Below are 57,671 nucleotides of genomic sequence, written 5' to 3' on the forward strand. Positions count from 1 at the left end.
TTTTCTTTACGGTAACGGGCGATAAAGGGGATGGTGCAATCTTCTTCCAGTAGGGATACTGTATTTTTGATACCTTTTTCGGGAAGCTGGGTATGTTTTAGTAGGTAAGGTAGGAGTTGCATTTGTTAAAAGTAGAATATAAGTTATAACCTTGAAAAAGAACATCACAATTCTATAGGCCGATTCAAGTTTGTTTGTCAGGTCGAGCGCAGTCGAGACCTAATTTATTCAAAAATGGACCAGAGAGATGGCTAATGGCCACTTTTAACTTCTCGATTACCCTTAATCTGACACTTTACAGGGAAAATTAACTTATCCCTTCGCCGTTACCAACACCTTCTTCATCGGGGTTGACGAAAACCAATTTACCCTCTTTGCTTTCGGTCATCAGAATCATGCCCTGACTTTCTACACCACGTAAAGGTCGCGGTGCCAAGTTGACTAAAACCGTTACTTTTTTACCGATAATATCTTCTGGTTTAAAGCTTTCCGAGATACCGGAAACAATGGTTCTGGTGTCAATGCCCGTATCTACCTTCAAGACCAAAAGTTTTTTGGTCTTGGGCATTTTTTCTGCCTCGAGAATGGTACCCACGCGCATATCCAATTTCGTAAAATCATCAAAGGTGATGGTCTCTTTTTGAGGTGTGACCGCCTTCTTTTCGTTCTCGTTCGCTTTTTTGGTAGCTTCCAATTTATCTAATTTTTTTTGAATTTCGCTGTCCTCTATTTTTCGGAATAACAGCTGAGATTGATTTATTTTATGATCGGCCGCCAATAGGGTTTCTTTTTCTAAAACATCGTTCCATCCCAATTCATTGGATGCCGCTAAAATCGACTTTAATTTACTTGAAGTGAACGGTAAAAATGGCTCGCTTAAAACCGCAAGTGCAGTAGCTATCTGTAAAGCCACATACATAATGGTTTTTACCCTTTCCTCATCCTGTTTGATGACTTTCCAAGGTTCTTCATCTGCTAGGTATTTATTTCCTAAACGGGCAAGGTTCATAAATTCTTGAGCGGCTTCCCTAAAACGGTATCTTTCCAAGGAACTAGAAATAATTTCCGGGTATTTTTTAAGGGCATCCAAAGTTTCTTGGTCCACCTCCGTAAAGTTGGACGGTGCAGGAACCACTCCCTCATAATATTTATTGGTAAGAACCACCACTCGGTTAATGAAATTGCCCAAGATGGCCACCAGTTCATTGTTGTTTCGGGCCTGAAAATCCTTCCAGGTAAAATCATTGTCCTTTGTTTCCGGGGCATTGGCCGTTAGGGTATAACGTAACACATCTTGCATATCTGGAAACTCTTCCAAATATTCATGCAGCCACACCGCCCAATTTTTGGAAGTGGAGAGTTTGTTGCCTTCCAAATTCAAAAACTCATTGGCCGGAACGTTTTCCGGAAGAATATAACCTCCGTGTGATTTTAGAATGGCCGGAAATATGATGCAGTGAAAAACGATATTATCTTTTCCTATAAAATGCACCAATTTGGTGTCTTTATCTTTCCAATAAGGCTCCCAATCCTTACCTTCTCTTTTTGCCCACTCTTTGGTAGAGGAGATGTAGCCAATTGGGGCATCGAACCATACGTATAGTACCTTGCCTTCTCCGCCTTCTGCCGGCACCGGAATACCCCAATCCAAATCTCGGGTAACCGCTCTAGGCTCGAGTCCGCCATCTATCCAGCTTTTACATTGCCCGTACACATTGGGCTTCCAATCATTTTTATGGCCTTCAAGGATCCATTCCCGTAAAAAGCCTTCGTACCTGTCCAAAGGCAAGAACCAGTGTTTGGTTTCTTTCGTGGTAGGTGTGCTTCCGGTTATGGTGGATTTCGGGTTGATCAAATCCGTAGCGTTCAAGGAAGAACCGCAATTTTCACATTGGTCCCCATAAGCTTCCTCATGACCACATTTGGGGCATGTGCCAATAACAAAACGATCCGCCAAAAATTGTTTGGCTTCCTCGTCATATAATTGAGCCGTGGTTTCTTCTATGAAATCTCCTTGCTCATATAATTTTTTAAAAAATTCCGATGCCGTCTCATGGTGGATATCCGCAGAGGTTCTAGAATAATTGTCAAATGTGATACCGAAGTCCTGAAACGACTTCTTAATGATGGCATGGTACATATCGATAACCTCTTTGGGTGTTACCCCTTCCTTTTTCGCCTTCATTGAAATAGCGACCCCATGCTCATCGCTTCCACAAACGAAAGCCACTTCTTTACCTGTTAATCTCAGGTATCTAGCATAGATATCCGCAGGTACATAAACGCCTGCCAAGTGACCAATATGAATGGGTCCATTGGTATAGGGTAGTGCTGCGGTAATTGTATATCGTTTGGGAGTATGATTGTTTTCGGACATCAAAATAAAATTAAGCCACAAAAATACGTTTTTTGAATCGAGGGATACAAGTTATCTTAAAAAAGCAAAACCCTCACGCTATTGTTCAGTGTGAGGGTTTTATAGAATGAAGGGATAGCGTTTAGGCTACCATAATAGATTTACTCATTTTATGGTCCTGCACTTGAATACGGTATATATATTTGCCTGCTGCCAAATGACCGGGCATACTTTCCTTTATATTTATTTCGTTGGCCCCAGCGGACATTATGGTGTTTCGAACGGTGCCCACGCTTTGCCCTACTATATTAAATAACTGAATATCTATATGCGCTGTTACAGGCATTTCTATGTAAATATGTGGAGCGTCATCCGTTGGGTAAAACGGTTTGTGGACAATAGCATTTATTTCTGCACTACTTGGTACTACGGGACTTTCCGCTTGGCTGTCTGGAGTGGTAGGAATGGTAGGCTCTCCATCACTGTACGCAATTTCAGGAAAATCGGTTCCACTACAATTAAAACCTAAATTGACTGGAGCGTAGGGGTGGTCCAGTAAGTGTTGTTCTACCAGTGGAATAGGTACACAGAGCCATTCTGCCAATACGGTGGCATATAAGTCCCTAAAATCCATGGTGTATTCCAAATTTCCTCGGCCATCCGGGTTTTCCAAGGTGGGGTGTTCCCCAACAAAGGCACTGCCTTCAAGACCTTTGCCAAAGAAAAGGGTAGGGGCCGCTTTCCCGTGATCGGTACCATTGGAGCCGTTTTCAAAAATACGTCTACCAAATTCTGAAAAGGTCATACTTAATACTTTATCATCCTGTTGGGTGTAGCCAAGGTCTTCGTAAAAGTTGTTTATGGCGATGGATAAATTACTCATAAGTCGCTCATGCGCCAATGGTTGATTGCCGTGAGTGTCAAAACCTCCCATAGAGATCATATACACCTTGGTACCCAAATTACCTTTGATCAAACGGGCCAAAAGTGCCAATTGTCGGGCAAATCCGTTATCTTGATATTCTACCTGGTTCTGACCTCGGGACCAAGCATCATGTATGATGCCAGAATATTCATAAGTGGTATTGGCTACACCTCTTAAAAATTTCAATTGGTCACCGTACATACAATCATTGAACAAAGTATCATCTAGACCATATCTTACACCGGATTCTGCAATTTCTTCCAATTGTTGAACATTGGAGGTTACAAAGGCATAATTGGTTTCTTCTCCTTGAAAAACCAAGCTTCCAAACTGACCTATTTGAATGGCCGCCGGCGCTGGAGGCGGAGAAATGAGATAGTCTGGATATGTGTTTTCAAAATGTCTTCCCATCCAACCGGTATTCAATCCTTTAAAACCCGTTGTTGCTAAATCCGTATTGGCAAAAATATCGGACCCCGTAAAATGGGAAAGGCTTTGACCTTCATATCCTACGCCGTGAACCGCTTTAAATTGTCCGGTATCCCACATGGCTTCTATGGATTTCATATAGGAGGGTACACCAAATTCATCCGTAAGTTTTAAAACCTTACTTTCCGGAATATAGATATTGGGCCTGGCATTGGCATATTGGTCATACTGTTCTATGGGTATGACCGTACTTAATCCATCATTGCCGCCTGCCAAGCGAATGAGGATTAAAATGTTATCCGTTTCGGCGGCTGAAATAGCCGAGGTTAAAGGTGATGGTGCCGATGCCGTTAAAAAATTGGAACCAAGCATCATAGAGCCTGAACCGGCAATTCCTAAGGCTTGCAAAAACGAACGTCTGCTCCAAGTTTTGTGTTCTTGGTCGTGGCCCTCATGCTGAAGACCTTTGTATGGGGAATTATGATGATTGTCGCACATAGCTGTAGGTTATTTAAGTTGAAATTCAGGTTGTCTCCCTAGGTATTGTAGCAGCAAGTAAACTTGGGATGGCCCCTCCATAGAGGTTTGTAGGGTCCACGTGGGGGTGGAACCACCTTCATAGTATTGTTCTTGAACATCGCTTCTAAAAACGGTGTAGGCTTTATCGTATTCAGATTCATTAAGAAGACCTTTGGGCAAAATAAAATCGATTATGGCCCGTGCAATGATATCTGGGTTGTTACTGGTCATGCCATCCATGCCGGTCAAGGAGAGACCAAGGTTCCTAAATTGTTCAGGGTCTTCATCAAAAAACTCTTCAAGCATGCTCTCAATGGTCAACCATCTACCAATCATGAAATTGGTATTGATCCAGGTACGGTCTCTTTGCCATCCGTTCACATCAAAAGGATTGAACATGACTTGACTTAGTAAACCACTGTAATTGATAACGGTTTCAACGGTGGTGTCCGTTCTATTAAAACTTGACTCTTTTAGTAAATTAAAATAAAGGTCGTACGGACTTTTGATTATGACACCAATTGCTTCTTCATCAAAGAAATGTTGACTTTTAAATAATTGGGATAGTACGGGGGCTATTTCAAAGTTGTTGGATAAAAAAGTAGTGGCCATGCCGTCTATTATTGTTTGGGCATTGCCAGCGGCATCTTTTGAATCTGGGTGCACAAAAAACTCGTAAAGCTTTCGGCATATAAAATCGGCAATTTCATTGGGCCGTTGCTCAAATAAGATATCTATGACATCATCATACCCCCAATTTCCGGTCTGCCCCAGGATGGTCTTAGAGCCTTCATCATGCCTATCTGCCCTAAAAGTTACCTGTTCACAACCTAATTCTCCTCTTTCAACATATCCTGTTAAAGCCTTTGCTGTTTCAATGATATCTTGTTCCGTATAACCTATTCCCTCGCCTAGGGTGAACAATTCGTAAAGTTCACGGGCGTAGTTTTCGTTGGGATTGTTTCCGTTGTTATAAACACCATCTAGGTAATATAGCATGGCACTAGTGAGGCCAATTTCACTAACGAAAGTTTTGAAGTTACCTAGGGAATTTCTTTGTAAGCAATCAATATAATGGTATAAAAAGCTATTACAGTTGTATACTTCCAGTTGCGTTACAAAATGGTTGCTCCAAAAGAAACTAAGTCTGTCCCTAAGATTATTGTCCAACATTTGATTGGCATAGGCGAGGCTAAATTCTCCTTTTTGCTGCCTTACCATGGCATCTCTCTGTTGATCGTCTTCGGGATAATTACTGTTGTTCCAGTTGGCCCAAGTAGGAGCCGCAATGGGAGCTTGGTTGATGGCTTGGTTGATCAAATTGTCTACCAAAGTGCCGGCATTTTGTCCTTCTGCTTGATCGATAGTCGCAGCAGAAGCGCTAAACCCCAGACGTCTGTAAAGATGTGCAGCTTTGGACCGGTCCAAAGGTGTGTTATACGGTGCTAGGGATCCCGTATTACAGTTGATAAAGTATTCCATAATTTTTGTAGGCTTTAAGAACCGTTTATGTGTTTGGGGTCAATTCTTAACGAACAAGCGTTTTGGATAGTATGGGGTTTGCAGTATTTTCGATGTATGACGTATAGATTTACGGGTAGGTATGCAATTTTAGGTGTTAAGGGACCCAAGTTTTCGATGAACTACCTCTTTTTTTAACCACAAATCAATGAGAAATGGGAAAGCATAATGAATTTGGAAAGGAAGGAGAAAAACTAGCAGTAGACCATTTAATTGCTAAAGGATATGAGATAAGGGAGAAAAATTACAGGTATCTAAAGGCTGAAATAGACATTATTGCCCAAAAGGATGGTGTTTTAGGTATTGTTGAGGTTAGGGCACGGAGTAACGACCAAATAATACCCATAGCCGAAACCATCACTCCCAAGAAAATTAAATTGTTGGTGGCCGCTGCAGACAATTATGTCACAGAAAATGAACTGGATGTGGAGGTAAGGTTTGATGTAATTACCATTCTAAAAAATAATAAGATGTTTAAAATAGAGCATTTGGAAAGTGCTTTCTATCATTTTTGAGAGAAAAGTAGTCTGTTCTTATATTTTTCGATTTTTAGTATTTACACAATTTGTTTTATTTATAACAATGTGTTATTTTTGCGGTGCAACCAACAATAAGTCCATGAAAACTATTTCATCCGTAGTAGAGCAGTACATTAAAAAGAAGCCTTTTCTTCAAAGCGCATTGGCACAGGGAATAATCAATTTAACCTCTTTGTCTAGAATTGTAAAGCCGGAAATTGAAGAGGAGTTAGGAAAAGATATTAGAAATGGTGCTATAGTTATGGCACTTAAAAGACTGTCCGATGACCTGGAATTTAGGGCAACTCATAAAATTATAAAGGTCTTAAAGAATATTGGCGAAATTACGGTGCGTTCTTCATTGACCGATTTTACCTTTTTTATTTCCGAATCCATTCTTGAAGTGCAAGCTCAACTTTTGGAAGAGGTCAATAAGAACAAAGATGTATTTTATACTTCTTCCCGCGGGGTAAATGAATTGAACATTGTGGTGAGCAATAGTTTGGACCAAACGGTGGAAGAGCTTTTTAAAGAGGAGAAATGTTCTCAAAAGGCCGAAAACCTATCTTCCATCACCGTCAAATTACCTGCCGAAAACGTTAGCGTTCCTGGAATCTATTATTTCATCTTCCAACGTTTGGCGTGGGAAGGCATTGTTCTTTATGAAGTTATTTCCACAACCAATGAATTTACCATTTTAGTAGATGATGAACAGGTTGATGTGGCCTTTAAGACCATCAAAGACCTAAAAACCTTGTAGGAGCTTATTTATTTACTTTAGTGATTTTATTAATTCCTTTAGGTCTTCTGGCTTGAAAATGATTCGCTTTTCGGAATCCAATACAAAATAGGTAGGTGTTTTTTCTATGGCATAGGTTTCCGCGTATTCGCTATCCCATTTGCCCAAAGCAATGGCATGTTCAAAGTCCGGTAATTTATCAGATTCGGTTTTCCAAGTAGTTTTGTCTTCTTCCAGCCCAACAGCAATTACCTTTACCTTGCCATAGTCTTTTAGGGTCTGATGAAGTCGGGGTAATTCTTGTAGGCAATGCCCACAGGTACTGCTCCAAAACGCCAAAATATAGGTTTCCGCACTGTTAAGACTACTCAATTTCTTTTGGGCGTTGCCGGAGTTCCATTCAATATCTGGAGCTATAGCCCCTATTCCTAACCGTTGTTCTAGAACCAATTGCCGCGCTTTTTCCGGATCCAGACTTTCTATAGGTAGTTTTTCAAGGTAATCTTTGTATACGAATTGAGCGGTAGAGTTCATTCCACCTTCATTACTCATTTTCCAAATTTTATAATACACCTCAAACTGAAAGGATTCGGGTACGTTTTTTATTTTTTGGTGAACTGTCTTAATGTTTTCTTCAATGGCAGTTTGTCGTTCAGCACTAGTCATTTGCTTCAATGGAAGTGCCGTAAAAACATAATTGCTGAGCTTGGAAACGAGGAAATCCGAAGACTGTAGTATCTTATTGTCAAGCGTAAGATGGTCAAAATAGTGCTCTTTTTTATTAGCAACATATTGCTCTACCGTTTCGTTTTTACTGGGAATATACGGGCGGTTGGCCGCTATAAAATGGTGAACAAGCAAACCTTTAGATCGTTCTTCATAGGTGTTTTGTACTTCCCTTAGCTCTTTGGTATGTTTAGCAAATTCGCTAGCATCTGTTTTTCTTTCAATATAATAGTTCAATAATTTTCCGACCAATTCGCTCATGGTCTGGAAATAGGAGTTCATAATAATGTTCTCTTGGGAATTGGAGAAGGAAACGCCTGTACCACTGTTAAAAGTGAAATTCACATCTTCTTTGCCATTGTAAATGACATCAATGTAAAATTCATCTTGGGGAATAGCGTATACCAAGCGATACATCCCTGGTTGGGAATTTTCAGGGAGGGAAAGACTGAAAGTTCCATTGGTAATAGAAGCATTGGTGATATAATTTTTGCTTCCGCTTTGCAATTGATAGATTAGTAAAAATTTATAATCTTCAGCGGGAGTAAAGGTTCCCGAAATAGTCTGTTGTGCCACAAGTCCAAGGCCTTGGAGCATGATAAGTAAGAGAAAAAGTTTTTTCATGTCGATATCGCACCTGTAACGATGTAAATTACCGTGGTTTAATCCTTAAAATTGGTAATTTGAAGGCTGAACGGGTCGGGAGCTCCTGAATCTTGCGTTCCACCCACTTCTATGGATGAAGAACCATACAATTTGATGGTAGATTTAATAAAGTCTTCTTCGTTGGCCTTATAGATATTGTCCACATATTTTTGAGGGTTTCTGTCGATGTACGGAAACCACGTACTGTGAATCTGAATCATTATTTTGTGCCCCTTTTTAAAGGTGTGAAGTACATCCTGAAGTCTAAAATTTACATCGGAAACCTCTCCGGGTACGAAAGGTTCCGGATTTTCAAAACTGTTTCTGAACCTTCCCCTAAAAACTTCGCCCCGTACCAATTGCTGGTAGCCACCCATGACTATATTTTCTGGATTGTGATCATAATTTTCATGATCCGCAGGGTACACGTCTATCAGTTTTACTACAAAATCTGCGTCGGTACCGGTCATGGCCACTTTTAACTTGGCCAAGATTTCACCTGCTACCGTCTTTGGGCTCATCAATGGTTCCGTTTCAAAAGTGAGAACATCGGTTCTTCTAGAAGCATGCCTTTGGTCATCAGACATGTACTTTCTTGGAGTGAATGTAAGGCCTTCTGTTTCCGAACGATAAGGGACTGGTTTGTTTGGATCACTGGTATATTCAAATACAGCATCGGCACTTGCTTTTTCATTAATGGTCAATTCCCCATTTTCTTTAAAGTGAAGGCTTAAAGGCTTTATATCTCTTGGTGGCCACTCCTCAAATTTCTGCCATTCTTTGGAACCTGTGTCAAACATATAGGCTTCCGGTAGTTGATAAATATTCTTGCTCTTTAGGTGATGGGCAAAAAAGTTTCGTTCTATATCCTTCAGGAAGAAAGTAGAAATACTGTCTCCAAAATAAATATGGTTGTGAATGGTTTTTCCTTTCTCACGGGCCCATCCACCGTGGTCCCAAGGTCCCATAACAATGGTGTTCTTAGCTTTTGGGCTTGTTGCTTCCACCGTTTTGTAAATGTTTAAAGGGCCGTATAAATCTTCGGCATCGAACCAACCACCTACGGTCATGACTGCATGGTCAATATCTTTTAGATGGGGCAGAATGTTTCTTTTCTGCCAGAATTCGTCATAATTAGGGTGTTCTATTATCTGCTTCCAGAAAAAATTATCTCCATGGTATTTTTCGGTAATATTCTTTAAAGGACCTAAATCCAAGAAAAAGTCGTACGCATCTGAAGCTGGATTACCGTACAAACGCATTAATTTATCTTGATACCAAGGTTTTCTGGTTAGGCTGTCTTTTTGGTATCCAAATACCGCAAATGCAGCGGTGTAACTCTCCAAATAAGCCCCTTGATGGTGAAAATCATCAAAGAAAAAATCGGCAATAGGCGCTTGTGGCGAGGAGGCTTTTAGGGCTGGATGGGCATCTATCATACCTGCGGCCGTATAATGCCCAGGATACGAAATACCGTACATACCTACTTTGCCGTTATTGCCTTTCACATTCTTTAGAAGCCAATCTATGGTGTCATAGGTGTCGCTACTTTCATCAATATCTTTTTTGTTCCGGCGTTTGTTTCCAGGTATATTAGGCCGCATGTTATCAAATGTACCTCCGGACATATACCTACCCCTCACATCTTGGAAAACAAAGATGTAGCCGTCTTCCACCAAATATTTAGAAGGGTAGCCACCATATTGGAAATTGGCATGGCTGGAAGCATTATAGCAGGTACGGTTCATTAAAATGGGGTATTCTTGAGACGAGTCTTTTGGAGTGTAGACAATGGTAAACAGCTCTATACCATCTCGCATAGGAATTCTATATTCCTGAACATCATAATGGTCTTTAAAATAATCTGCATCAATTTCTTGTCCGCAGGAGATGGTGGTAATAAGTAAAAAAAGGAGAGAAGTTAGTTTACGATAGAAAGTCATACTGTATTCCAATTGTTATTTAGTTGCTTCAAAGATACTTAATTGTTGGCTGAAATTGGTCCGTATACAGCATCTCTAAAACCTTTATGAAGCCCTATTCCGTCATAGGGAAACAATTGCACAAAGAGCACGGCCGTTAGGTCGTTTACCGGATCTACCCAGAACAAGGTACTGGCGGCACCGTCCCAGAAAAATTCACCCACTACGCCATTATTTTCTTCCGCATTGACGGGTTTTGCCGTTCTCACGGCAAAGTCGATACCAAATCCCACTTGACCCTTACTGGGTAGAAAATGTCTTTCTGTAACGCTATCTGCCAATTGGTTGGTGGCCATTAACTTCACTGTCTCAGGTTGGAGAATTTGTACCGAATCCAAAGAGCCCTCATGAACCAGCATTCGGGCAAATTTCATATAATCGTCCAAAGTAGAAGTAAGTCCGGAACCTCCGCGGATTAATGGCCATTTTTCAAGATAGTTGCTGTAAGTGACGGTATCCCTTTCCAGCTCACCTTCTCCCTTTCTTCTGTAGAGGGAAGCAAATCGGTCCCTGTCACCTTCAGGAATGAAGTATCGGGTTTCGCTCATTCCAAGTTTGTCAAGTACGTGTTCTCGTACATATTGTTGATAGGGTAAGCCGGAAATACGTTCTACCAAAAATGCCTGCACATCTACGCAAGGGCCATAAAGCCATTCTTCCCCTGGATGAAATTGCAGTGGCAACTTCCCCATTTTTTCGGCCATTTGGGTAAGGGTATTATTTCTGTTAAGTGCATCTGCTTCAGCGACCATTTTACCTAATAGGCTATTACCGGTGCCGGCAAAACCAGCGGTATGCCTTGTAATATCTCGGATTGTTATTGGGCGGTTGGCGTCTTCTAAAATGGGCTTTGCAGATGCGTCTTCCCCAACATAAACCTTCATATGGGCAAATTCGGGAGCGTATTTTTCCAACGGATCATCCAAATCAAATTTTCCGTCTTCATAAAGGGTCATCAAAGCGGTGCCAGTTACCGGTTTTGTCATGGAATAGATTTGAACGATGGTCGACCGTTTCATTGGTTGGTTCTCGGCAATGTTGGCATGCCCAAAAGCATTAAAGTACACTTCTTTGTCCTTTTCAAAAATTAGAGCGGACACCCCGGCAATATTTCCTGAATCAACAAAGCTCTTTAGGGTAGCGTCAATACGTTGGGTTACGGAATCCGTAACTATAAAATCTTCCGTTGGGGTTTTTTCCGTTTTGGTCTCTTTACAAGAATGAAACACCAAGCCGCTGATCAAACCTATCAGTAAAAATTTAATTTTCATGATTTTTGAATTTCGTTAATGTATGAGGCTTTAAGAGAGACATTAATTCAAGAAATAACGTCCCAAAAAGTTAGGATGCCAATTCTAACACCTTTTCCCAGACTTCAATACTAACGGGCATTCCATTCTTCTGATTTTTCGCCCTGTTTTCCAATGTTCTTTCTCCCGGATAATAAATGTTTTGTCCTTCTTTCATAGGAGTAGAGCTATGGGTGAAATCAATAATTTCCTGAAGTAGTCTTTCCTGTACGTCCGTGTCTTTGAAATAATCCTGGGAAATGCAGAGGAACACCTGTGATATAGCAATCTCCTTCTCCTTGCCCGCTATTTTGGAGGTTGAATTTCCTGCCGATAACAAGGTGACCAACATATCTAATATCATGGATAGGGCGGACCCCTTCCAATAGCCAATAGGAAGACCTCGTTCCTTTACTAGAATTTTTTCGGGATCTGTAGAAAGCTGGTCCTCATCATCCCAACCTCCTGGAAAAGGTAGTTGTTGTCCCTTTAATTTATAGTCGTTTATTTTTCCGAACGCAAACTGCGAAATGGCCATATCCAGAACTACATGTCCCTTTTTTCTTGGAATGGAAACGATAAATGGGTTATTTCCCAACCTACTGTCCTTACCGCCCCATGGTGGCATATTAGGTTGGGTGTTGGTAAACATAATGGCAATACAGCCTTGTTCCGCCGCACGTCTGCCATAGGTGCCACCACGCATCCAATGGTTCGTATTGCGTAACGCTACCATGCCCATACCGTGTTCTTTGGCAAGGGATATAGCCCGATCTGTACATTTGGTGGCGTTGATAATCCCAGGCCCTAAATTACCATCCCATCGCTCCATACTGCCCATTCCTTCGGCCTTTTCGGCTTCGGCATTAATTTGAATATATCCTTGTTCTATGTAAGATATAAATAAGGGAACGCGATTAATACCGTGTGAATTTACGCCGTCCAGAGTGCTTTCAGTATAAGTGAGCGCTAACAATTCTGCCTTTTCTTGGGTGAATCCGTATTTTAGAAATAGTTGAACGAGTGTAGATTGCATTTCCTCAAAGGAAATGTTCTTAAGGTTGGAAGCCATAGTAATAGTTGTAGTTTAAATATTGAACATCAAGTTTTGATACTTGCTGTTTATTAGTGGTAAGTTAACGCTTTTTTACGTTCATACGCGTAATGAGGAAACTGCTAATAAGAATGAGAATGCCTCCTATAATGGTATGGATACTAAGCGTTTCATTTCTGATAAAATAACCTAATGCAATTGCGCTTAAAATTTCAATGTACATAAGGCCTGAAGCGGTAGAGGCCGGTAGATGTTTTAGGGCGAAGAAAAATAGCATGAAGACAACTATCCCAATCCAAAAACCATAAAAAACACCCAAACCAATTTGGGAAACTTCTACTTCCGGTAAAAAGAACATAAACGGAATGAAGAAAACACTGCTTACCAAGTTCTGCCAAATTATGGTCTGTTTTTGGGTGTAATAATGTGATTCGGATTTAAACATAACTATGGTAATCGCATATCCCAAGGCACAAAGAATGGCAGCAACCATGCCGATCATATCATTGCTTTCAAAGGAAAAAGTCTTGTTGGAATAGGTAATGATCATGCCGGTAAAGGCCAATAATAACAACAGCACCTGCTCTTTTTGCAGTGGTTTTTTATGCTGTCTGGATTCCAGTAAGAATACAAAAATAGGCCAAGTATAAACCAGTACCACAGCATTGCCAATAGAGGTGTATAAGAATGCCAAGATATAAAGGTATAGACGCACTACGTTAATGGTAGATGCCAATAGCATTTTACGGTAATTACCCGTAAATAAAGGCTTGGATTTGCTAAATAGAACGGGCAGTAAAAATAATACCGGTACCATGGTCCTAAAAAAGGCGATGGCACCTGCAGGGAAAACGCTCAATTGCTTGATAAGAACGCCATTACTACCGGCAATTACGGCACAGGCAATTATGGCATAAAGGGCTTTGTTCAATTTACTGTTTCAGTTTGGCGTATAGCCATTGGTTCTTCATTTCTCGTTGTTCAGGAAAAGTCCAGTGTTGTGTTTCCAAAAATACTTTCAGTTCTTTTTTGACTTCTATAAGGTTGTAGGCGGCATACATGGAAACCGGTGGGCAAACATTGTCATTGTAGCCCCAGCTGTACCAGCCTTCGGCCTTTACAAAGCGGGCAAAATTTACAACGTCGTAATATTTAGAAACTTCAATTTTTTCCTGTTGGTTGGTAGATTCATCCACGAAAATCTGTGGCCAGCCACCGGCACGCCCATGAAGAAACCCGGTCATATCAGATAATGCGGGATAAAATGCTGCCAGGTAATCGATCCTATCATCCAAACCAGCGGTAATGATGGAAAGTGCACCTCCTTGGCTTCCTCCCGTTACGGCGATATCGTCTCCGTTGAACTTATCCAAAGTTTCAATGAAATCAAGCGCACGAACGCAGCCTAAATATACACGACGATAGTACATTTGGTCTTTGTTGTCTAAATTAAAGGTCTGGTATCCGTTCAGCGCACCAGCTCTTAAATCCCTATAAACACCTTCATCCAGATTTACGGGAATGCCGTGGATACCAATGGTAAAGGAAACGAAACCTTCAGCGGACTCGTTTACTTCACCATAATAGGGTCTAATTCCCGCTCCTGGAACGTGTAAGATGGCGGGATATGTTCCTTCTTTTTTAGGGGTAGTAAGTATGCCATAAATTTTACCCTGTATGTTATTGATGCTCACATGGTAGACATTTACCTTATCGGTGCAACGTTCGGGCATCAAAGTGAGCACAGGTTCAATGGGGATTTGGGCCAATTCTTCCTTTCCTTTGTTCCAAAATTCCTCAAAATCCTTGGGCAGTGAGGTGGTCGGCTTTATTCTTTCGGGTTCAAATCCCACTGTCGTGTATGAGTTGTATTCCTTTCCATCCACGGTAACCTTTGCGGAACAACGTAGAAAGCCTGAATGGTCTACTTTTTTGGCCTTGACCGTAGTATTGTTTTTTAGGTTGATGGTTCCCTGTTTTGAGAACGGAAGTTCCCTATAACCATGGTCCGGTCCAATAGCGTAGTCTACTTCAATGCCGGTAATGGGAACTTTGTTCTTAAGAACGGTAATAGTAAATTCTGCCTGTTCACCGGTGTTATACGTCCAATCGGCCTCACTTGGCGTGATGATGACTTCAACTAGTTGTTTGCTGGGTTGCGCAATTGAAAAATAGGAAAATAAGAGGAATGGGATGAGTAGTGCTTTCATCGACATGGTATTGGTTGGTTTTAGTTGAATTGAAATACTAAGATACAAATTGATAACTAGGAAAGAAATCAATTACCGGTTCTTGGAAGCATATTTCTGATGGCACTAATTTTCCAATTTTCATCTTCCAAAACGGCAATAAAAGTGCTCCACATATTTCGGACATTGCCGTTAGGGTTTCTTATTTCGTAGCGGGCATCGATTATGGCCACGGAATTGTTCAAGAATCGTACCTGCTCCACCTCTAATATACGATCTCCCGGGTTGGCGTTGGAGCTTTGGAGCATTCCTTGTTGTGCCGTTTTGCGTCCACGGCGCCACTCGCCCGTAGAAACAAGTTGGTCTATATCATCGGTTAAGATGTTACCAAGAAGAAGGGTGTCCTGATGATCTCTAGCATGCGCATAAGCAGCTATGAGATCATAGAGTGGTTTTTCTTGAGGGGTTTGGGCTTGAATAGGTAGCGTAAGAAACAGTATAATAATAGAAGTATGCAAACAATATGTGGCTTCACATAGCTTCATGCACTACTCCGTCTCGTTTCCAATACCAATATTCTTGAAGGTATCAATAATCAATTCCATTTCATTTTCATGAAGAACCTCATCGGCCATGGCAATATTGTCCAAAATTTTGGCCAACACCTTTTTCTTGTCGTAATCCATGTTGTTGAGTGGAACCAAAGCCTCGTCCATGCTCATCTCTTGGGCTTCCTTGGCAAGGGAATCCGTCAAATCCATAGAAGCTATCAGTTTTTTAATGGCTGCTACTTCGGTAGGGTGAATGGTCCCGTCGGCCAAGACCACTTCATAGGCAGTGCTTAAAACTGCTTTTTTTTCTACATCGGAAAAATTGGGGATATCGGAAGGCATTTGCTAATTTATAAAGTTCATTGAACTATAAATATACTCCATTAAATCGGATTCTTTGGTATGTTTAAAACCATCTGAAATTGCAGTAGATTCTAATATTTCTTTCAGGCTGTTTTTCTTTATCTCCGGCATGGATTTCAGAATTTCAATGGCTTGTTCACTATCGATGTTTCGGGCCTGCATAATAAAATTACTGTCGAAATCTAGCTGTTCCATGAGTTGGGTGAGTGCGGTTATTTCTCCGTTGTGAATATTTCCATCTGCGAGAATAACAGCGTTTACGGCATTTACAACGGCCATTTTTTCGGCCAACGTAAATGAAATGTGGGGACTTTGCATACGTTGCTACTAGTTAAAATTGCGAGGGCAAGATAAAAAAATATATACAAGTCGCACATTTTGAGGTAGAAACCTTGGTTGCTGAAGGGTAAAATAACAACGGTTACTGTTCAGCGGTAACCGGTTGTGCCAACTCCCTAAAAGGAATCAAAGCCTTCATGGCCTTTTCAATACTAGTGATATTGTTAAAGGTAAGTAGCAAACGCAGCCCGTTTCTGGTCTGTTTTTCCTTTAAAGTACATTGTTGCGGATGACTTTGAACATACTGCAAAACCTTGGTGAAGGCCGCACTTTGGTAAAAGGCCGATTGTTGGTCGGCTATAAAGTAACCAATCAACTTGGTCTTCTTCATGACCACTTTTTCGATGCCTATTTGGCTGGTGATCCATTTAATTCTCACCGAATTCAATAGGTCTTCTGCTTCCTGTGGAAGTTCTCCAAATCGATCCACCAGTTCAGTTTCAAACTTCTGCAGCTCCATTTCATCCTTTACCTGATTCAGCTCTGTGTACAGGTTTAGGCGTTCGGTAATGTTATTGATGTAGTCATCGGGGAAGAGCAGCTCAAAATCCGTGTCAATTTGAGATTCTTTTACGAATACCTTCTCTTTATGTCCCTCTACTTCTTCGTACAGTTCTTTGAACTCGTTTTCCTTCAGTTCGTCTATGGCCTCGGCCAAAATTTTCTGATAGGTTTCAAAACCTATTTCATTGATAAATCCGCTTTGCTCGCCTCCCAATAAATCTCCCGCACCACGAATTTCCAAATCTTTCATAGCGATATTGAAACCACTGCCCAGTTCAGTAAACTGTGCCAAGGCCTCAATACGCTTACGGGCATCGGCGGTCATTACTTCATAAGGTGGAGTAATAAAGAAACAGAAGGCTTTTTTATTGCTACGGCCAACGCGTCCTCGCATCTGGTGTAGGTCACTGAGGCCAAAATTGTTGGCATTATTAATAAAAATGGTATTGGCGTTGGTTACATCGAGCCCACTTTCGATAATGGTGGTTGAAACCAATACGTCAAACTCCCCGTTCATAAAACTGAGCATGAGGGCTTCCAGCTTTTTCCCGTCCATTTGGCCATGACCTATGCCTACTTTGGCATCGGGAACCAGGCGTTGGATCATTCCGCCTACCTCTTTCAGGTTTTCAATTCTGTTATGAATAAAAAACACTTGTCCGCCACGTTGAATTTCGTACGAAATAGCATCCCTTAAAACTTCCTCGTTCAAGCGAACCACCCTACTTTCAATGGGGTAGCGATTGGGAGGTGGCGTGCTAATGACCGATAAATCCCGGGCGGCCATTAAACTAAACTGTAGCGTTCTAGGTATAGGTGTTGCCGTAAGGGTGAGAACATCTACATTCTCCTTTATGGATTTTAGCTTGTCCTTTACCGCAACCCCGAACTTTTGCTCTTCATCGACAATTAGTAATCCTAAATCCTTGAACTGAACGTTCTTGTTTACAAGCTGGTGGGTGCCAATGATGATGTCCACTTTTCCGCTGGCCAAATTCTCCAAGGTTTCCCTACGCTCTTTGGTAGTTCTGAACCTGTTAAGGTAATCGACCGTTACCGGCATATCTTTTAATCGTTCCGAAAAGGTACGATGGTGTTGGAATGCCAAAATAGTAGTAGGAACCAATACGGCCACCTGTTTGCCATTGTCCACCGCCTTAAAGGCTGCCCTTATGGCCACCTCGGTTTTACCAAAGCCAACATCGCCACAAATGAGTCTGTCCATGGGGCGCTCGCTTTCCATATCGCGCTTTACGTCTTCGGTAGCTTTGCTCTGGTCTGGCGTATCTTCATAAATAAAAGAGGCTTCCAGCTCATTCTGTAAATAGCTGTCAGGCGCATACTGAAAACCTTTCTCCAGTCTTCGCTTGGCGTATATTTTAATGAGGTCAAAAGCAATTTTCTTGACCCGGGTCTTGGTTTTTTGCTTTAATTTTTTCCAAGCGGCAGAACCCAGTTTAAATATTTTGGGCGGAGCTCCATCCTTTCCGTTGAATTTGGATATTTTGTGCAGGGAATGAATGCTCACATAAAGAATGTCGCGCTCGCCGTACATTAATTTAATGGCTTCTTGCTTTTTGCCCTCAACATCAATTTTTTGTAAGCCCCCAAATTTGCCGATCCCATGGTCTATGTGGGTGACGTAATCGCCTATCTCAAGCTTGTTAAGTTCCTTTAAGGTAATTGCCTGCTTTTTGGCATAGCCGTTCTTTAAATGAAACTTATGGTAACGCTCAAATATCTGATGGTCTGTATAGCAAACAATTTTAAGGTCATCGTCAATAAAACCTTGGTAGAGTGGCATTACCCGGGTTTCATAATGAACCTTGCGGCTTACATCTTCAAAAATGGCATGAAACCTTTTGGCCTGTTGCTCGCTGGCGCAAAAAATATAATTGGTATACCCTTTCGCCTTATGGGCGTTCAAATCATCAATTAGTAAATTGAATTTCTTATTGAACGAGGGCTGCGGCTTGGTATTGAAATTAAACTCTTCGTTTACATTTAAATTGGAGGGAGGGGTACCCATGGAGACAATGCCAAAGTCTTTCAGATGTGCTCCAAAAGTGGTAGCATTCATAAAAAGCTCTTCAGGCTCTGCATGCTTCACCTCTTTGGATAATTTTTCAAAGGCGTCACCTGCCTTTTGAAAAAAATCATCCAAACGGTCCAAAAGAAAATCGGTATTCTTAATAAAAATGGAAGTGTCTGCTGAGATGTATTTTAGAAAACCTTCCCTTTTTTCCTCCAAAAATTTATCCGCCACATTGGGTATGATGGTAATTTTGTTCACTTTGTCCGTAGAAAGCTGACTTTCCACATCAAAGGTTCGAATACTATCCACATCATCACCAAAAAATTCAATACGATAGGGTTCGTCATTGGAGAATGAAAATACATCAACAATTCCGCCACGTACCGAAAACTCCCCAGGTTCGGTTACAAAATCGACCCGCTTAAATTTATATTCAAATAAAACCTCGTTTAGAAAATCGAGCGATAAATTATCATCGGTCTTAATCTTAAGCGTATTTTTTTGAAGTTCTCTACGGGTGACCACTTTTTCAAAAAGTGCTTCGGGGTAGGTAACGATTACTGCCGGTTTTTTACGGGAGTTGATGCGGTTCAAAACCTCCGCCCTTAATAATACATTGGCATTATCGGTCTCCTCAATTTGGTAGGGCCTACGGTAACTTCCGGGGTAAAAAAGAACGTGTTCCTCACCCATTAACTGCTCTAAATCGTTCAAATAATAAGCCGCTTCTTCCTTATCATCAAAAATTAAGAGAAAGGTCTGGTCTGAAATTTTAAAAGTTTCAGACAGCACAAAGGACAGAGAAGAACCAGTTAGGCCATGTATAGCCGTAGTTGCTTCATTTTGGGAAATAGCATTCCCTAGTTTCCGGATGTTCGGAGACTGGGCAAACAGTTGTTGGATAGCAATTTGGGTCAACCGTAAAATTTTGAGTTGCAAAGATAAACATCCTTCTAAAATCGATGCCATTCATTTTTAACGAAATCGGGCTAGAAACTGATACAAATAATGCGGAAATTAGACTTTTAAGGAAATTGGGTACAATGGAACTTCTAGTAGATCGGATTTAATAAGCAATTATGGAGGTAAAAAAGTTTGATGTTTTTGTAATAGGAAGCGGAATTGCAGGCCAAACTGTGGCTACTAATTGTGCTAAAGCTGGCTTGAAAGTGGCGGTGGCCGATAAACGCGAATTTGGAGGAACTTGTGCCAATAGGGGCTGTGACCCCAAAAAGGTATTGTTGGCCGCTACGGAAGTATTGGAATCTGCCGCCTTGATGGACGGAAAGGGAGTAAACGGTAAACTAGAAATCAACTGGAAAAAACTTCAAAAGTTCAAAAGTAATTTTACGGAGGCCGTGCCAAAATCCACAGAAGAGAAATTAAAGGACCTAGGTATTAAATTATACCACCAATCCCCTCAATTTTTGGATAAAAACACCTTGGAGGTGGAAGGAAAGAAAGTGCAGGCCCAAAAAATTGTGATCGCTACCGGTTATGAGCCGAGAGTGCTGCCAATAAAGGGGCATAAGTTGTTAAAGAACAGCGATGATTTCCTCGATTTGAAGAAACTGCCCAAAAAGCTGATTTATATTGGAGCTGGATATATAGGAATGGAGTTCGCCCATATGGCAGCTCGTGCAGGATCAAAGGTGACGATAATCGATTCAGGAAAAAGAGCTCTCAAACCTTTTGATGCCGATTTAGTAGGGGAATTAATCAATTATTCCAAAAAGATTGGAATTGAATTCATTTTTGGGGCACAGGTAGAAAAAGTAGAAAGACTAAGGAAGAAGTATAAGATTTATTTTAAGACCAACGGTAAGAACCAAAGTCTCAAAGCTGGTTTGGTCTTTAATACTGCAGGAAGAGTGCCCGCTGTTTCCCAACTGGATTTGGATAAAGGTGTGGTGGAGCATAATGAATATGGAATTGTGGTGAATAGTTTTTTACAAAATACCACGAATGAAAATGTATATGCCTGTGGTGATGTATCCGATAATGAAGTGCCGTTAACACCTCTATCCGGTAGGGAAGGATATGTGGTTTCCCAAAATATCATCCATGGTAACACCAAAAAACTAAATACACCTGTGGTGCCATCGGTAGTGTTTACCTTGCCCCACTTGGCGTCTGTGGGTTACAGTGAAAAAGAGGCTAAAAACCGATACAAAAATGTTATTGTTAGAGAGGGAAATGCCAAAAAATGGTTCAATGCCAAGCGGAAGAACTATCCTGTATACAACTATAAAATAATACTGAACAAGAGAACACAGGAAATTGTAGGAGCCCATATTTTAAGCCCCGATGCGGCGGAAACAATTAATATCTTCGCCATGGCCATTAATAAAAAAATGACCGCAGGTGATATAAAAGGAACCATTTTTACCTACCCGTCCTGGATCAATGATGTAAAGAGTATGGTGTAGTTATTTGAGTCCCCAACGTTCTTTGCATTTTTCCACCGGACTGGTTGCACGGTTCTTAAAGGCGTGAATTCCCGAAGCAATAAAAAGGATTGCACCGCCACCAAGTGCGCTGTAAGCTATACTTGGGATATTTGTTCTATGACGAATGTAGATAGCTACCAATGCCCAAACCCCCACCATGGCAAACTCGCGCATATTTCTTTTAATAATCATCAGCAGATTGATAATGACCGCAGCCACGATCATAATTACGGTCCATATCTCTTCTGAAAGAAAACCGCCGTCCCAACCTAATTTGGTTAAGTAGGCTGAAATATTAGCGATGGTAGCAACGGTAATCCAACCGGAATACAAACAAATAGGCCACCACACAAATGCGATAATTTCAATAGGAGCATCCCAACACTCCATGTTTGTTTTGCGGATTATTTGAATCAAGGAGGCCAAAATTCCTAACATGATGAGTACAGAAAGTCCGATGAAGTCGTAACTAAAAGCGATTACCCAACTAGCATTTAAGATATTTGCCAGAGAGAACCACCAGCCTGTTTGCGTTACAAACTCTGAAGTTTTGGAACTAAAAAACGAGCGCCTAACCTGAAAAACCGAATAAGCGATTAAGCTCAAAAAAATAACCCCCCAAATAGAAAAGGCGTAACCGGCCGGTGTAAAAAGATTATCGTATTGAGCACTTACCTCCCCAATGGTGGTATTGTTCAATCGGTAGACTTGGGAAATATAGTTGACCAAAACAACCAGAAGTACCGAAACTGAATTAAATATGGAAAGCTTTTTGACCACAACAAATTTTTGGGGCAAGCTATGGAAAATTACAATTTGAGATGTTCTTTGTTGGGCAAATTACTGTCCTAAAAGCTTAAACCTGTATCACCTGTTGTTCGGCAATTACAAAAATTTCATCCGATTCTTTGGGATTTAAAACGTGGTTGCCCGTAAATTCACCAAAAGCGGGAAGTATCATTTGGTTTTCGGTTTTAAAAAAGCAGGGTAATTTTAGTCGCTGTCTGCCAAAGCCCTGTAGCCTCACCGCGGGGTGTATATGGCCGCACAGGTTAAAAAAACCTTCTCTCTCCTCTGGATGGTGGGTGAGGAGGAACTCTTCGGTTACACATTCCTCCAATTGTTCAATTTGTAAACTTTCAAATTTTTCGGGTGCAATTATATCATGGTTGCCGGTAATCAAGATAATTTTGGCAGGGGTACGGGCCACCCAATTTTCAAATAGCACCCATTCCCTATTTAATGAGGAATGAAACAAATCACCTAAAAAACAGATTTCAAAAGGTTGATAGGTTTCCACTAGCTTATCCATTAAAAGATAGTTCTTGTGAATGGCATGCTTGGGTACGGCAGCGCCAAATTTCCTAAAGTGGGAGACCTTACCTAAGTGTACATCGCTTAAAAGCAAACAAGATTTTTCTTCCCAAAAAATGGCTCCTGTGGGGTCTAAAGTAAAGGTTTGCTTATGAACATGAATTTTGTGGCTCATCTATGACTGTAAAAATACCGCTATTTCAATAAAAACTTGGTTGGTACCGACATGGGACGAGATATTTCTAATAATTTTTTTGTTTTTCTAGTTGCCACGGAATAAGTGATTTACCGAATGTTATAAGTTTTTTTTGCCCGCTTATCCAAAATTTTATTTGTAATTAGTCTAAATAAAAATTTTTGTAATGTACTTTTGCCAAAATTTTTAACCAAACCAAATAATGAAAAATATAATTCTCGCAATTGGAATGTTCCTCTTTGTTTTAGGTAGTATGGTAGCACAATCAAAATTACAAGGAACTGTTACCGATGATAAAGGAGCGCCATTGGCAGGGGCGAATGTAGTTCTAAATAATAAGAACGGTGTTACTACAAATTTTGATGGTAATTACAGCATTGAAACACTTTCCTCAGGAGAGCACGTTGTCTCAGTAAGCTATATAGGATATGAAACGCAGGACAGAAAGATTTCCGTTTCAGCTAATTCAAGTTCTACCCTTAATTTTATTCTAATACCATCTGCAGAACAGTTACAGGAGGTTGAGATAATTGGCAGATTAGAGCAAGGCTATAAAAATACCAGCTCATTTATTGCCACCAAATCGGCTACTAAATTGGTAGATGTTCCTCAATCTGTCTCTTATGTAACTAAGGAGGTTATCCTGGATCAAGCGGCCTATACAATCAATGAAGTGGTTAAAAATGTAAGCGGTGTAAATCAGTTTTCGTTTTATAATGATCTTACCATTAGGGGTTTTCGAGTGCAAGGGCAACAAAACTCTAGTATCTTGATCAATGGGTCTAGAATGATGACTAGTTTTTGGAGGCAACAATTAATTCCGCATATAGAACGCGTAGAGGTTATAAAAGGGCCTGCTTCCGCATTATTCGGTAATTCTTCACCGGGTGGTACCATTAATAGCGTGACCAAAAAACCACTATATGAACAAAAGCAATCCATAAGCACTAGTATGGGGAGTTTTAATACGTTCCGATTGCTAGCAGATTTTACGGGGCCCATGACACAAAATAAAAAGCTTTTGTACAGATTAAATGTGGGTTACGAAAACTCAGATGGTTTTAGGGACCTTCAATTTTCCAAAAATCTGGTAATAGCTCCGTCATTTTCATTTATCCCCAGCGATAAAACCCGTTTAAATTTTGATATTGTTTTTCAAGATTCTAAGGGTAGATTAGACCGTGGTCAAGCGGTATTTGGTGATGGTGATTTGTTTTCAACTCCCATAACAACTTCTTTAAGTGCTATCAATGATTATCTAAATGAGCAAAACCTCAATGTTACAATTTCATTTCAGCATAAATTCACAGATGAACTTAGCTTTAATAGCACTTATTTGAATTCTGCTTACGATGAAGACTTAAGGGAACACCGTACCGCTAACGCATTTTGGGCTTTGGGAGATGGTACGGAAGATATTACTAGAGTTGCCATGCGAACTTTTGAAAGAAAGCGTTCGTGGAACAATCAAAATATAAGCAATTATATCAATTACGACCTTGATTTTGGAGATGTGAAAAATAAGCTCCTAATAGGGTACGATTATTTTCAGCAGGAATTGGGTGCTGGGGGTTCTCAACTGGAAGCTGCAGCCTATCTACTAAAAAATGGAACGGCTACCAATTCTTTCAACGTGGCAAACATAGATAACTATGTGCTTGATGACGAAGGCAACCCAGTGGCAAATGTGGCACCTTTTGATTTGACCTCACCTAATGGCAACGCTATAAGGGATATGAGTGACTATGTGTATAGCATAAGAGACTATACTCCTTATAAACAGGTAAACCACGGGGCTTACCTTCAAAATCAATTCAGTTATAAGAAATTTGACCTTTTAGTCGGGCTTCGTTATGACACTTTTTATGATTATCTAAATTATAATACGACTGATGAGGAGAAAGTAAAACAAGATGCTTTTATTCCTCGGGTGGGTGCCGTTTACAAGGCAACATCAAATATTAATTTTTACGGTACTTGGGTAAAAGGATATCAGCCCCAAACAGCAACCACAATTAACAACCCTGAAGCAGGCGGTCCTTTTGATCCTTTGAACAGTGAGCTTTTTGAAGTAGGGGCAAAGTCTGAATGGTTCAATAAGAGACTTAGTGCAACTGTTGCTTTTTATGATCTTACCCAAAAAGGGGCTTTGTACAATGCCAACGACACTAATAACTCAGACCGTTTGGAACAAGTTGGGGAAGAAAAGTCCCGCGGTGTAGAAGTTGACGTTTACGGTAAATTGGCCAGTAATTGGAGTGTTATTTTGAACTACGCCTACAACGATGCCTTTTTTACCGTAGCTGATGAAGGCACTTTAGCTATATTTGGTGACCAGAAGCCCAATGCTCCAAGGAACACATTGAACATATGGAGTAAATACGTAATAGATAAAGGTAGTTTCAACGGTTTAGGTTTTGGTCTGGGGTATGATTATGTTAGTGAACGGAATGGTTCTATAGTAAGAAACCCTGAGTTGATACCGGTTTTTCCTAGCTATGGATTGGTTAATGCAGCCATTTACTATAACGTAGATAAATTTCAGATACAGTTAAACGCCAATAATATTTTTGATAAAACGCATTGGGTCGGGGGTTATGATTTCTTAAGGGCTTTCCCTGGCAAACCAAGAAATATTATGGCAACCGTATCGTACACTTTCTAGCATGCCATTGAATAAAAAATTATTCTTTAAAATCCATAGTTGGATAGGAGTTAAGCTAAGCATACTATTTTTTATAGTATGCTTTTCTGGTACCGTGGCAACTCTTAGCCATGAACTCGACTGGATATTTATAAAAGAAATTAGGGCAAAACCTCAAAAAGAATTAATCGATAGGAATACGATTATTGAAAATTTCAGAAAGTTGTATCCCAATGCCAATATTACGTATTGGATGCGAACAGATGAACCGTATCTATGCGATATTATATATAAAAATGAAAATGGACGCCAACGGTACGTTTTTGCCAACCCATATACCGGTGCAATACAAGGTGAAGCGGCCTTGACCATACAGCGTTTTTTTCGTGATTTACATTACTTCTTGTTTATTCCTTTCTATCAGATTGGCTACTTGATTGTCTTGTCCTTTGCCTTTTTACTGCTAATCTCTGTAATAAGTGCATTGTATTTCTATAAGAAGTGGTGGAAAAAATTCTTCACCTTCAAAAAGTCAAATAATCCTTTGGTGATTTTTAGAAGTTTGCATCGACTGGTCGGGTTATGGTCCCTTCCCTTTGCTATTTTATTCTCCATCACCGGTATCTGGTATTTTGTAGAGCGAACCAACATCGCCGATGTAAGAACTAAAGTCAACCCTGACCAACCGCTAAATACGGTTAATGCCAAAAGTAACATTTCAAGTGCAAATGCCTCATTGGATTATAATAGGGCGGTTGCTATGGCAGAAAGGGAAATACCGGATATGACCGTAGGTAGTATCACTCCTCCCAATCGTGCTGATGGTAATATTTACCTTAGAGGAACCAGTACTGTTCCTTTGGTAAGGCAACGGGCCAATAGGGTTTACGTAAACCCAGTCAATTATGAAGTTACCGGAGTGCAAAAGGCCCAAAATATCAGTACGCTAATGTGGGTCAACGATATTGCCGATCCGCTGCATTTTGGTTATTGGGGAGGCTTACTTACTAAAATAATCTGGTTTTTTGCTGGAGCAGGAATTTGCATTTTAGTTCTTACGGGAATTTGGATTACCCTAAAAAGAAAGAAAATCAAGAAGAAAAAAAATAGTGTTCCGGTCATGGGTAAATGGCGCTACCTGAATTGGTTGGTCTCAACTGCGATAGTGTTTTTTATGTATGCAAATATTATTAAGCGTTATGCGGCTGAAGCAAAGGTGGTTATTATTGTAAGCCTTGGTTGCCTAGCTTTTATTTCTTTGGGATACTACATTTTCGTTTATAGGCTGAACCGAGCAGTAAGCAAGTTATAAAGTTTTGATGAGGTCATAGATTGTATTTGTTTTAAGCTATCTATTTCATCAAAATCTTGGTCATACGCTTAATACGGTCTGCCAGTTTTTCTGAAGATAGTTTTTCTCGTAATCGGTCTGTGATGATGGGAAAAGAAAAAGGAGTAGGTTTTTCGCAATTTTTCCAAATAATGTTTTGCTGCGCGATGCGTTCCAGCGCTAATCGCAAACGACCTTCTTCCAATTGATGTTCAAAAGTCTCGGTAAAAGCCTGTTGAAACAAGAGATTGTTCGGCTCATAATCCCGAAAAACATCAAATAATAATTGTGAACTGCTTTGCAGGTGCTTCATTTTTACGCCTTTCTCTGGATAGCCTGTAAAAACCATTCCGCTGATTACCGCAATATCACGAAACTTGCGCCTTGCCATTTCGTTACTGTTCAGGCTCTTTTGTAAATCGGCCAATAGGTAATCCGTAGTAAACAAATCGTTGTCCAGTACGGCTTGTATGTCAATAGGTTTATCGCTCAACATCTCAAAACCATAATCGTTAAAGGCCAAAGAAGCCGTAATTGGACTTAATAGGCTTATACGATACGAAAGTAGGCTGCTCATGGCTTCATGTACGGCACGACCCTCGAATGGATAAAAAATATGATGATACCCGTCTCGCGTTTTAAAGGTTTCAATGAGAAATTCGTCTGGTTTGGGTACAATGCTTTCTTGGCGTTGCTTGTCAAAAATATGTTGTAGTGATTTCAATTCCGACCCATGTAATTCGTCGGCAGCGGCTTTGTAGAGTTCTTGGCGTAGCAATTCGGACATTTGGGCACTAAAACTGAGTCTACCGCCCATCCAACTGGGTACTTTGTTGGTTTTTTTATTGGAATTTCGCACGTGGGCCTGCATGCCTTTGATACGGATGAACTCCAAGTTTCTTCCCGCAAAAGTAAATACATCGCCTTGCGTTAATTTCGAAATAAAATATTCTTCTATAGAACCAATATATCCTCCTTTTTGGTATCTAACACTTATGGTAGCATCGCCTACGATGGTCCCAATTTGAAACCGATGCCGCATAGCTACACCTCGGTTGTTTACTTTAAACTTGCCGTCTGCTTCCACTTCCACTTTTTTGTACTCGTCATAGCTGCTCAGACTTTGGCTGCCCATGACCAAAAAATTTAGGAGCCATTGCCACTGGTCTTCCGTAATTCCTTGATAGCAAAAGGTCTGCTGAATTTCAGCATAGATTTCTTCTGGGTAAAAACCATCCGAAACTGCTAAAGTGGTGAGGTATTGCAACAACACATCATAACTGTTGAGGTAGGGGAGGCGGTCTTCCACCGCATTTTCCTTAACAGCCACCTGCAAGGCAGAAGCCTCTATCAATTCCATGGCATGTGTAGGCAAAAAGTGGATAACACTCTCTTTTCCGGGTCGGTGCCCACTACGCCCGGCGCGTTGTAAAAAGCGAGCAACGCCCTTGGGGCCACCAATTTGTATTACCGTTTCTACGGGAGCAAAATCTACACCCAAATCCAAACTAGAAGTGCAAACCACGGCCTTTAAGCTTTCGTTACGAATGGCCTGTTCTACCCACAAGCGTGTTTCCTTGTTTACACTGCCATGGTGCATCGCCATTTCCCCTGCGAATTCCGGATACTTTTCCAAGATTTTCTGAAACCAAATTTCGCACTGGCTACGGGTGTTGGTGAATAGTAAAGTAGTCTTGCTGTTGTTGATGATGGGGACCACTTCGTCTAACAAATGCAAGCCTAAATGCCCACGCCACGGAAAGGTTTCCATGGTTTTTGGGATGATGCTTTTTACGGTAATTTTCTTTTGTAGGTTGGCGCGTACCATGACGGAATTTTCCAGTTCTGGACTTGTGGGACCCAGTAACACCTGTCTGGCCTGTTCTAGATTGCCAATGGTTGCCGAAATGCCCCAGATACGTAAATCATTGCAGATGGTTTTGAGTCGGCTAAGACCCAGTTCCATTTGTACACCACGTTTGGTACCCAAAAGTTCGTGCCACTCATCTACCACAATGGCAGAACAGTTTTTAAAGACCTTTTTATAATCCTTGGAAGAGAGCAACAATTGTAAACTTTCTGGTGTGGTAATGAGCAAATCTGGCATGGCAGTGCGTTGCTTGGCGCGCTCCTTGGTGCTGGTATCTCCCGTGCGGATGCCTACCGTCATTTGGGTGCCTAAGTCTTCCGTAATGCGTTCTGCGGATTGTTTTATTTCTTGGGAGAGGGCTCGTAATGGTGTTATCCAAATAGCCTTTAACCCCTTTTTGTGTTTGTTTTTATAATCAGGATTTTGTTTGATGTAGTTGAGAACGATGGGGAACCAAAGTGCGTAGGTTTTTCCGCTGCCCGTGGGCGCATTTAGCAGGCCGTGTTTGCCCGCCAAAAAGGCTTTCCAGGTCTCTTTTTGAAACGGAAAGGGTTTCCAACCTTGCTGCTGAAACCAATCTTGGGCTATATGGAATAATTCTTTTTGGGTCATATATTGCGAGGAGCGAAGCGACGAAGCAATCCCTCTTTTTTACTAAGCGAAGCGACGAAGCAATCCCTCTTTTTTACTAAGCGAAGCGACGAAGCAATCTATTTATTTTACTAAGCGAAGCAAAGGCTTACTCTTCACTATCTCTCCATTCTAAAGCTAAGTCGTTCCACTTTGGGTTTATCGAATTTATTAAATCTATTTTTCGTTTTCGGTTTCCTGCTTTAAGTTGTTTTTCTCTTGCAAATGCATCTTTAACCATGTCAAACTTTTCAAAATATACTAGCCAGGTACAATTGTATCGTTTACTGAATGCGATTTTGTATTTTCCATTTTTATGTTCACTAATCCTCCGTTGTAAATCAGTTGTTGCGCCAACATACAAAACGGTCTTATTTTTATTTGACAAGATGTAACAATACCCAGGCATTAATAGCTATTTGTTAATGTTTAAACAGATTCCTTCGCTTTGCTCGGAATTACGTCTTGTAATCAGCTTATTTGACTTATCCCTCCCCATTCGGAATCAAAGCTTTTAAATCTTCCAAGCTATTGGCTTCTTCAATTTTCTTGTCTTGCCGCCAGCGTAAAATTCTTGGGAACCTTGTGGCAACACCGCTTTTGTGCCTTTTGGATAGGGCTATGCCTTCAAAGGCAATTTCAAAGACATGATGTGGGGTTACGCTGCGTACCGGTCCAAAGCGCTCCAAGGTGTTTTTCTTTATCCAAGCGTCTACTTTTCGGAATTCGGCATCCGTAAGCCCAGAGTAGGCTTTTGCAAAAGTGACCAGCTCTTTTTCGCCATCCTCATTTTCGTCCCAAAGGGCAAAGGTATAATCTGTAAACAGGTTACTACGCCTACCATGGCCCCTCATGGCATAAGTAAGTACGGCATCTATGGTTAACGGGTCTACCTTCCATTTCCACCAATCGCCCTTTTTACGGCCTACCAAATAGGGCGAATCGTTTTTCTTTAGCATGAGGCCTTCACTGCGTTTTTCTCTGGAAGTCTCCCGTTCTGCGGCTACTTCTTCCCATGAATTAAAGGCCATTTTTTGGGATAGCAATAAAGGTACACCGTTAGCTGAGGTTGCTTGACTATACAGTTGTTCTAGCAGCTTTCGCCTTTCTAAATAGGGCAATTCCCTACAATCTTTACCTTTCCATTCCAACAGATCATAAGCCTTTAAAACAACAGGAGTTTTTTTAAGCAACGCCTTGGATACTGTCTTGCGTCCTATACGGGTTTGCAAATCGTTAAACGTACCAATTTCCCCATTGGGATAGGGTAGAATTTCACCATCTAAAACAGTACCGTTAGGGATAACTCCCACAAACGCTTCAAACTCCGGATATTTATCCGTTACCAATTCTTCGCCACGGCTCCAAACAAACAATTCATTTTTACGAAGAATAACTTGTGCACGAATGCCATCCCATTTGTGTTCAAAAGACCATTGCGTAACATCGCCTAAATCCTCGGGCTCATCTTCCAAGGCATATGCCAAATAAAAAGGATAGGGTTTGGAAAGAAAATCGCTTGCCTTTTCTTCCAATGCCAAATCTTGAAAACTAATGGTATTCGGGTCCCAATTCCCCATTAGTTTGTAGGCGAGGATATCTTCGTCTATATCGGTGGCTTTGGCTAAAGCACGGGTCATTAATTTTTGGCTTACCCCAATACGGAAGCCCCCGGTAATCAGTTTGGTAAATACAAAACGACCGTAATAATCCAATTGTTTCCAATTGGCGAAGAGGTAGGCTTTTTTATCAGCATCTTCCTGTTTTTTGAGCCAAATCATTTCTTGCAAAAACTGGGTCAATGATTTGTCTGTTGCGGTTTCGTTAGAAGGTACTACCAAGGCAATGGTTTCTGCCAAATCACCAACAATATGATAGCTTTCCTCAAAAAGCCAAAGCGGAATATTCGCAAGTTCAGAAGCCCATTCGCGCAACAAAGTAGTGTTTACCGGGCGTGGAGGCCTCCTATGAGACAATATGGCGATGGTCCACACCTTGTCTTGGTCTGTAGCGGAAGCAAAATAATTAGCCAAGGCCGCTACTTTTACATTGGTCTTGTTGGTGCCGTCCAAAGTTTTTATAAGTTGGGAGAACTGCTTCATGCCGATTCTTGGGTTTCGGGTTCTGCATTCACTTCGGCATTTTCCCCTTCAAACTGTGTAGCTTCTGTACGGGCGTCATAACCCAAGTCGCGCAAGTACTTAGAAAAAATATCAGTATAACCGTGGGTGCAAATTACCTTTTCTGCTCCTGTGTCTTTAATCGCTTTGAGCAATGATGGCCAATCGCAATGGTCGCTCAACACAAAACCTTTGTCTATGGCGCGTCTGCGACGTGCACCCCTAAAGGCCATCCAACCACTGGCAGAAGCGGTAACAAAGGGAACCATTTTACGTATCCACGTACTGCCGTGTGCAGAAGGCGGCGCTAGCACCAAATTGCCTTTTATGGCTTCTTTTTTGGTATCTCTTGTAATTAGTTCCGTTTCTGGAAAATCCACTAATGGGCGTAAAACTTCCGTCATATTCTCAATGGCACCATGGGTATAGATTTTGCCAATGCTGGGGTCTAGATGCTTTAGTAGGCGTTGTGCCTTGCCCAATGAATAACCGAATAAAATAGAGGTTTGACCGTTGGCTTTGTTCTGGGCCCACCAGTTGTTAATATCCGTGAATACTTCGGTTTGTGGCCGCCATAAAAAAGCGGGTAGGCCAAAGGTGCATTCAGTAATAAAACTATGGCATTTTACGGATTCGTAAGGTGTAGCTACCCCATCGTCCTCTAATTTATAGTCCCCCGTAAATACCCAGATTTCTCCTTTGTGCTCTACTTTTATTTGGGAAGAACCTATAATATGCCCAGCTGGGTAAAAGGTGAATTTTACATTGTTTATAGTAAAGGGTTGTCCCCAGTTTACACCAGAAACAGTTATATCTCCTAGCCGGTGTTTTATAATGGGAACGTTGCTGTTGTGTGTAATATATTGTTGGTGTCCCCAGCGGCTATGGTCTGCATGGCCATGGGTTATCAAGGCTTTGTCTACCGGTTTCCAAGGGTCTAAATACACCTTTGCCGGATGGCAGTAAATGCCTCGGTTCGTAAATTCCAATAAGGGTTTTTTCATCTGTACGGCATTTTTGGAATCCGTTTCCATTGTGAACGATTTCCATGAAAGGGGCTATTTTGAACAATAGGAAAAGATGACCTTAATTTAATCATTTGTAACCATTTGTGGTTGCACTGCGTTAGCGATAGCAGTGGATAACCCACAGCACCTTTTTACAGGTGCGAGGATTAAAAACGAATAGCGCGACCCTGCCCAATTTACGGGTAGGGTAACGCTAAAATAATCTGGAAGGGTAGGACAAATGACCTCTAAAAAAATTATATTTGCTGCCAATAAAATTAAGATTATGGCAATTGCAGACTTATATACCAGTGGGGAGCACAGAAGAAATTTAGCCCATTTTGCATCGCTTGCTACATTAGCGGCAGTGGACGGTGAAATTAGTACCGAGGAAAAAGGAATGTTGGACCGTTTTGCTACCAAGTTGGATATAACCGAGGCTGAGTACAAAGAGGTGATGAAAAAGGAAAACAAGTACCCTATTGTACCTCCGCACGATTCTGAAAAGAGATTGGAGCGGTTGTATGACCTCTTCCGCATAATTTTCTCTGATCATTTGATTGATGATGAAGAAATGGTATTGTTGAAGAAATATGCGATCGGACTAGGCTTTTCTGGTGATAAGGCCGATAAAATCATTGAGAAATCCGTAGCTATTTTTAGTGGACGTATAGACTTTGATGACTATATCTACTTATTGAAAGCCTAAACAAACGTTGCTGTTTAATAAAAAAGCCTCGTCTTCTAAGGAAAATGAGGCTTTTTTAATTAGTGATATTTTTCCAAGAACTCTTGAAGTTTCAAGACCATGTTCTTACTACCGCAAAAGAACGGAATTCTTTGGTGTAGTTCTGTGGGTTGCACATCTAGAATACGATTTTTCCCGCCAATGGCAAGTCCGTTTGCCTGCTCGGCCAAAAAGGCCATAGGGTTGCATTCGTATAGCAAGCGCAGTTTTCCTTCTTCGGTAACACTACTTTTCGGATACATATAAATACCGCCCTTGATCATGTTTCTATGAAAATCCGATACCAAAGAACCAATATACCTTGAAGTATACGGGCGATCACCTTCCTCTTCCTGGCAATATTTGATATAGTCCTTAACCCCTTGGTGAAAATGGATGTAATTACCTTCGTTCACAGAATAAATCTTACCATCTTCCGGAAATTTCATATTGGGATGCGAAAGGTAAAAGGTACCTATGGCTGGGTTTAGCGTAAACCCGTTTACACCGTCTCCAGTGGTGTATACCAACATGGTGGAGGTACCGTAGACCACGTATCCTGCAGCCACTTGATTTTTTCCAGGTTGAAGAAAATCTTCTAGGGTTACGGGAGTGCCTACCGGCGTTACTCTTCTGTAAATAGAGAAAATAGTACCTACGGAAACATTAACATCTATGTTAGAAGAACCGTCCAACGGATCAATCAAAACCACATATTTATTCTGGTGGTTATTGTCATTGCTGTTAATTGTGATGAAATCATCTTCTTCCTCCGAAGCAATACCGCAAACTATTTCACGGTTGGTAAGGGTCTGAATGAATTTTTCATTGGCAAGCACATCTAGTTTTTGCTGATCCTCGCCTTGAATGTTGGTTTCGCCAGCGGCACCTAAAATATCTACTAGTCCGGCTTTATTTACTTCGTGGTTTACTACTTTTGCCGCCAATCTAATGGCGTTGATCAATTTAGAAAGTTCGCCTGAAGAATATTTGAAAGAAGTTTGATTTTCAATGATGAATTCACCCAGCGTACGGTTTTTCGTTGTCATGAAGAAAGACTGTTGGTTCACCCACAAATATCGGCTAATTTGTGAAAGAACCCTATTTTCATTTTCAATTACTTTTTTAAATATATAACTTTGTGTTTTATTTGTAACAATCATGGATTTTAACATTAGAGAAGCGAAAAAATCTGACATGAATGCTGTGCATCGGTTGATTCAAGAACTGGCCGTTTTTGAAAAAGAAGCGGATGCCGTGGAGGTTACAGTGAACGATTTAGTGGAACATGGATTTGGTGACAGCCCTCTTTTTCATTGTTTCATAGGTGAAAGTGATGGCGATGTAGTGGGTATGGCCTTGGTGTATAACCGTTATTCAACCTGGAAAGGCCCGGTCGTTCATTTAGAAGATTTGATCGTGACCGAAAAAATGAGGGGCAGTGGTCTTGGTAGTGCGCTGCTGGCAGAAGTAGTCAAGTATGCCAATGACCTTGGTGTGAGACGTATCTGCTGGGAGGTACTCGATTGGAATGAACCTGCCATTAATTTCTATGAGGCCAAAGGAGCGAAAGTGTTACGTGATTGGGATGTTGTTCAAATGGACGAGAAAGGTATAGAGGCTTTCTTGCAACAAACAAAAAATTAAGGTTGTTGTCAACCTTCAAAAAAATAGCTTTTTATGCGAGTATTTAAATTCGGCGGAGCATCGGTGAAAGATGCCGCTGGAGTGCAGAATGTGGTAAAAGTTCTTCAACAAACGGGTCATGAAAATACCCTATTGGTAGTTTCCGCTATGGGAAAGACCACCAATGCCATGGAGGCCATTGTGAATGCCTATTTCAATGATAAAGAGACATTAGCTGGGAACATTCAGGAAAGTATCGATTATCACGCCGCTATTCTTCAGGACCTTTTTCCGGACCGACAGCATGTGATTTATACCGTAGTGAAACAGCTGTTTGATGAGGTGAAAGGCTTTTTGGCTTGGAACAAATCGCCCAAATACAATTTTGTTTATGATCAGGTGGTAGGTTATGGGGAGCTTATTTCTACTACGATTATAAGCCATTATTTTAATGAAGTAGGAATACAGTGTAATTGGTTGGATGTGCGCGATTATATCAAGACTGATGATAGTTACCGTGATGTTGCGGTCAATTGGGAAAAGACACAAGAAAGGGTAAAAACAATCGATCGTAGCCAATTGAACATTACCCAAGGGTTCTTGGGAAGCGATGACAACAATTTTACCACTACCCTGGGCCGTGAAGGATCGGATTATACGGCGGCCATCTTGGCCTATTGTCTTAATGCAGATTCCGTAACTATCTGGAAAGACGTTCCCGGGGTGTTGAATGCAGACCCTAGGTATTTTCAAGAGACGCAACTGTTGAACAAAATTTCTTATCGTGAGGCGATAGAGTTGGCATTTTACGGTGCCTCTGTAATTCACCCAAAGACCTTGCAGCCTTTGCAACAAAAGGAGATACCCTTGCACGTTAAATCATTTGTGAACCCCAAGGACCCAGGTACTACCGTGGGTAAGGGCAATGGTATTCAACCGGAAGTACCCTGTTTTATCGTAAAGAAGAATCAGGTATTGATGAAGTTGTCCTCGCTAGATTTTTCCTTTATTGTAGAGGATAGCATTAGCGAACTGTTCAAATTGTTGCACGACCATAAAATGAAGGTAGACCTTATTCAGAATTCCGCTATTAGTTTTTCGGTATGTGTGGATAATAGATTCGGTAGATTGGAAGAACTATTAAACCTGCTTAAAAGTAGGTTCAAGGTAGTGCACCACGAGGGTGTTTCGCTCTACACGATCAGACACTTCAATGAAAAGGCGATAGAGTCGCTACAAAACGGACATGAAATTCTCTTGGAACAACGCAGTAAAGAAACCGTTCAGTTGGTAGTAAAATAACCACGGGAGTATGTTTCGTTTTTGTTAAAACAGGTAGGCACCTATAGTGTTTTTTCTATATTAGTGCCTGCAAAGAGAATCATGTATGGGATTAGTGACCGCTAAAGAAGTGGCAACCGCCATCAATCTTGACAGGTTTGGTTTTTTTGGAACTTTTATAGCTTGGGTGCTTATGAAAGTCACTAAAATATCGAACATGAACCGGCGGTATGATAAAATGAGCCATTTGGAAGGGGAAGATTTTCTTGATGCCGTTCTTGAGAAATATGAGATAGACTACGAAATTCCTGAAGAGGATCTGAAAAGGCTGCCTAAGGCCGGGCCTTTTATTACGATAAGCAACCACCCTTTGGGAGGTATTGATGGAATTGTTCTTCTAAAATTAATGTTACAACAAAGGCCAGACTATAAGGTGATGGCCAACTTTTTGTTGCAGCGTTTTCAACCTTTGGCCCATTATATTTTTCCGGTGAATCCTTTTGAGGATCGCAAAGATGCCAAAAGCAGTACGGCCGGATTTAAAAATGCCCTACTGCACGTACGGGCAGGGTACCCTTTGGGAATATTTCCGGCGGGAGAGGTGAGTACCAAAAAAGAGGCAGGAATTGTGGTAGACCGCGAATGGCAGGAAGTGGCCATAAAGCTGATAAAGAAAGCAGAGGTTCCCGTTGTGCCCGTTTATTTTCATGCTAGGAACAGTAAGCTCTTTTATCGGCTATCAAAAATAAGTGGGTTGTTTAGGACCGCTAAATTGCCCTCGGAAGTTTATTCCCAATGGAAAAGGCCAATAAAAGTTCGTATTGGTCAACCTATTTCCGTGGCCACCCAAAAAGAACAAGAGACTTTGGAAGAATACACGGCCTTATTGCGTAGAAAGACCTACATTTTGGCCAATGCCTATGAAAAAGAGCGGTTAATTGATCAATTACCCTCTTTAAAGCTTCCAAAACAGCCTAGAAAAATAGCCCAACCTATACGCGCCGAGCTAATAGAGGCAGAAATTGAAAAGTTGGTTGAAAAGGACCGAAGACTTTTACAAAGTAAAAATTACGAGGTATTTCTGGCCCCTGCGAAGGAAATGCCATTTTCGCTTCAGGAAATTGGTAGACAACGTGAAGTAACCTTTCGGGAAATAGGCGAGGGGACCAATAATTCCATAGATATAGATCAGTTTGATGCCTATTACCACCACATGTTTTTGTGGGACAACGAGGCCAAGGTCATTGCCGGGGCTTATAGAATGGGGCTAGGAGCACAAATTTTTTCCAAGTACGGTATTGATGGATTTTATCTACAAGACCTTTTTAGGTTTGAACCGGAACTTTTTTCAATGATGAGTCAGTCCATTGAAATGGGTAGGGCATATATCATGAAAGAATATCAACAAAAACCAATGCCGCTATTTCTTTTGTGGAAGGGAATTGTACATACAACGCTAAGACATCCGGAGCATAAATACCTTATTGGTGGGGTTAGTATAAGCAACCAGTTTTCCAACTTTTCTAAGTCCTTGATGATAGAATTTATGAAAAGTAACTATTGGGATCCTTACGTGGCCCAATATGTGCGGCCCAAAAAAGAGTTCAAGGTTAAGTTAAAGGATGCCGATAAGGAGTTTGTATTTGACGAAACCCAGGCCGATCTGATAAAATTTGATAAGTTAATTGACGAGGTAGAACCTGGAAACCTTCGTTTGCCCGTACTCATAAAAAAGTACATCAAGCAAAATGCCAAGGTAGTTGCATTTAATGTGGACCCTTTGTTCAATAATGCGGTGGACGGACTTATGTACATTAAAATAGCAGATTTGCCCGAAAGCACAGTAAAACCTGTTATGGAAGAATTTCAAGCGGAATTGGAGCGTAAAATGATGGAAGCCCAGCAAGAGCAGGAGGTAAATTAATCCAATCCAACGGTTTTACTTCGTCTCTCGTAAAGAACGTTGTCCTTCCACTCACCGTCCTTTTTACCTATTCTTTCCCTGGTTCCTAAGAATCTGAAACCCATTTTTTCATGTAGTCTTCTACTACTCACATTCTCAGGAAAGATACCCGATTGAAGGGTCCACAATCCTTTGGCTTCACTTTCAGCAATGAGTTTTTGCATCAATTTTACACCAACGCCTTTTCCACGTGCTTTTTGGGATACGTAAACACTTACCTCCCCCACACCTCCATACACACAACGACTGGATACGGGAGACAATGCTGCCCATCCCAGAATTTCAGTATTAGCTATGGCTACCAAACGGCATGATTTCATATGGGAACTATCCCAAACCTCATAAGTGGGAATTTGCGTTTCAAAGGTGGCAATGCCCGTAGCAATGCCTTCTTGATAAATATTGGAAACAGCAGGCCAATGCTCGGCTTTCATTGAAACAATTTCCATAGCTTAAAATATAAAAAGTTGGACTTCTAAAGGCCCTTGAACCAATCTTGAAAATACTCGCCCAATCCTGCTATAGGAACCATTTTATTGTTGGCCGCATTCACCAGGCTGATGATGATGAGTATGAGCCCAATTATGGCAGCAAAACAGCCTACAATTGGGATAAGGCTAAGTACTATGGTCAAAAGCCAAATTCCAAGAGTTTGTCTAATGTAAAAACTACCGAATTCTGTTTTGTTCTGGGAGTTCATTATCAAGGCTACAATCCAGCCAATAGCGGTTATATGCGAAATAATTGCCACGGTTTTTCCACTATCAGGATTATTGGGGTCAAAGGTCTGCTTTACGTCATCTGCAAATTCATTGGCAGTTTTCTTTGCATCATTTGCAAAATCATTGGCCGCCTTTTTGGTGTCTTCCGTAAATTCTTTTCCTTTTTCCTTGGCCTTTTCAGAGAATTCTTCTGCAGCTTCTTTGGCGTCCTCAAATTTTTCCTTGGCTTTGTCGCCTAAAGAATCACTATTTTCCTTTGCATCATCAATAGCGTCAGAAGCTTCACTGGACAAATCTCCCTTTCCTGGGTTAAGAGGGTTGATGGCATCTTCCCCTTCACCTTTTCCAAAATTTTTATCGTCAGACATGGTTGGTTGTATTAGTGGTTTAACATGACTTAAATGTAGTTAATCTGTGGCTTATAAAAAAGCCTTGTCGATTGGTTCCCAGAGTTCTATCTTATTTCCGTCCAGATCAAGAATCCAACCGAATTTTCCATACTCATATTCCTCTATTTCGCCTACAACGGTTACTCCTTCTGCTCTTAGTGCTTTTAGTAGTTCCTTTAGGTTTTCAACCCTAAAATTCATCATAAATGATGATTTACTCGGGTGATAGTAGTCGGTATCTTCGCTCATTGGGCTCCACTGGGTAGAACAGTCCTTTCCTTCTTTGTCCTTCCACCAAAAAGTACAGCCATATTGGTCTGTATTGAGTCCCAAGTGTTTGTTGTACCAGTTTTTAATATGGTCTGGGTCCTTTGTCTTAAAAAAGAATCCACCCAGTCCTGTAACCCTTTTTTTCATATGATATCTTTTTATTCGTACGAACGTCTTGAGTTATCCCTTTACATTCTTTTCATAGAGAGCGATCCATTCTTTTACCGTCATTCTAGAACACAGTTCCCCAATGAGTTCATAAGGTATGTCATCCATTGATTTAAAACGAATACAACTTTTTCCCATATCCAGTTTTCGTTTGCAGTGCTTAGGGTATTCTGCAACAAACCAATCATAAAGTTGGTTGTCTGCGTAAATACCGGAGTGATAAAGAGCTATATAATTTTTTTGAGAAGCCAAGTTGATAAGAGGTAGCGGCAATTTAGGGTCACAATGATAACCATTGGGGTAAACGGAGTGAGGTACTACAAAACCCAACATGCCATAGCTTATCTGTTCTTGGAAATCTCGCGGTAGATTCTCCTTGATTTTCGTTCTTATCTTACGGATGACAGTCTGCCTTTCTTCGGGAAGTTGAGCAATATATTCCTCTGGTGAACTGGCTTTGTACTGCATAGTTACACGTGTTGGTCAATAAGAATAGGATTGCCGTCCGGATCAATGAGTACCATGCTCCCAGGTCCTGTTGTATTGGGGTCTACCTCTGTATTAATGGCCACGTTTTTACGTTTCAATTCTTTCTGAAGATCTCGAACATCCGTAAAACTTTCAAGGCTCTGTGCATTTTCGTCCCAGCCAGGATTAAAGGTAAGGATGTTCTTTTCGAACATTCCCTGAAATAGCCCAACGGTTGCTTTCCCATTTTTTAATATCAGCCAATTCTGTTCCAGATGTCCTCCAAAAACGGTGAACCCTAAATTTTCATAAAACGCTTTTGAAGCATTGATGTCCTTAACATTTAAGCTTACGGAAAAATTCCCTAGTTCCATGGCGGTCGATTTTGGTTAGAGCGAATGAAGGAAACCAAAAGTTTCCTGATGCCCTAAGTTAGCAAAAATTTGCTTTAACCTTATCCACTATGGTCTGTGCAAGTTTTTCCAAACTTTCAAAGGTCCAGCCGGCTACATGGGGTGAAAGAATCACATTTTGGGCGTTCACCAGATACTCAAAGGCTTCCGGAAGTTGAGATGCTTGCCCGTTTTCGCCCTTGAACATATTTTCAAAAGATGATTTTTCATATTCCAGCACATCAAGCCCGGCTCCCAATACCTTTTTTGCTTTAAGCGCGGCCACCAAATCTTCCGTAACCACACATTTACCCCTGGCCGTATTCAACAACCAAATTGGGTGGTGAAATTTTTCGATAAACTCGGTATGAACCATGCCAATGGTGTTTTCCGTTTGCGGTACGTGGAGGCTTACTACATCACATCTTTGGTGGAACTCCATAATTCCTACCTGTCTTGCATTTTCATCGCCTACACCACCTTGAATGTCATAGCAAATAACATCCTTAACGTCAAACCCCTTCAGTTTCCTTGCAAATGCCTTTCCCATATTTCCGTAACCAATTATTCCTACGGTCTTTCCCTCAAGTTCTAAACCCCGGTTACCTTCCCGGTCCCAGATACCGGAACGTACTTCACGGTCTGCTTTGTTCAGATTGTTAAAAAGGGAAAGTAGCATTCCCAAAGCATGTTCGCCTACAGCATTTCTATTTCCCTCTGGTGCCGAAGCCAAAAATATATCATTGGCAATCGCGGTTTTCGTGTCGATATTTTCCAGTCCGGCCCCTAATCTGCCAATAAATTTTAGCTTTTCTGCCTTTCTAATAAATTCTTGGTCTATGGTAAACCTTGATCGTATGATGAGACCGTCATAATCCTTGATTTTTTCTTCGATCTCTTGTTTGTTGGAGGTATAATCTTCGTGGTTCTCAAAACCCAGTTGGTCAAATTGCTCAATTAAAAGAGGATGGTTTTGGTCTACGTGCAATACTTTCATTCTTTTTGGTTTCAGGTTGATGCTCAATGGCCAAGTATTTGGTTTTTTTCGAAGCCTGTGAAATTAAGGGAATTTTAATAAATGTAAAATTATAGACACCATCTAGTTGCTTCAAATGTCCTTTTTTTTAATGCTGATAAATATATTGAGTATGTAGTATTAAAAACTTCCTTGAGTCTTGGGTCTGATTCCTTCAAATAAGCATTATTATTATGCCAATTTATAAGGTTTTGTTCAAAATGCTGAAAAAGAAATAAGTAAGCAAATGGTATTAAATGCCCAATACTATCTTGGCGATCCAGAAATAAATGAGAATCCCAAAAATATCATTGCTAGTAGTAATGAACGGTCCTGTGGCAATGGCCGGGTCAATGCCCCTTTTGTGTAAAAAAAGAGGAATAAAAGTCCCTATAAAACCAGCAACCAGAATAACAGCTATCAATGAGATTGAAATTGCCAAGGCGGTAAGGAAATCACCCTTCCACACCCAAGTGAATAACAAAAGGATGGCTGCTAAGATAACCCCGTTCAAGAGGGCCAAAAGCATTTCCTTTATCAACCTATTTCCCACACTCCCCTTTAAATCGTCATTGGCCAAGCCCTGTACGATAATCGCACTTGATTGTACCCCTACATTACCGGCCATGGCCGCAATCAATGGGGTAAAGAAGAACAGAATGGCATGTTTACTGATCATTTCCTCAAATCCGCCCATAATGGCCGCTGCGCCAACGCCCCCAACAAGGCCTAAAAAGAGCCAAGGCAATCGGGCCCGAGTCAACTGCCAAATACTATCATCTGCTTCTACATCTTGAGAGATACCTGCTGCCATTTGGTAATCCTTATCAGCCTCTTCCCTTATAACGTCAACAATATCATCAATGGTAATACGGCCTACCAATCTACCAATTTCGTCTACAACCGGAATGGCTTCCAAATCATATTTGGACATAATCTTGGCTACCTCTTCAGGTTTTTCGTTTACGTTTACAGAATCTACTTTTGGTATGTAAACATCGGCTATATGGGTTCGGGTAGAGGTGGTCAATAGGTCTTTTAAGGATAGTCTTCCCTTTAATTTATCCTCTTCATCAACAACGTAAATGGAATGTACCCGAGTTACATTTTCGGCCTGGGCGCGCATCTCCTTAACACATTTGAGGACATCCCAATTTTCTCGCACCTTAACCAATTCTTTGGCCATGAGTCCACCTGCGGAGTTTTCGTCGTATCGTAAAAGGTCTACAATATCCTTAGCATGTTCCCGATCCTCAATTTCGGAAATTACTTCTTGAACGATACTGTTGGGCAGTTCTCCAATAATATCGGCAGCATCATCCGTATCAAGCTCTCCAAGCTCATCTGCAATTTCCTTGGCGGAAAGATTTTTTAAAATGGCTTCCCTAACGTCTTCATCAAGTTCCGTAAGAACATCCGAAGTTTTATCCGTTTCTAGAAGTTTAATAAGGTAAGTGGCCTCGTCCTCATTGAGCTCGTTGATGATTTCTGCAATATCCGCATAGTGGACATCATCCATCAGCTTTACCAATTCGGCATTCTGTTGGCTGTCTATGAGCTGCTCTATTTGCTCTACAAGTTCATCTGTTAGCTTAAATGGCGTCATAGTTCCCGAGGCATATTAGGATGACCGCGGCAAATCTAAAGAAAAAGGATTAAAGGGCTGTGCACTTTACGTTTTCTTAGTGGTACGAATAGTAATAAATAGGGTTATCCTAAATCTTTAGCTACCTTTTTTGTCAATTCTATAAAATCCTCCACACTTAACTGCTCGGGCCGTTTATCAAAAATAGTAGTACTCCGTAGCTCATCACTTAGTTCAAAAGTCTTTAAACTGTTCCTAATGGTTTTTCTTCGTTGGTTAAATGCGGCCTTTACCACCCTAAAGAATAATTTTTCATCACAGTCTAAAGTGAAGTTCTCTTTTCGTGTTAAGCGTAAAACACCGGATTGTACTTTAGGCGGAGGGTCAAAAACATGCGGGGGTACTGTGAAAAGATATTCTGCATCGTAAAATGCTTGTACCAGTACAGAAAGAATACCGTAGGTCTTGTTTCCTTCTTTTTCACAAATACGTTGCGCCACTTCTTTTTGGAACATCCCGGAAAATTCAACTACCTGTTCTTTTATTTCCAGCATTTTAAATACGATTTGCGAAGAGATATTGTATGGAAAATTACCGGTGATGGCAAACTGGGCTTCCCCAAAAAGTGATGAAAGATCATATTTTAAAAAATCTGCTTCAATAACTTCTAAGGTAGATTTGCCTTGCATCAGTTTTAGGTGCTCCAAGGGAAAACTATGGTTAAGGTATATTATGGAATCAGAATCTAAATCCATAGCTACCAACCTCATTTCTTTTTGTAAGAGGTATTTGGTGAGCACCCCGGTTCCAGGACCAATTTCAATTACATCACTGTATCCATAAAAAGAGAGCGTATCTGCGATTTTTTGGGCCACCGTTTCGTCCTTTAAAAAATGCTGCCCTAAGTGTTTCTTGGCCTTTACCGGACTTTTTTCATGGCTTATTTGTTGTTCTGGGTTATATTTTCTTTTTCCTTTCTTTTTTTTGGACATACAATGGTTTTATTGGCTATTTGGCAATATAAAGCCAAGCCTGTTTGCCAGATTTTAAGGGAACCAATATGCGCTGGTATTCCGGACCCTCATACCTGTCTGCTTGAATTAAATCTTGTGGGGTGACCTCCAGAACGGAACCTGGTAAAACTGCTTTTGGATTATCTGATTTTTGAACTAAAAGATATTTTCCATACGCTTTTTGTATTGAAAGTTCATAGCCAAGTGCTTCGTCTTCCTTCATGGAAAGTGGTCTTTTAAAAATGGCCAGTTGAATTTTTCTTTCCCTAAGGGTTCCGTAACTAAATAGGTATTCCATTAATGTTCACTTACCACTTTTAATTCCGTGCTAATGGATACAAATTTATTGGGAAATTTTTTTTGTTCTTGCTGAAATAAATGCGTGGAATCTTCTTCAAGATATTGTTCTAGGGTTTGTTTGTCAACAGTGGTATATTGAACCGAATAGGTAACCCCGCCCATCTCTTCCTCTACCATAACTTGGGTCATTTTGGCGTTCAAAAATTTTCCCGTTGCCAGTATATTTGGAATATGTGTTTCCTTCATCCATTCTACCCATTCTTTATGAACGGCCTTTTCAATATTCGTGGTTACATTGTATATGTACATTGGATATGTATAAGCTTTTTTTAATTAATGGCATCACCCCTTAAGATTCTAAAATTTTTACGTGCCTGTGGAAAATAATAGCTGTCCTGATAATTAAACAGTATTTTCTCGTAGTGTTCCTTTGCCTTTTCTGGTTGGTTGAGTGTGGTTCTATAAAGTTCACCCAAGGCAAAATGCGCGTCGTCCGCTAAAATATCGTTGGCATAAAACTCGGTTATTTTTAAATAATTGAATTCCGCGCTTTCGTATTCCATTTGTTCTTCCAATAACTTTCCTTGTTTTAATAAGGCTTCGTCCTCAATTTTTTCTCCCTTATGATTCTGTAAGATGTCATCCAATGCTGTAATGGCTGCCTTGGTCTTGTTTTGATAGGCTAACAGATCTGCCCGGGCATATTTTTTAAGTGCGGTTTGGGTTGAGTCCTGTAGGGAATTGTCAGAAATAAGAAGGCTCAACTGCATCGCATCATTGGCAATGAGTTGGGAGGTAGAACTGCGCAACACTTTTAGTTGGGTAAGCGCCCAATCAAAATCACCCTTATAAAAACTGGTCTGGGCCACTTTAAAGCGTGCATTCTGACCTAAAATGTCATTTTTGAGTTTCGCTTGGATCTGCGAAAAGTAAATGAGGGCCTCATTAAACCTTTGGCCAAAAACCAAAATATCTCCTAGTGCCAATTTTATAAAAGCCTTGCCCCTTTCGTTTAGGGGCAATTCCAAACTATTTTTTAGAATGGTAATGGCTTCCTCTGGTTTGTCCATCTTAAAGGTCAGAAAGTTGGCATGGGCTACTTGTAATTGCAGGGTTTGTGCTTTATAGCCATGTAACTGCGTTAGTGTTTCAAATTCTTTTTCAATAACAGCGTACTTTTTGGGGTCGTTATCTAAAAGTTGAATGTCAATAAGGTTGAGCGTAGCGTTTAATTTAACGATTTCATCACCACTGTTCTCCGTGATATACTCATATACTTCTTTTGCGGTTTCGCTATCGTTATCTTCTAGGGCCGTTTTTCCCAATTCTTGTAATCTTTGGGTGTTGGCTCCATCCATGCGTCTATAGATGGCTTTTTCCTGTCTAAATGCGCTACCGTATTGCTTTTGTTGAACAAAAAGCCAGCTGAGCATTTCATTCCAAAGGGTATTTGGACTTTTTTGGGCATTTTTAAGTAACAGACTTTTTAAGGTAATGTTGTTCTCGCTTTCCGAATCGGAAGAAATAAAATCGTCTATATTCCTAAGCACATTGGATTTGGAAGTGCGGCCCTGTTCAATAAGGTTGAGATAAGAGTGAAACATCTTTTCAATATTACCTTGTTCGCCATACACCCTGGCCATTTGGTAATTGTAGTCCAGTTTAGGGTTGAGCTCCATTGCTTTGGAATAGGCTTCCAAGGCCTGGTCCAAAAGCGCATATTTTTGAAACCTATAACCTACCCCGTATCCAAAATTTGGATTCTCTTCAATCTTATCAATCGCTTGTCTGTAATATTTGGTCGCTTCGTTGGGCAGGTTTTGTAGAGTGTAATTGTAACCAAGTTCAATATAGAGGGTTGGATAAACATGTCCTTCTTCCAGCTTATCTAAAATGAGTTTTTCTGCATCTGCAAACCTTTCCAGTTGCTGATAGGTAGCTATGAGACCTTCTGCATAATCGGTTCTTCTAGGATTTTTTCTAACCAAATTTTCGTAGTAAACTACAGCTTTCTTATAATCTCCATCATTGAAGTACTGCTTGGCCAAAAAATCTTCTTGCCCATGGGAGATGGTGGGCATGAAAAGTAGGATTAAAATGCAGCGGATGAAATGTTTCATTTGTTTGGAATATAGCAAAAATACCTCAGTGTGCCCATAAATGCTGCCAACGACTTCCTAAATTATGTCTAGTATTGAATTTTTACAAAAAAGCAATTTCAAATTATACCGTTTTTAAGCCTGTCCGTACATTATTGAATTGAAATCCTAGTATTTGCATGTAGTTTAGGTTGAAAGTATAACGGTAATTTCAACTTAAAATTTAATAGGATGGCAGCTTTTGTTAAAACTTGTGATCGATACGCCGCATTTCTATACCCAAATGGTAAAAGTGAAGGCAGAATCAATCTTTATTGCGCCGATGGGTACAAACTCTACCTGATTTTTTCCGCGGGTACTACCTTTTCTACCAATGACTATGGAGTAGCGACTAAAACCGGCGTTGCTTATGAAGATATTGAAAGATATAGCGATTATCTGGATATGGTCCGCAATGAAAAACCTGTAAGGGTAACTTTTAATCCTGAAAACAAAAATTTTGTCGTTTATGTATCGGGAGAGGAAGTAGGGGAAGGCGAAATTTAGAATATTAAAACGTGCCCAATTAAATATAGGGCACGTTTAGTATTAATCTATTATATCAAAACCACAATATGGCACCAATACCTCTGGTATTTTAATGCCTTCTGGGGTTTGGTAATTCTCTAATATTCCGGCCAATACCCTAGGTAATGCCAAGGCACTACCGTTGAGGGTATGTGCTAACTGACTTTTACCGTTCTCGTCTTTAAAGCGCAATTTTAATCTGTTGGCCTGATAGGTTTCAAAGTTGGAGACGGAACTTATTTCCAACCAACGATTCTGAGCTGTAGAAAACACTTCAAAGTCATAGGTCATGGCCGAAGTGAAACCTAAATCACCGCCACAAAGACGTAAAATTCTATAGGGTAATTTCAGGTCTCTGAGGATACCTTTTACATGTTCCACCATTCCGTCTAGGGCCTCATAGGATTTAGAAGGGTGTTCTACCCTCACTATTTCTACTTTGTCAAACTGGTGCAATCTGTTTAAGCCACGAACATGGGCGCCGTAACTTCCAGCCTCCCTTCTAAAACAAGGGGTATAACCGGTATAGCGAATTGGAAAATCTGCTTCGGAGATAATCTCGTCCCTAAAAATATTGGTGACCGGTACTTCGGCCGTAGGTATGAGATACAGATTGTCATCGGTCACATGGTACATTTGTCCTTCTTTATCGGGTAATTGCCCGGTACCGTAGCCCGAAGCTTCATTTACCAAATGGGGAACCTGAATTTCAGTATAACCGGCTTCTGTGTTTTTATCCAAAAAATAAGTGATAAGGGCTCGCTGTAAACGGGCTCCTTTTCCTTTGTATACGGGAAAACCGGCACCACTGATCTTTACACCGAGCTCAAAATCGATAATATCATATTTTTTTGCCAGCTCCCAGTGGGGCAGGGCATTGCTTTTCAATGAAGGTACTTCTCCTTCCTTAAAAATTTCCTCGTTGTCTTCTTCCGAATTTCCTGCAGGAACCAATTCATGGGGTGCATTAGGAATTTGGTAGAGAAGAGTTTGTAGTTCTTCTGAAATAGTATGGAGCTCTTCTCCCAGTAACTTGGAATCTTCCTTTAAACCACTGGTCTTTGCCTTAAGTTCATTAGCTTCTTGAGCCTTTCCACTTTTGAAAAGCATACCAATTTCCTTGCTTAGTTTGTTACCTTCTGCAAGTATGTTGTCTAATTTTGTTTGCGTTGATCTTCTTTTTTCGTCGAGTTCTATAGCGCCATTCACGAGAGGTGCCGCATCCACATTTCTTTTGGTCAATGCCTTAATAATCTCCTCTTTGTTTTCTCGAATGGTCTGTATTTGCAACATGCCTTTTGGTTTTGGCTGCAAATTTAAGTTTTCTTTGGATGAAAACCCGAAAGGCGGTGTAAAGATTTAGGGCTAATAGCATCCATCTGTCAAAGTAAAAATACCCTTAATTACAACTTGGCTCCTCCTTGTCTTTTAGGGCCATACATTTTTAGGGATTTTAATTCTAGCAAGATTCCTTCTTTGGGGGCGTTAATGGATTTTTTTATGGTTTTTTCTGAAAACCACTAGGCATAGTGCGGATTGTAAGCAAATTGCTATGGCGTTGGTGAGCCAAAGGGCTATGGTCTCAAACCTAATTCCGTACAAAAGCCAAAAAGTGTAAATCAATAACCAGCCAATTAAAAAGGTTTTTGAAAGGCTGCTTGGTGCTGTAGACCTATATTCTTTAATTACTTGGATCAAGACGACAAAGCAGGCAGAAAATCCGGCAATTAAACCTATAACTTCAAATAAATCGGCAGGTATAGACATTAGGTAATCCATGAATTGTCGGGTTTTGGTTGTTTATTATATGTTGGTCACAAGAATATCAAAACTAACCTAAATCTTTAATTGTTGTAAGGGTTAAATTAAAAGGTCAACATTTTTTTAGATGCTGAAATTTTTAACCAATTGATCCACTAGTAGAATATATCAGAATTATTCAAAAATTGAATATGGTTTGTTATTTTTAGGTTTTAAATAACCACACAATGATTTTTGAACATTTTGCCATTAATGTTTCCAATGTAGATGCTATAGTTGCTTGGTATACAAAAAACTTACATGTAAAAGTGGCCAGCGCCCAAAAAGAACCACCATTTATGACTTTTTTGGCGGATTCTTGGGGTCGTGTTTTTGTAGAGCTCTATCACAGTCCGGACGAAGCTATTACAGATTTTAGCCAACAGCACTTTTTGACCTTTCATCTCGCTATGGTTTCTGAAAATTCAGAAGCGGATAAAAATAGATTGATCGAAGCCGGAGCATCTTTTGTTGAAGAAGTTTTTAAGGAGGATGGCAGTCATTTGGTTATGTTGCGTGATCCCTGGGGCATGCCTTTGCAATTGTGCCAACGTACCATAAAATTTTAACGTACTCCAATTACTGGTTTTCGCTGGGTAATATCCATTCGTTATGCCAAAGGTAGTCCCACTTGGCATTGGCGAGGTCTACTTTGGGGTCTATAAACGCCCTGTATGGCTTTCCGTTAATACTAACTTTGGAATTGACGGCGTAAACGGCGACCTCTTGTCCTTTTTTGGCGTATTCCTTTTTTAACCGTTGTGCGAATTGCCAAATAAAATCTGGGTAAGAAGTAATTCTTTGTCGTTGTTTCTTGGTCAAGTATTTTTTGGTATCGATTATTTCAGATGTACCTGATTCTTTGTCAACTACCTTAAAAGTAATTGTTCCGCCTCTGCTTCTAAGCATCATTCGCCAGCTTAAACGGTGACCTTCTTCGGTCCAAAGCACATCGTCCTTTATCAAATGATGCCTTACCGGAAGTAATAGCTGAATCGTGAAATATACGCCCGCCAATGTGTATACTACATACTTGTATTTTGGGACTTCTATATTTTTAAGAACGTAAGGAACCTTCTTTTTAAAGAAAATTTTTCGAATAGTTTCAGGTTCAAAAAAGAATACCGTAAAGGCTAGGGACAGGTAAGGAAAAATTCCGATCTGAAAAACAATTGAATTAAACAGATGGAAGAATATGGAGGCGAAAAAGGCCCATTTTCTTGTCGGCTTCCAAAGTAAAGCCGGTATAATGAGCAAATCGAAAAAAATACCAAAAAAACCAATGATTTTATGAATCCAAGTGGCTTGAAGGATTTCGCCAATAATTGGGTAGCTCGCTTTATTGAGCATTAAAATTTTAATGATTCCGAAATCTAGCCAATCTGCATAAATTTTGGCAACGGAGGCATAAGAATATACAATGAGCAGCTGTAGTACGATCACCCATTTTACATAACCGTACATGCTATCTGCTTTAAGTGCCGGGTTTCTGGTTGCATCCCACGAGTAATTTCTACTTGCGGGTAGGAAACACATGATGCCGGAAATAAGTATCAATAGGTAGTAGTGATTGTTATAGGAAGTTTTCTGCATGAGGTACACCCCTGTCCATAATAGGGTGAAAGAGATGATACTAAAACGGTATTTAAACCCAAGTGCAATGAAAACTCCCAAAGTGCCCATTAAGAAAAAATAGCAATACATACCATATCCTGGGAGTGGTTGAAGCCAATCAAAACCAATGAAATTGAATGTAAACTGGGGTTTTACAAGCGTTCTTCTCACCCAGCCTGTTAAGATGGCCCCGTAACATTCCAGCGAGACCAATATCCCAAAGAATATTCGGAATATAATAAGTGCCGAATTATCAATTTTGGTGAAAAGTAGACGTTTCATAAAGCCTTTGAAATGGCCCTAAAGGTATTAAGTTATTTGAAAAACTGGACCGTGGCTGCTTAAACTTAATTTAAAGAATGTCTAAGGTTCTTCTATTGGGAGTTATAGATGAAATCCAAGGAAGTTTTCTGGTCTTTTTTTAGCTGCCTTTTTAAGGCTTCTACAGAATCAAACTTATGCTCATCCCTAATTCTATGTAATACCCTAATTTGAATCTGCTGCTCGTACAAATCTTGGTTAAAATCAAAAAAGTGAATTTCAGTACTCTTTTCTTTTCCAGAGACGGTTGGGTTATAGCCAATGTTCATCATCCCATAAACTGTTTTGCCCCCAATTATACTTTTGACAACATAAGATCCTTTTTTGGGAACAAGTTTGTAAGTCTCATCAATTTGCAGGTTTGCTGTTGGAAATTGGATGGTCCTGCCCAGGCCTTTGCCGCGTTTAACGGTGCCGGTAAGCATGTACTCATAGCCTAAATAAGAGTTGGCAGTTTTTATATCCCCATCCTCCAATGCCTTTCTGATTTTAGTGGAGCTCACGGATACTTCCTCAATCTCTTGAGCGGGTATTTCCTCCACTTCAAAATCAAGGGTGCTCCCAAATGCTTTGAGGTCTGTGATATTGGCATTTCGGTTTCTGCCAAACCTATGGTCGTAGCCAATTATAATTTTTTTGGTCTTTAGATCGTTTACTAATATATCCCGAACGAATTCGGTTGCTGTTAGCCTTGAAAATTCTTTCGTAAACGGATGGATAATTAATTGGTCAAGACCCAATTCCTCCAAGATTTTGGTTTTTTCTTCAATGGTATTCAGCAACTTAATTTCGGCATCTTTTTGAAGTACCATTCTGGGATGCGGAAAAAAGGTGAGAACGGTAGATTTTAGATTTAGTGTGGCAGCATTTTTGATGAGCCTTTCAAGTATTTTTCTATGGCCAATATGCACACCGTCAAAAGTGCCTATGGTAATGGCTGTGGGGTGCTGTTCATCGTATTTGGATAGGCTTTGGACTGTTACCACGTACTAAAAATAATAAAAAGCTTATATTTGAGATTGCGCTAAAACCCCTGAATGGTTACAAAATTACGTCTTGTTTTTTCAATTACAATAGTATTTTTCTCCTTTTACGCATCAGGGCAAAGTAACTACTGGGAAAAAGTTTCTGCAAGCAATAAGGTCCGCAATACTGCCCTTAAACAATTTAAAGTAAAAGACGCGCAGTTTTTTTCCTTTAACGAAAGCGCTTTTAAAAAGGAATTAACCGCCTCCGGCCACTCCAAAAAACAAGGTGAAATCATTTATTTTCCTAATGCCGTAGGAAATCCCGTGCCTTATCGTATTCATGAAGCATCGGTTTTGTCTCCGGAGCTTTCAAAGAAATATCCTCAAATAAAATCTTATAGAGGGTATGCCATTCAACATCCTGAAGAGAAAATTAGGCTTAGCATCTCGCATAAAGAGGTGCAGGCCATGTTGGTCTCCCATTCCGGAAAACCAAATCAATTTGTACAAAAATCAAAGGATGACACCTATCTCATGTATTCGAGGGCTTCCAGAAGTGATGAGGACATAGAATTTGTTTGTGAGACCAAGGAACAGGTTTTAATGGCGGGAGCCGCGCGCTTTGCGAAACCTGTAGATGACCAGGTGCTTAGAAAATATAGGGTAGCCATATCTGCTTCTGGTGAATACACCCAATTTCATGGCGGTACAAAAGCAGATGCGCTGGCGGCCATTAATGCGACCCTTACAAGGGTAAACGAAGTATTTGAAACGGATTTGGCCGTTACTTTAGAATTGGTGGCCGATACGGACAAGGTGATATACACCAACCCATCTACGGACCCGTATTCAGGTGGTTTGTCCACATTGGGAAATACCGCTCAACAGACATTTGATCAACAGATCGGCGTGAACAATTATGATTTTGGTCATTTATTTCACAGAGGTGTTAATGGCGGAAATGCGGGGTTTATTGGGGGTGTTTGCGTCAATGGTCAGAAAGGTGGGGCCTATTCATCAGGTGAAAATCCTGAAGGAGATGTTTTTGACTTGGACTTTGTAGCGCATGAAATAGGCCATCAATTAGGTGCTTTCCATACTTGGTCCTATGAATCCGAAGGAACTTTATCGCAAATGGAACCGGGTAGCGGAACCACTATTATGGGTTATGCTGGTATTACGCAAAGAGATAATGTGGCCGGTAGGGGAGATGATTATTTTCATTACCGGAGCATTGAAGAGATTTCGGAGACCTTAAGGGATAAATCTTGTGGGGAAACTTTTGTTTTGGCTAATCAGCCTCCCATTATTGATCCCTTGGAAGATTATACCATACCAAAGTCAACACCTTTTGTGTTGAACGGTACGGCTACCGATCCGGATGTTGATGATGTTCTTACCTATACTTGGGAACAAATAGACCACGGTATAGTAAACAGTGCCAATTTTGGTCCCACCAATCCTAGTGGTGCCAATTTTAGGTCTCGTCCACCTAGTTTGGAGGGAGTTCGTTATTTCCCTTTGCAATCTCGAGTTTTGAGCGGTAATCTCACCCAGACAAATCCGCAAGAAGGAGATGCTTGGGAAACCGTATCCGATGTGGAACGGGAAATGAATTTTGCCTTAACGGTACGTGACAACGCTGTTGGTGGTGGTCAGGTAGTGAGCGAATTGGTGAAAATTTTGGTTACCAATAGTGGCGGCCCTTTCGCGGTAACTTCTCAACAAAGTTCGGTCACGCTAACAGCTGGAGATGTGGAGACTATTGAGTGGGATGTTGCCAACACCAATGTAGCTCCGGTGTATACAGAATTTGTGGATATTTTGCTGTCCAATGATGGCGGACTCAGTTATACGACTGTTTTGGCATCAAATGTGGAAAATGACGGTTCCCATGATGTGGTGGTTCCTGCCGTACCAACTACCGAGGCGAGAATTATGGTGAAACCAGTTGATAATATCTATTACGCGGTAAATTCTACGGATTTTACGATTGAGGTATCTGAGGTAGTACTTAATTTTTCCCAGTTGGAATTTGATGTTTGTCAGCTTTCGGATATTACGGTGCCCTTTATTTACGAATCTTATCTTGGATTTTCAGAGGAGGTCACCTTTACGGTGGAGGATATGCCATTGAACTTAGCAGCTACCGTTGTTCCCGATACGGTAATTTCCGGAGGAACAAATGTGGATATTTTGTTCGAGAATACAGAAAATGTCCCTGAAGGAAGTTATCCTATTAGAATCGTAGCAAATTCGGCAACTGTTACTAGGGAGGTAACCATAATTCTGAATGTATATGATACAAATTTTGATATGGTTACCACTACGGCACCTGAGAATGGTTTAATGGATGCATCCATAAATACTCTTTTAGAATGGGAACTAAATCCTTCCAATGTTTCCTATGAGGTCCAAATTGCTACGGATTCCGGTTTTTCGAATATTGTAGAAGTTGAGACGGTAAAGACAAATTCGTACATGCCCTTGGATCTTCAAAATCAAACTACCTATTATTGGAGGGTACGACCGGAGAACATATGTGGGCAAGGGGCTTTTAATGCGCCTCAAACCTTTACCACGGTTCAGGTTAGTTGTGAGCAGAAATTTGCCAATGGCTTTCCCAAAGAGATTTCAGCTAATGGAACATCGGAAGTAATTTCCAAAATATCCTACTTTGAGGATCTGCCAGTTTCGGATATTAATGTGAATTTAAATATTGAGCACAGTTATGTGGAAGATTTGGTCATAAGATTGACCTCTCCGGAAGGAACCACGGTCACTTTGGTATCGGGTTCTTGCGGTGAATTTGATAATATCAATGCTACTTTTGATGATGAAGGAAGTACCTTTTTCTGTAATCCAAGTGGTGAAAACGTAATTGGTGGTACGGTAAAACCACTTGGGACCCTTAGTTCTTTTGATGGGGAGTCCATTTTGGGAGAATGGGTTTTGGAGGTGATAGATAATGCATCATCAGATGGGGGTGCAGTGGTAGACTTTTCTTTGGATGTTTGTGTAGAAGGCGAATTTAGGCCGGATGCGGATAATGACGGCGTTTTTGACGATGGGGAAGACCAGTGTCTAGGAACTCCTGAAGGGGTTGAGGTAAATACTTCCGGTTGTCAAGTGTATCGTTTTCCTACCGATAATTTTTCGGTGTCCGTAGAAAGTGAGACGTGCAGGAACAACGATGATGGAAGTATAACTATAGAACCTTTGTTGAAATTGGACTATTCCGTTACCATTACCGGAAACGGACTCGATTTAACGGAAGAATTTACTGCGGATTATTTGCTTGAAGGGCTTGGTTCAGGAACCTACAATCTTTGCATTACGGGAGTAAGTGGAGAGATTACCTACGAACCCTACTGCTTTGAGGTGGTAATTTCCCAACCTGAAGCACTTGGAGTTAGTTCTTCGGTCATTAATGATGGAAACCAGCTTTCATTGCTTATGAATGGAGCAAATGAATATGTTGTTGAACTTAATGGGCAAACCTTTCAAACTAATGAGGAACAAGTAGTGTTAAATTTAAAGGCCGGAAAAAACTCTTTAAAAGTTTCTACCTTAAACACTTGTCAAGGCGTTTTTGAGGAAGATATATTTGTGAACGGGCCTACCATGGTTTCTCCAAACCCCTTCAAAAATTTGACCAAGGTACTGCTGGGTGCTCCTGAGGAAAGAGTTCAAGTGGCTATTTATACTTTGGGGGGGCAATTGGTGGAAAAGAGAATACATCAGCCGGTGTCTAGGGAGGTAGCATTGGATTTGACCAATCTACCAAATGGAGTATATGTAGTTTATATACAGGGTGATGAGGTTAACGAGGTGCTAAAAGTGATTAAAAAATGAGACTAATAAGGGCTATCTTTTGTATTTTGGTGGTAACGGTTGGCTGTAAAAAAGACGACCCTAATCCGCCTGCACAGGCCACTCTTGTTGCTCCGGCCAAAAATGCCGAATGTAGCCCGGTACAAAGCACCAATGGAACAAGCAGTGTTGTGAGATTCAATTGGCAGGCGTCTGAGTATACAGATTCTTATCAGCTTAGGGTAACCAATCTTTTAAGCGGAATTACCCAAAGTCCCAATACTACGAGTACCACGCACACATTATCTTTAAGTAAGGGTACACCATATTCTTGGCAAGTAATTTCTAGTAATAGCAAAAGCTCTAAAACGGCCAGTAGCGAAACATGGTTTTTTTACAATCCTGGTTCCCAAACATCCTATGTGTCCTTTCCTGCGGAGATTAGCTCCCCGGAGCCGGGTTCAAGTGTGTTTAGGGATATTAATAATGAGGTGACCTTGGAATGGTCCGGATCTGATATTGACGATGATATCTCCGGATATGAAATTTATTTTTCAACGTCCAATCCCCCTACGGAATTATTGGCTTCGGTAAATTCTACGGTTCATCTTAGAAGTGTAAGCGTGGAGGTAGGTCAAGTATATTTTTGGCAAGTAGTCACCACGGATTCTCAAGGAAATGTGTCCAAATCTCCCGTGGTAGATTTTAAGTGCCGTTAAAGTTGTTCATGGTGTTCTTGACGCCGGCAAAAATAAAGGATTTGATTAGCTCTACGGATTTCTCCAAACGCTCCGGCATGGATTTTTGTTCTTCCTCAGACCATTCACCTAATACATATTCTACCTGTCTACCTTTTCCAAAATCTGCGCCCACACCAAATCTAAACCGATTAAAATTGGTGTTTTGTAAGGTGTTCTGAATATCCTTCAGTCCATTATGTCCACCAGCACTTCCTTTTGTTTTAAGGCGAATAGTACCAAAGGATAAGTTGATATCATCGGTAATGACCAAAACATTTTCCAATGGAATATTTTCTTTGTCCATCCAATATTTTAGGGCCTTGCCGCTTAAATTCATATAGGTGGAGGGTTTCAGGCAAAGGGCACTTTTTCCCTTGTATTTAAAAGTGGTTACATCGCCGAGCTTTTGAGTCTCATATGACAAGGATTCTTTTTCGGCCAATGCATCCAAAATTTTAAAACCAATATTGTGTCTGGTCTCGGTATATTTATCGCCTATATTCCCAAGGCCAACAATCAAAAATTTTTTCATTACTTCCGTTTCTTCAAGGAGATTTGCTCGAGGCTTAAAGATTGATTTTAAAAAGGAGAGCATTCCATTAGGGTTTGCGTAAAAATACAAAAGCATCCCGAACGGTATCGGGATGCTTTTTAATTATTCTAAGGAAGTGGTTATTCTTGAGCCTCTCCTCCTTCTGCTGCTGGAGCTTCTGCTGCTTCTCCTTCTGCACCTTCTTCTCCTTCTTCATCCTCATCGTCTGTAACAACGGCAGAACGCTGAGTTTTAACCTGCACAACTACGGTACTGTCCGGGTGAAGAATGGTAAAATCATCATTAAGCAATGACTGAACACTAATGTTCTGTCCAATTTTCAATTTAGAGATGTCCACATCAAAGAAATCCGGTAATTTGTCCGGAAGTGCCTTAATGGCAAGCTTTCTTTTTCTGAACAATAGACGACCACCATTTCTAACACCAGGGGAATTACCTTGTAAACGAACAGGAATGTTCATGGTAACCTCTTTGTCATCGAACAATTGGTAAAAGTCTATGTGCAAAATATTGTCAGTTACCGGGTGAAACTGAATGTCTTGCATAATGGCGCTTACCTTTGTGCCTCCCAAGTCAATTTCCACGGTGTGCGCGGCTGGGGTGTACACTAAATCTCTAAACGCAATTTCGTCTGCTGAAAAGTGCAATGGTTTCTCCCCTCCGTATACTACGCAAGGAACCTTTCCAGCATTACGTAGGGCCTTTGTTGCTTTTTTGCCCACGCTTTCTCTTTCTGATCCTTCAATTAAAATTGACTTCATTATATCTATTAAAAATTAATACTCGTTAATTGATCCAAGTGCCTACATTAAAAATTTGGAGGCAATGGATGTATTGTGATGTACCCTATGCATAACATCTGCAAAAAGATCGGCACAACTAAGCACTTTTACTTTTGAACTGTCTTTTTTTGTTGGAATGGAATCTGTAATGATCAATTCCGATAGTTGGGAAGCTTCGATTTTTTCATACGCTTTTCCGGACAACAGTCCATGGGTCGTAATGGCCCTGACACTTTTAGCACCTCTTTCA

The 57,671-nt window shown here is 40.7% G+C and carries 52 protein-coding genes (2 of these 52 cut by a window edge); 13 read left to right on the plus strand and 39 right to left on the minus strand.

The features are described from left to right. From BIZ36_RS12540 to BIZ36_RS12555, 4 genes are all read right to left on the minus strand, one after another. On the minus strand, positions 1-122 hold the beginning of the coding sequence (locus tag BIZ36_RS12540; RefSeq protein WP_187458257.1) for a Tex family protein. It extends 2,011 nt beyond the left edge of the window; 122 of the gene's 2,133 nt are visible here — the first part of the coding sequence; it begins with the start codon at positions 120-122; its stop codon lies beyond the left edge, outside the window. 185 nt (positions 123-307) lie between these two features. Next, positions 308-2,377, minus strand: a complete 2,070-nt coding sequence (metG, locus tag BIZ36_RS12545) for a methionine--tRNA ligase (RefSeq protein WP_187458258.1) — start codon at positions 2,375-2,377, stop codon at positions 308-310. 121 nt (positions 2,378-2,498) lie between these two features. Continuing rightward, a complete protein-coding gene (locus BIZ36_RS12550; RefSeq protein ID WP_187458259.1) occupies positions 2,499-4,208 on the minus strand; it encodes a DUF1501 domain-containing protein in 1,710 nt (569 codons plus the stop codon). 9 nt (positions 4,209-4,217) lie between these two features. Further along, positions 4,218-5,711, minus strand: a complete 1,494-nt coding sequence (locus tag BIZ36_RS12555; protein ID WP_187458260.1) for a DUF1800 domain-containing protein — start codon at positions 5,709-5,711, stop codon at positions 4,218-4,220. A gap of 194 nt (positions 5,712-5,905) precedes the next feature. Between BIZ36_RS12555 and BIZ36_RS12560 the strand changes: the two genes are divergently transcribed. Together BIZ36_RS12560 and BIZ36_RS12565 are read left to right on the plus strand one after the other, a co-directional pair. Continuing rightward, a complete protein-coding gene (locus BIZ36_RS12560) occupies positions 5,906-6,265 on the plus strand; it encodes a YraN family protein (RefSeq protein WP_187458261.1) in 360 nt (119 codons plus the stop codon). A 103-nt stretch (positions 6,266-6,368) separates the two neighbouring features. Beyond that, positions 6,369-7,028, plus strand: coding sequence for an aspartate kinase (locus tag BIZ36_RS12565; RefSeq protein ID WP_187458262.1), 660 nt, complete (start codon positions 6,369-6,371; stop codon positions 7,026-7,028). 12 nt (positions 7,029-7,040) lie between these two features. Here BIZ36_RS12565 and BIZ36_RS12570 read toward each other — a convergent pair whose 3' ends face one another. From BIZ36_RS12570 to mfd, 10 genes are all read right to left on the minus strand, one after another. Next, a complete protein-coding gene (locus BIZ36_RS12570) occupies positions 7,041-8,357 on the minus strand; it encodes a TlpA disulfide reductase family protein (protein WP_187458263.1) in 1,317 nt (438 codons plus the stop codon). 38 nt (positions 8,358-8,395) lie between these two features. Next, complete coding sequence (locus BIZ36_RS12575; RefSeq protein WP_187458264.1) at positions 8,396-10,321, minus strand: CocE/NonD family hydrolase; 1,926 nt, start codon at positions 10,319-10,321, stop codon at positions 8,396-8,398. Positions 10,322-10,359: 38 nt separating this feature from the next. Further along, positions 10,360-11,631 carry a serine hydrolase domain-containing protein gene (locus BIZ36_RS12580; RefSeq protein WP_187458265.1) on the minus strand — a complete coding sequence of 424 codons (1,272 nt, stop codon included), beginning with the start codon at positions 11,629-11,631 and terminating at the stop codon, positions 10,360-10,362. A 70-nt stretch (positions 11,632-11,701) separates the two neighbouring features. Beyond that, positions 11,702-12,721, minus strand: coding sequence for a 3-dehydro-L-gulonate 2-dehydrogenase (gene yiaK / locus BIZ36_RS12585; protein WP_187458266.1), 1,020 nt, complete (start codon positions 12,719-12,721; stop codon positions 11,702-11,704). A 64-nt stretch (positions 12,722-12,785) separates the two neighbouring features. Then, on the minus strand, positions 12,786-13,634 hold the full coding sequence (locus BIZ36_RS12590) for a DMT family transporter (RefSeq protein WP_187458267.1): 849 nt from the start codon (positions 13,632-13,634) through the stop codon (positions 12,786-12,788). A gap of 1 nt (position 13,635) precedes the next feature. Beyond that, entirely contained in the window at positions 13,636-14,913 is a 1,278-nt protein-coding gene (locus tag BIZ36_RS12595) for an acetylxylan esterase (protein ID WP_187458268.1), read from the minus strand. Between the two features lie 68 nt (positions 14,914-14,981). After that, positions 14,982-15,437: an SgcJ/EcaC family oxidoreductase gene (locus tag BIZ36_RS12600; RefSeq protein ID WP_187458269.1), complete on the minus strand. Its 456-nt coding sequence runs from the start codon at positions 15,435-15,437 to the stop codon at positions 14,982-14,984. A gap of 3 nt (positions 15,438-15,440) precedes the next feature. Continuing rightward, positions 15,441-15,785, minus strand: coding sequence for a TerB family tellurite resistance protein (locus BIZ36_RS12605; protein WP_187458270.1), 345 nt, complete (start codon positions 15,783-15,785; stop codon positions 15,441-15,443). A 3-nt stretch (positions 15,786-15,788) separates the two neighbouring features. Beyond that, entirely contained in the window at positions 15,789-16,124 is a 336-nt protein-coding gene (locus BIZ36_RS12610) for a tellurite resistance TerB family protein (protein WP_187458271.1), read from the minus strand. 103 nt (positions 16,125-16,227) lie between these two features. Further along, the gene (mfd, locus tag BIZ36_RS12615) at positions 16,228-19,653 is read right to left on the minus strand and encodes a transcription-repair coupling factor (protein ID WP_222937376.1); all 3,426 of its coding nucleotides are present in this window, start codon (positions 19,651-19,653) and stop codon (positions 16,228-16,230) included. 110 nt (positions 19,654-19,763) lie between these two features. Between mfd and BIZ36_RS12620 the strand changes: the two genes are divergently transcribed. After that, positions 19,764-21,113: a dihydrolipoyl dehydrogenase family protein gene (locus BIZ36_RS12620; RefSeq protein WP_187458272.1), complete on the plus strand. Its 1,350-nt coding sequence runs from the start codon at positions 19,764-19,766 to the stop codon at positions 21,111-21,113. Here the strand turns inward: BIZ36_RS12620 and BIZ36_RS12625 are convergent, their stop codons facing one another. Then, positions 21,114-21,914: a TspO-related membrane protein gene (locus tag BIZ36_RS12625; protein ID WP_187458273.1), complete on the minus strand. Its 801-nt coding sequence runs from the start codon at positions 21,912-21,914 to the stop codon at positions 21,114-21,116. 76 nt (positions 21,915-21,990) lie between these two features. Continuing rightward, entirely contained in the window at positions 21,991-22,623 is a 633-nt protein-coding gene (pdeM, locus tag BIZ36_RS12630; protein ID WP_187458274.1) for a ligase-associated DNA damage response endonuclease PdeM, read from the minus strand. 223 nt (positions 22,624-22,846) lie between these two features. On the opposite strand from pdeM, the gene BIZ36_RS12635 reads away from it, so the two are divergent. Together BIZ36_RS12635 and BIZ36_RS12640 are read left to right on the plus strand one after the other, a co-directional pair. Continuing rightward, positions 22,847-25,309 carry a TonB-dependent receptor gene (locus tag BIZ36_RS12635; protein ID WP_187458275.1) on the plus strand — a complete coding sequence of 821 codons (2,463 nt, stop codon included), beginning with the start codon at positions 22,847-22,849 and terminating at the stop codon, positions 25,307-25,309. A gap of 1 nt (position 25,310) precedes the next feature. Beyond that, the gene (locus BIZ36_RS12640) at positions 25,311-26,600 is read left to right on the plus strand and encodes a PepSY-associated TM helix domain-containing protein (RefSeq protein ID WP_187458276.1); all 1,290 of its coding nucleotides are present in this window, start codon (positions 25,311-25,313) and stop codon (positions 26,598-26,600) included. Between the two features lie 40 nt (positions 26,601-26,640). Here the strand turns inward: BIZ36_RS12640 and BIZ36_RS12645 are convergent, their stop codons facing one another. From BIZ36_RS12645 to BIZ36_RS12660, 4 genes are all read right to left on the minus strand, one after another. Then, positions 26,641-29,100, minus strand: coding sequence for a ligase-associated DNA damage response DEXH box helicase (locus tag BIZ36_RS12645; RefSeq protein WP_187458277.1), 2,460 nt, complete (start codon positions 29,098-29,100; stop codon positions 26,641-26,643). Positions 29,101-29,227: 127 nt separating this feature from the next. Beyond that, complete coding sequence (locus BIZ36_RS12650) at positions 29,228-29,527, minus strand: GIY-YIG nuclease family protein (RefSeq protein WP_187458278.1); 300 nt, start codon at positions 29,525-29,527, stop codon at positions 29,228-29,230. Between the two features lie 76 nt (positions 29,528-29,603). Beyond that, positions 29,604-31,220 carry an ATP-dependent DNA ligase gene (locus tag BIZ36_RS12655; protein WP_187458279.1) on the minus strand — a complete coding sequence of 539 codons (1,617 nt, stop codon included), beginning with the start codon at positions 31,218-31,220 and terminating at the stop codon, positions 29,604-29,606. Then, entirely contained in the window at positions 31,217-32,272 is a 1,056-nt protein-coding gene (locus tag BIZ36_RS12660) for a ligase-associated DNA damage response exonuclease (protein ID WP_286174742.1), read from the minus strand. Before BIZ36_RS12660 ends, BIZ36_RS12655 begins: the two co-directional genes overlap by 4 nt. A gap of 259 nt (positions 32,273-32,531) precedes the next feature. Between BIZ36_RS12660 and BIZ36_RS12665 the strand changes: the two genes are divergently transcribed. Next, complete coding sequence (locus BIZ36_RS12665; protein ID WP_187458280.1) at positions 32,532-32,954, plus strand: tellurite resistance TerB family protein; 423 nt, start codon at positions 32,532-32,534, stop codon at positions 32,952-32,954. Positions 32,955-33,013: 59 nt separating this feature from the next. Here the strand turns inward: BIZ36_RS12665 and fbp are convergent, their stop codons facing one another. After that, complete coding sequence (gene fbp / locus BIZ36_RS12670) at positions 33,014-34,021, minus strand: class 1 fructose-bisphosphatase (RefSeq protein ID WP_187458281.1); 1,008 nt, start codon at positions 34,019-34,021, stop codon at positions 33,014-33,016. A gap of 112 nt (positions 34,022-34,133) precedes the next feature. On the opposite strand from fbp, the gene BIZ36_RS12675 reads away from it, so the two are divergent. The 3 genes from BIZ36_RS12675 (at position 34,134) to BIZ36_RS12685 (ending at position 37,803) form a co-directional block, all read left to right on the plus strand. After that, a complete protein-coding gene (locus BIZ36_RS12675) occupies positions 34,134-34,619 on the plus strand; it encodes a GNAT family N-acetyltransferase (protein ID WP_187458282.1) in 486 nt (161 codons plus the stop codon). A 33-nt stretch (positions 34,620-34,652) separates the two neighbouring features. Further along, positions 34,653-35,900: an aspartate kinase gene (locus BIZ36_RS12680; protein ID WP_187458283.1), complete on the plus strand. Its 1,248-nt coding sequence runs from the start codon at positions 34,653-34,655 to the stop codon at positions 35,898-35,900. 85 nt (positions 35,901-35,985) lie between these two features. Beyond that, positions 35,986-37,803, plus strand: coding sequence for a GNAT family N-acyltransferase (locus BIZ36_RS12685; RefSeq protein WP_187458284.1), 1,818 nt, complete (start codon positions 35,986-35,988; stop codon positions 37,801-37,803). Here the strand turns inward: BIZ36_RS12685 and BIZ36_RS12690 are convergent. The 11 genes from BIZ36_RS12690 to BIZ36_RS12740 all read right to left on the minus strand — a co-directional run bounded on the left by BIZ36_RS12690 (position 37,800) and on the right by BIZ36_RS12740 (position 46,284). Continuing rightward, positions 37,800-38,291 (minus strand): GNAT family N-acetyltransferase, encoded by a 492-nt coding sequence (locus BIZ36_RS12690; RefSeq protein WP_187458285.1) that lies wholly within the window; start codon positions 38,289-38,291, stop codon positions 37,800-37,802. The two genes, BIZ36_RS12685 and BIZ36_RS12690, sit on opposite strands and share 4 nt — an antisense overlap. A gap of 26 nt (positions 38,292-38,317) precedes the next feature. Next, a complete protein-coding gene (locus BIZ36_RS12695) occupies positions 38,318-38,932 on the minus strand; it encodes a YtxH domain-containing protein (protein WP_222937377.1) in 615 nt (204 codons plus the stop codon). A 51-nt stretch (positions 38,933-38,983) separates the two neighbouring features. Next, positions 38,984-39,370: a VOC family protein gene (locus BIZ36_RS12700; RefSeq protein WP_187458286.1), complete on the minus strand. Its 387-nt coding sequence runs from the start codon at positions 39,368-39,370 to the stop codon at positions 38,984-38,986. Positions 39,371-39,403: 33 nt separating this feature from the next. Then, on the minus strand, positions 39,404-39,859 hold the full coding sequence (locus tag BIZ36_RS12705) for a DUF1801 domain-containing protein (RefSeq protein ID WP_187458287.1): 456 nt from the start codon (positions 39,857-39,859) through the stop codon (positions 39,404-39,406). Positions 39,860-39,861: 2 nt separating this feature from the next. Next, entirely contained in the window at positions 39,862-40,233 is a 372-nt protein-coding gene (locus tag BIZ36_RS12710) for a VOC family protein (protein ID WP_187458288.1), read from the minus strand. A 58-nt stretch (positions 40,234-40,291) separates the two neighbouring features. Next, complete coding sequence (locus BIZ36_RS12715) at positions 40,292-41,248, minus strand: 2-hydroxyacid dehydrogenase (RefSeq protein WP_187458289.1); 957 nt, start codon at positions 41,246-41,248, stop codon at positions 40,292-40,294. Between the two features lie 271 nt (positions 41,249-41,519). Further along, entirely contained in the window at positions 41,520-42,872 is a 1,353-nt protein-coding gene (mgtE, locus tag BIZ36_RS12720; RefSeq protein WP_187458290.1) for a magnesium transporter, read from the minus strand. 104 nt (positions 42,873-42,976) lie between these two features. Further along, positions 42,977-43,843 carry a 16S rRNA (adenine(1518)-N(6)/adenine(1519)-N(6))-dimethyltransferase RsmA gene (rsmA, locus tag BIZ36_RS12725; RefSeq protein WP_187458291.1) on the minus strand — a complete coding sequence of 289 codons (867 nt, stop codon included), beginning with the start codon at positions 43,841-43,843 and terminating at the stop codon, positions 42,977-42,979. Between the two features lie 16 nt (positions 43,844-43,859). Beyond that, positions 43,860-44,162 (minus strand): gamma-glutamylcyclotransferase family protein, encoded by a 303-nt coding sequence (locus tag BIZ36_RS12730; RefSeq protein ID WP_187458292.1) that lies wholly within the window; start codon positions 44,160-44,162, stop codon positions 43,860-43,862. Beyond that, complete coding sequence (locus BIZ36_RS12735) at positions 44,162-44,473, minus strand: DUF4286 family protein (RefSeq protein WP_187458293.1); 312 nt, start codon at positions 44,471-44,473, stop codon at positions 44,162-44,164. Before BIZ36_RS12735 ends, BIZ36_RS12730 begins: the two co-directional genes overlap by 1 nt. 20 nt (positions 44,474-44,493) lie before the next feature. Next, positions 44,494-46,284 carry a tetratricopeptide repeat protein gene (locus BIZ36_RS12740; RefSeq protein WP_187458294.1) on the minus strand — a complete coding sequence of 597 codons (1,791 nt, stop codon included), beginning with the start codon at positions 46,282-46,284 and terminating at the stop codon, positions 44,494-44,496. A 210-nt stretch (positions 46,285-46,494) separates the two neighbouring features. Between BIZ36_RS12740 and BIZ36_RS12745 the strand changes: the two genes are divergently transcribed. After that, positions 46,495-46,809, plus strand: a complete 315-nt coding sequence (locus BIZ36_RS12745) for a hypothetical protein (protein WP_187458295.1) — start codon at positions 46,495-46,497, stop codon at positions 46,807-46,809. Positions 46,810-46,851: 42 nt separating this feature from the next. Here the strand turns inward: BIZ36_RS12745 and serS are convergent, their stop codons facing one another. Both serS and BIZ36_RS12755 read right to left on the minus strand, forming a co-directional pair. Further along, positions 46,852-48,123 carry a serine--tRNA ligase gene (gene serS / locus BIZ36_RS12750; RefSeq protein WP_187458296.1) on the minus strand — a complete coding sequence of 424 codons (1,272 nt, stop codon included), beginning with the start codon at positions 48,121-48,123 and terminating at the stop codon, positions 46,852-46,854. Between the two features lie 192 nt (positions 48,124-48,315). Then, positions 48,316-48,609, minus strand: coding sequence for a PQ-loop repeat-containing protein (locus BIZ36_RS12755; protein WP_187458297.1), 294 nt, complete (start codon positions 48,607-48,609; stop codon positions 48,316-48,318). 209 nt (positions 48,610-48,818) lie between these two features. Between BIZ36_RS12755 and BIZ36_RS12760 the strand changes: the two genes are divergently transcribed. After that, complete coding sequence (locus BIZ36_RS12760) at positions 48,819-49,199, plus strand: VOC family protein (protein WP_187458298.1); 381 nt, start codon at positions 48,819-48,821, stop codon at positions 49,197-49,199. 10 nt (positions 49,200-49,209) lie between these two features. On the opposite strand, the gene BIZ36_RS12765 is transcribed toward BIZ36_RS12760, so the two are convergent. Together BIZ36_RS12765 and BIZ36_RS12770 are read right to left on the minus strand one after the other, a co-directional pair. Then, the gene (locus BIZ36_RS12765) at positions 49,210-50,526 is read right to left on the minus strand and encodes an HTTM domain-containing protein (protein WP_187458299.1); all 1,317 of its coding nucleotides are present in this window, start codon (positions 50,524-50,526) and stop codon (positions 49,210-49,212) included. Between the two features lie 92 nt (positions 50,527-50,618). Further along, entirely contained in the window at positions 50,619-51,551 is a 933-nt protein-coding gene (locus BIZ36_RS12770) for a bifunctional riboflavin kinase/FAD synthetase (RefSeq protein WP_187458300.1), read from the minus strand. Between the two features lie 51 nt (positions 51,552-51,602). On the opposite strand from BIZ36_RS12770, the gene BIZ36_RS12775 reads away from it, so the two are divergent. Continuing rightward, complete coding sequence (locus tag BIZ36_RS12775; RefSeq protein ID WP_187458301.1) at positions 51,603-55,388, plus strand: reprolysin-like metallopeptidase; 3,786 nt, start codon at positions 51,603-51,605, stop codon at positions 55,386-55,388. Next, the gene (locus BIZ36_RS12780) at positions 55,385-56,065 is read left to right on the plus strand and encodes a hypothetical protein (protein ID WP_187458302.1); all 681 of its coding nucleotides are present in this window, start codon (positions 55,385-55,387) and stop codon (positions 56,063-56,065) included. The genes BIZ36_RS12775 and BIZ36_RS12780 overlap by 4 nt, the downstream gene beginning before the upstream one ends. On the opposite strand, the gene pth is transcribed toward BIZ36_RS12780, so the two are convergent. The 3 genes from pth to BIZ36_RS12795 form a co-directional block, all read right to left on the minus strand. Further along, positions 56,052-56,618 carry an aminoacyl-tRNA hydrolase gene (gene pth / locus BIZ36_RS12785; RefSeq protein WP_222937378.1) on the minus strand — a complete coding sequence of 189 codons (567 nt, stop codon included), beginning with the start codon at positions 56,616-56,618 and terminating at the stop codon, positions 56,052-56,054. The genes BIZ36_RS12780 and pth overlap by 14 nt on opposite strands. A 140-nt stretch (positions 56,619-56,758) precedes the next feature. Further along, entirely contained in the window at positions 56,759-57,400 is a 642-nt protein-coding gene (locus BIZ36_RS12790; RefSeq protein WP_187458304.1) for a 50S ribosomal protein L25/general stress protein Ctc, read from the minus strand. A 42-nt stretch (positions 57,401-57,442) separates the two neighbouring features. Then, on the minus strand, positions 57,443-57,671 hold the end of the coding sequence (locus BIZ36_RS12795; protein WP_187458305.1) for a ribose-phosphate pyrophosphokinase. The gene runs 713 nt beyond the window's last position; the window shows 229 of its 942 coding nt (coding positions 714-942); its start codon lies off the right edge, out of view; the stop codon is at positions 57,443-57,445.

The organism is Cytophaga sp. FL35 (assembly GCF_014349235.1).
In the GTDB taxonomy this organism is placed as follows: domain Bacteria; phylum Bacteroidota; class Bacteroidia; order Flavobacteriales; family Flavobacteriaceae; genus Euzebyella.

What these genes read in the sequence shown, in the direction of transcription:
- mfd (WP_222937376.1), bottom strand. Translation starts at nt 19,653, where the DNA reads ATGGCATCGATTTTAGAAGGATGTTTATCTTTGCAACTCAAAATTTTA.
- serS (WP_187458296.1), bottom strand. Translation starts at nt 48,123, where the DNA reads ATGTTGCAAATACAGACCATTCGAGAAAACAAAGAGGAGATTATTAAG.
- metG (WP_187458258.1), bottom strand. Translation starts at nt 2,377, where the DNA reads ATGTCCGAAAACAATCATACTCCCAAACGATATACAATTACCGCAGCA.
- BIZ36_RS12695 (WP_222937377.1), bottom strand. Translation starts at nt 38,932, where the DNA reads ATGTCTGACGATAAAAATTTTGGAAAAGGTGAAGGGGAAGATGCCATC.
- mgtE (WP_187458290.1), bottom strand. Translation starts at nt 42,872, where the DNA reads ATGACGCCATTTAAGCTAACAGATGAACTTGTAGAGCAAATAGAGCAG.
- BIZ36_RS12705 (WP_187458287.1), bottom strand. Translation starts at nt 39,859, where the DNA reads ATGCAGTACAAAGCCAGTTCACCAGAGGAATATATTGCTCAACTTCCC.
- BIZ36_RS12595 (WP_187458268.1), bottom strand. Translation starts at nt 14,913, where the DNA reads ATGAAAGCACTACTCATCCCATTCCTCTTATTTTCCTATTTTTCAATT.
- BIZ36_RS12570 (WP_187458263.1), bottom strand. Translation starts at nt 8,357, where the DNA reads ATGAAAAAACTTTTTCTCTTACTTATCATGCTCCAAGGCCTTGGACTT.
- BIZ36_RS12685 (WP_187458284.1), top strand. Translation starts at nt 35,986, where the DNA reads ATGGGATTAGTGACCGCTAAAGAAGTGGCAACCGCCATCAATCTTGAC.
- yiaK (WP_187458266.1), bottom strand. Translation starts at nt 12,721, where the DNA reads ATGGCTTCCAACCTTAAGAACATTTCCTTTGAGGAAATGCAATCTACA.
- pdeM (WP_187458274.1), bottom strand. Translation starts at nt 22,623, where the DNA reads ATGAGCCACAAAATTCATGTTCATAAGCAAACCTTTACTTTAGACCCC.
- BIZ36_RS12580 (WP_187458265.1), bottom strand. Translation starts at nt 11,631, where the DNA reads ATGAAAATTAAATTTTTACTGATAGGTTTGATCAGCGGCTTGGTGTTT.
- BIZ36_RS12760 (WP_187458298.1), top strand. Translation starts at nt 48,819, where the DNA reads ATGATTTTTGAACATTTTGCCATTAATGTTTCCAATGTAGATGCTATA.
- BIZ36_RS12790 (WP_187458304.1), bottom strand. Translation starts at nt 57,400, where the DNA reads ATGAAGTCAATTTTAATTGAAGGATCAGAAAGAGAAAGCGTGGGCAAA.
- BIZ36_RS12640 (WP_187458276.1), top strand. Translation starts at nt 25,311, where the DNA reads ATGCCATTGAATAAAAAATTATTCTTTAAAATCCATAGTTGGATAGGA.
- BIZ36_RS12645 (WP_187458277.1), bottom strand. Translation starts at nt 29,100, where the DNA reads ATGACCCAAAAAGAATTATTCCATATAGCCCAAGATTGGTTTCAGCAG.
- BIZ36_RS12700 (WP_187458286.1), bottom strand. Translation starts at nt 39,370, where the DNA reads ATGAAAAAAAGGGTTACAGGACTGGGTGGATTCTTTTTTAAGACAAAG.
- BIZ36_RS12620 (WP_187458272.1), top strand. Translation starts at nt 19,764, where the DNA reads ATGGAGGTAAAAAAGTTTGATGTTTTTGTAATAGGAAGCGGAATTGCA.
- BIZ36_RS12680 (WP_187458283.1), top strand. Translation starts at nt 34,653, where the DNA reads ATGCGAGTATTTAAATTCGGCGGAGCATCGGTGAAAGATGCCGCTGGA.
- BIZ36_RS12735 (WP_187458293.1), bottom strand. Translation starts at nt 44,473, where the DNA reads ATGTACATATACAATGTAACCACGAATATTGAAAAGGCCGTTCATAAA.
- BIZ36_RS12745 (WP_187458295.1), top strand. Translation starts at nt 46,495, where the DNA reads ATGGCAGCTTTTGTTAAAACTTGTGATCGATACGCCGCATTTCTATAC.
- BIZ36_RS12730 (WP_187458292.1), bottom strand. Translation starts at nt 44,162, where the DNA reads ATGGAATACCTATTTAGTTACGGAACCCTTAGGGAAAGAAAAATTCAA.
- BIZ36_RS12675 (WP_187458282.1), top strand. Translation starts at nt 34,134, where the DNA reads ATGGATTTTAACATTAGAGAAGCGAAAAAATCTGACATGAATGCTGTG.
- BIZ36_RS12560 (WP_187458261.1), top strand. Translation starts at nt 5,906, where the DNA reads ATGGGAAAGCATAATGAATTTGGAAAGGAAGGAGAAAAACTAGCAGTA.
- BIZ36_RS12765 (WP_187458299.1), bottom strand. Translation starts at nt 50,526, where the DNA reads ATGAAACGTCTACTTTTCACCAAAATTGATAATTCGGCACTTATTATA.
- BIZ36_RS12660 (WP_286174742.1), bottom strand. Translation starts at nt 32,272, where the DNA reads ATGGAAACGGATTCCAAAAATGCCGTACAGATGAAAAAACCCTTATTG.
- BIZ36_RS12575 (WP_187458264.1), bottom strand. Translation starts at nt 10,321, where the DNA reads ATGACTTTCTATCGTAAACTAACTTCTCTCCTTTTTTTACTTATTACC.
- BIZ36_RS12755 (WP_187458297.1), bottom strand. Translation starts at nt 48,609, where the DNA reads ATGGATTACCTAATGTCTATACCTGCCGATTTATTTGAAGTTATAGGT.
- BIZ36_RS12690 (WP_187458285.1), bottom strand. Translation starts at nt 38,291, where the DNA reads ATGGAAATTGTTTCAATGAAAGCCGAGCATTGGCCTGCTGTTTCCAAT.
- BIZ36_RS12715 (WP_187458289.1), bottom strand. Translation starts at nt 41,248, where the DNA reads ATGAAAGTATTGCACGTAGACCAAAACCATCCTCTTTTAATTGAGCAA.
- BIZ36_RS12600 (WP_187458269.1), bottom strand. Translation starts at nt 15,437, where the DNA reads ATGAAGCTATGTGAAGCCACATATTGTTTGCATACTTCTATTATTATA.
- BIZ36_RS12555 (WP_187458260.1), bottom strand. Translation starts at nt 5,711, where the DNA reads ATGGAATACTTTATCAACTGTAATACGGGATCCCTAGCACCGTATAAC.
- fbp (WP_187458281.1), bottom strand. Translation starts at nt 34,021, where the DNA reads ATGACAACGAAAAACCGTACGCTGGGTGAATTCATCATTGAAAATCAA.
- BIZ36_RS12550 (WP_187458259.1), bottom strand. Translation starts at nt 4,208, where the DNA reads ATGTGCGACAATCATCATAATTCCCCATACAAAGGTCTTCAGCATGAG.
- pth (WP_222937378.1), bottom strand. Translation starts at nt 56,618, where the DNA reads ATGAAAAAATTTTTGATTGTTGGCCTTGGGAATATAGGCGATAAATAT.
- BIZ36_RS12605 (WP_187458270.1), bottom strand. Translation starts at nt 15,785, where the DNA reads ATGCCTTCCGATATCCCCAATTTTTCCGATGTAGAAAAAAAAGCAGTT.
- BIZ36_RS12565 (WP_187458262.1), top strand. Translation starts at nt 6,369, where the DNA reads ATGAAAACTATTTCATCCGTAGTAGAGCAGTACATTAAAAAGAAGCCT.
- BIZ36_RS12635 (WP_187458275.1), top strand. Translation starts at nt 22,847, where the DNA reads ATGAAAAATATAATTCTCGCAATTGGAATGTTCCTCTTTGTTTTAGGT.
- BIZ36_RS12775 (WP_187458301.1), top strand. Translation starts at nt 51,603, where the DNA reads ATGGTTACAAAATTACGTCTTGTTTTTTCAATTACAATAGTATTTTTC.
- rsmA (WP_187458291.1), bottom strand. Translation starts at nt 43,843, where the DNA reads ATGTCCAAAAAAAAGAAAGGAAAAAGAAAATATAACCCAGAACAACAA.
- BIZ36_RS12610 (WP_187458271.1), bottom strand. Translation starts at nt 16,124, where the DNA reads ATGCAAAGTCCCCACATTTCATTTACGTTGGCCGAAAAAATGGCCGTT.
- BIZ36_RS12655 (WP_187458279.1), bottom strand. Translation starts at nt 31,220, where the DNA reads ATGAAGCAGTTCTCCCAACTTATAAAAACTTTGGACGGCACCAACAAG.
- BIZ36_RS12665 (WP_187458280.1), top strand. Translation starts at nt 32,532, where the DNA reads ATGGCAATTGCAGACTTATATACCAGTGGGGAGCACAGAAGAAATTTA.
- BIZ36_RS12780 (WP_187458302.1), top strand. Translation starts at nt 55,385, where the DNA reads ATGAGACTAATAAGGGCTATCTTTTGTATTTTGGTGGTAACGGTTGGC.
- BIZ36_RS12740 (WP_187458294.1), bottom strand. Translation starts at nt 46,284, where the DNA reads ATGAAACATTTCATCCGCTGCATTTTAATCCTACTTTTCATGCCCACC.
- BIZ36_RS12710 (WP_187458288.1), bottom strand. Translation starts at nt 40,233, where the DNA reads ATGGAACTAGGGAATTTTTCCGTAAGCTTAAATGTTAAGGACATCAAT.
- BIZ36_RS12650 (WP_187458278.1), bottom strand. Translation starts at nt 29,527, where the DNA reads ATGCCTGGGTATTGTTACATCTTGTCAAATAAAAATAAGACCGTTTTG.